Origin of the sequence: uncultured Clostridium sp. (assembly GCF_900547735.1) — a bacterium.
GTDB lineage: Bacteria > Bacillota > Clostridia > Lachnospirales > Lachnospiraceae > Otoolea.
The window spans coordinates 1-46,394 of record NZ_URHZ01000042.1; the positions used below are offsets into that span (position 1 = coordinate 1).

43 protein-coding genes and 3 pseudogenes are annotated in these 46,394 nt (G+C 50.4%); 32 read left to right on the plus strand and 14 right to left on the minus strand.

The annotated features are described in order from the left end of the window. Window positions 1–153 precede the first annotated feature (153 nt). Genes QZT18_RS13880 through QZT18_RS13890 form a run of 3 tightly spaced genes read left to right on the plus strand, consistent with a single transcriptional unit; the run spans window position 154 to window position 3,383 of the window. Window positions 154–966 (plus strand): MoxR family ATPase, encoded by an 813-nt coding sequence (locus tag QZT18_RS13880; protein ID WP_294148592.1) that lies wholly within the window; start codon window positions 154–156, stop codon window positions 964–966. Further along, window positions 956–2,155, plus strand: a complete 1,200-nt coding sequence (locus tag QZT18_RS13885) for a VWA domain-containing protein (RefSeq protein ID WP_294148593.1) — start codon at window positions 956–958, stop codon at window positions 2,153–2,155. Before QZT18_RS13880 ends, QZT18_RS13885 begins: the two co-directional genes overlap by 11 nt. Before the next feature lie 31 nt (window positions 2,156–2,186). Further along, complete coding sequence (locus QZT18_RS13890; RefSeq protein ID WP_294148594.1) at window positions 2,187–3,383, plus strand: M20 family metallopeptidase; 1,197 nt, start codon at window positions 2,187–2,189, stop codon at window positions 3,381–3,383. A gap of 338 nt (window positions 3,384–3,721) precedes the next feature. Here the strand turns inward: QZT18_RS13890 and QZT18_RS13895 are convergent, their stop codons facing one another. Then, the gene (locus QZT18_RS13895) at window positions 3,722–4,390 is read right to left on the minus strand and encodes a GntR family transcriptional regulator (protein ID WP_294148595.1); all 669 of its coding nucleotides are present in this window, start codon (window positions 4,388–4,390) and stop codon (window positions 3,722–3,724) included. A gap of 270 nt (window positions 4,391–4,660) precedes the next feature. On the opposite strand from QZT18_RS13895, the gene QZT18_RS13900 reads away from it, so the two are divergent. The 8 genes from QZT18_RS13900 (at window position 4,661) to QZT18_RS13935 (ending at window position 12,193) form a co-directional block, all read left to right on the plus strand. Next, the gene (locus QZT18_RS13900) at window positions 4,661–5,512 is read left to right on the plus strand and encodes a transketolase (RefSeq protein ID WP_366925886.1); all 852 of its coding nucleotides are present in this window, start codon (window positions 4,661–4,663) and stop codon (window positions 5,510–5,512) included. Further along, a complete protein-coding gene (locus QZT18_RS13905) occupies window positions 5,509–6,474 on the plus strand; it encodes a transketolase family protein (RefSeq protein ID WP_294148596.1) in 966 nt (321 codons plus the stop codon). Before QZT18_RS13900 ends, QZT18_RS13905 begins: the two co-directional genes overlap by 4 nt. Window positions 6,475–6,571: 97 nt before the next feature. Next, a complete protein-coding gene (locus QZT18_RS13910; protein ID WP_294148597.1) occupies window positions 6,572–7,630 on the plus strand; it encodes a zinc-binding dehydrogenase in 1,059 nt (352 codons plus the stop codon). Between the two features lie 4 nt (window positions 7,631–7,634). Beyond that, on the plus strand, window positions 7,635–7,862 hold the full coding sequence (locus tag QZT18_RS13915) for a hypothetical protein (RefSeq protein WP_294148598.1): 228 nt from the start codon (window positions 7,635–7,637) through the stop codon (window positions 7,860–7,862). Between the two features lie 23 nt (window positions 7,863–7,885). Further along, on the plus strand, window positions 7,886–9,478 hold the full coding sequence (locus QZT18_RS13920; protein ID WP_294148599.1) for a sodium:solute symporter family protein: 1,593 nt from the start codon (window positions 7,886–7,888) through the stop codon (window positions 9,476–9,478). A 5-nt stretch (window positions 9,479–9,483) separates the two neighbouring features. Then, window positions 9,484–10,059, plus strand: coding sequence for a hypothetical protein (locus QZT18_RS13925; RefSeq protein ID WP_294148600.1), 576 nt, complete (start codon window positions 9,484–9,486; stop codon window positions 10,057–10,059). Continuing rightward, the gene (locus QZT18_RS13930; RefSeq protein ID WP_294148602.1) at window positions 10,022–11,032 is read left to right on the plus strand and encodes an alcohol dehydrogenase catalytic domain-containing protein; all 1,011 of its coding nucleotides are present in this window, start codon (window positions 10,022–10,024) and stop codon (window positions 11,030–11,032) included. Before QZT18_RS13925 ends, QZT18_RS13930 begins: the two co-directional genes overlap by 38 nt. A 48-nt stretch (window positions 11,033–11,080) precedes the next feature. Further along, complete coding sequence (locus QZT18_RS13935; protein WP_294148603.1) at window positions 11,081–12,193, plus strand: 4-hydroxybutyrate dehydrogenase; 1,113 nt, start codon at window positions 11,081–11,083, stop codon at window positions 12,191–12,193. Between the two features lie 352 nt (window positions 12,194–12,545). Here QZT18_RS13935 and QZT18_RS23560 read toward each other — a convergent pair. Then, window positions 12,546–12,875 (minus strand): annotated as a pseudogene (locus QZT18_RS23560) (DUF6783 domain-containing protein). Here QZT18_RS23560 and QZT18_RS23565 point away from each other — a divergent pair. From QZT18_RS23565 to QZT18_RS13965, 7 genes and pseudogenes are all read left to right on the plus strand, one after another. Then, window positions 12,762–13,025: pseudogene (locus QZT18_RS23565) on the plus strand (DUF6783 domain-containing protein); the annotation flags it as partial. The pseudogenes QZT18_RS23560 and QZT18_RS23565 overlap by 114 nt on opposite strands. A gap of 132 nt (window positions 13,026–13,157) precedes the next feature. Beyond that, window positions 13,158–14,582, plus strand: a complete 1,425-nt coding sequence (locus QZT18_RS13940) for a sigma-54-dependent Fis family transcriptional regulator (RefSeq protein ID WP_294148604.1) — start codon at window positions 13,158–13,160, stop codon at window positions 14,580–14,582. A 3-nt stretch (window positions 14,583–14,585) separates the two neighbouring features. Beyond that, window positions 14,586–15,707: an aldo/keto reductase gene (locus QZT18_RS13945; RefSeq protein ID WP_294148605.1), complete on the plus strand. Its 1,122-nt coding sequence runs from the start codon at window positions 14,586–14,588 to the stop codon at window positions 15,705–15,707. 43 nt (window positions 15,708–15,750) lie between these two features. Further along, a complete protein-coding gene (locus tag QZT18_RS13950; RefSeq protein WP_294148606.1) occupies window positions 15,751–16,887 on the plus strand; it encodes a lipopolysaccharide assembly protein LapB in 1,137 nt (378 codons plus the stop codon). Continuing rightward, a complete protein-coding gene (locus QZT18_RS13955; RefSeq protein WP_294148607.1) occupies window positions 16,884–17,414 on the plus strand; it encodes a metalloprotease family protein in 531 nt (176 codons plus the stop codon). Before QZT18_RS13950 ends, QZT18_RS13955 begins: the two co-directional genes overlap by 4 nt. Window positions 17,415–17,497: 83 nt before the next feature. Continuing rightward, complete coding sequence (locus QZT18_RS13960; protein WP_294148608.1) at window positions 17,498–18,637, plus strand: aldo/keto reductase; 1,140 nt, start codon at window positions 17,498–17,500, stop codon at window positions 18,635–18,637. Between the two features lie 101 nt (window positions 18,638–18,738). Beyond that, window positions 18,739–18,984 carry a hypothetical protein gene (locus tag QZT18_RS13965; RefSeq protein ID WP_294148609.1) on the plus strand — a complete coding sequence of 82 codons (246 nt, stop codon included), beginning with the start codon at window positions 18,739–18,741 and terminating at the stop codon, window positions 18,982–18,984. Window positions 18,985–19,248: 264 nt separating this feature from the next. Here QZT18_RS13965 and QZT18_RS13970 read toward each other — a convergent pair whose 3' ends face one another. Then, a complete protein-coding gene (locus tag QZT18_RS13970; RefSeq protein ID WP_294148610.1) occupies window positions 19,249–20,544 on the minus strand; it encodes an acetyl-CoA hydrolase/transferase family protein in 1,296 nt (431 codons plus the stop codon). 48 nt (window positions 20,545–20,592) lie between these two features. Then, window positions 20,593–22,047 carry a 4-hydroxyphenylacetate 3-hydroxylase family protein gene (locus QZT18_RS13975; RefSeq protein WP_294148611.1) on the minus strand — a complete coding sequence of 485 codons (1,455 nt, stop codon included), beginning with the start codon at window positions 22,045–22,047 and terminating at the stop codon, window positions 20,593–20,595. Between the two features lie 487 nt (window positions 22,048–22,534). Between QZT18_RS13975 and QZT18_RS13980 the strand changes: the two genes are divergently transcribed. The 8 genes from QZT18_RS13980 to QZT18_RS14015 all read left to right on the plus strand — a co-directional run bounded on the left by QZT18_RS13980 (window position 22,535) and on the right by QZT18_RS14015 (window position 28,684). Continuing rightward, entirely contained in the window at window positions 22,535–22,864 is a 330-nt protein-coding gene (locus QZT18_RS13980) for a NifU family protein (RefSeq protein WP_294148612.1), read from the plus strand. A 10-nt stretch (window positions 22,865–22,874) separates the two neighbouring features. Beyond that, complete coding sequence (locus QZT18_RS13985; RefSeq protein WP_294148613.1) at window positions 22,875–23,747, plus strand: MaoC family dehydratase; 873 nt, start codon at window positions 22,875–22,877, stop codon at window positions 23,745–23,747. A gap of 134 nt (window positions 23,748–23,881) precedes the next feature. After that, the gene (locus tag QZT18_RS13990) at window positions 23,882–24,136 is read left to right on the plus strand and encodes an acyl carrier protein (protein ID WP_294148614.1); all 255 of its coding nucleotides are present in this window, start codon (window positions 23,882–23,884) and stop codon (window positions 24,134–24,136) included. Next, window positions 24,133–25,215: an acyl-protein synthetase gene (locus QZT18_RS13995; protein ID WP_294148615.1), complete on the plus strand. Its 1,083-nt coding sequence runs from the start codon at window positions 24,133–24,135 to the stop codon at window positions 25,213–25,215. Before QZT18_RS13990 ends, QZT18_RS13995 begins: the two co-directional genes overlap by 4 nt. Beyond that, window positions 25,205–26,431: an acyl-CoA reductase gene (locus tag QZT18_RS14000; protein WP_294148616.1), complete on the plus strand. Its 1,227-nt coding sequence runs from the start codon at window positions 25,205–25,207 to the stop codon at window positions 26,429–26,431. Before QZT18_RS13995 ends, QZT18_RS14000 begins: the two co-directional genes overlap by 11 nt. 24 nt (window positions 26,432–26,455) lie before the next feature. Continuing rightward, complete coding sequence (locus QZT18_RS14005) at window positions 26,456–27,928, plus strand: AMP-binding protein (protein ID WP_294148617.1); 1,473 nt, start codon at window positions 26,456–26,458, stop codon at window positions 27,926–27,928. 110 nt (window positions 27,929–28,038) lie between these two features. After that, on the plus strand, window positions 28,039–28,443 hold the full coding sequence (locus QZT18_RS14010) for a PaaI family thioesterase (RefSeq protein WP_294148618.1): 405 nt from the start codon (window positions 28,039–28,041) through the stop codon (window positions 28,441–28,443). 52 nt (window positions 28,444–28,495) lie between these two features. Next, complete coding sequence (locus tag QZT18_RS14015; RefSeq protein ID WP_294148635.1) at window positions 28,496–28,684, plus strand: DUF1266 domain-containing protein; 189 nt, start codon at window positions 28,496–28,498, stop codon at window positions 28,682–28,684. 191 nt (window positions 28,685–28,875) lie between these two features. Here QZT18_RS14015 and QZT18_RS14020 read toward each other — a convergent pair whose 3' ends face one another. Continuing rightward, complete coding sequence (locus tag QZT18_RS14020; protein WP_294148619.1) at window positions 28,876–30,072, minus strand: pyridoxal phosphate-dependent aminotransferase; 1,197 nt, start codon at window positions 30,070–30,072, stop codon at window positions 28,876–28,878. A gap of 412 nt (window positions 30,073–30,484) precedes the next feature. Here QZT18_RS14020 and QZT18_RS14025 point away from each other — a divergent pair, with 412 nt between their 5' ends. Next, window positions 30,485–31,390: a fumarylacetoacetate hydrolase family protein gene (locus QZT18_RS14025; RefSeq protein ID WP_294148620.1), complete on the plus strand. Its 906-nt coding sequence runs from the start codon at window positions 30,485–30,487 to the stop codon at window positions 31,388–31,390. 33 nt (window positions 31,391–31,423) lie between these two features. Continuing rightward, window positions 31,424–32,212: an SDR family oxidoreductase gene (locus QZT18_RS14030; RefSeq protein ID WP_294148621.1), complete on the plus strand. Its 789-nt coding sequence runs from the start codon at window positions 31,424–31,426 to the stop codon at window positions 32,210–32,212. Between the two features lie 264 nt (window positions 32,213–32,476). On the opposite strand, the gene QZT18_RS14035 is transcribed toward QZT18_RS14030, so the two are convergent. The 6 genes from QZT18_RS14035 to QZT18_RS14060 form a co-directional block, all read right to left on the minus strand. Beyond that, window positions 32,477–33,433, minus strand: a complete 957-nt coding sequence (locus QZT18_RS14035; protein WP_294148622.1) for a LysR family transcriptional regulator — start codon at window positions 33,431–33,433, stop codon at window positions 32,477–32,479. Between the two features lie 182 nt (window positions 33,434–33,615). Further along, on the minus strand, window positions 33,616–34,278 hold the full coding sequence (locus QZT18_RS14040; RefSeq protein WP_294148623.1) for an RraA family protein: 663 nt from the start codon (window positions 34,276–34,278) through the stop codon (window positions 33,616–33,618). Between the two features lie 15 nt (window positions 34,279–34,293). Then, window positions 34,294–35,646: an MmgE/PrpD family protein gene (locus tag QZT18_RS14045; RefSeq protein WP_294148624.1), complete on the minus strand. Its 1,353-nt coding sequence runs from the start codon at window positions 35,644–35,646 to the stop codon at window positions 34,294–34,296. A 71-nt stretch (window positions 35,647–35,717) separates the two neighbouring features. After that, window positions 35,718–36,839: a 4-hydroxybutyrate dehydrogenase gene (locus QZT18_RS14050; protein ID WP_294148625.1), complete on the minus strand. Its 1,122-nt coding sequence runs from the start codon at window positions 36,837–36,839 to the stop codon at window positions 35,718–35,720. Between the two features lie 57 nt (window positions 36,840–36,896). Next, window positions 36,897–37,220 (minus strand): carboxymuconolactone decarboxylase family protein, encoded by a 324-nt coding sequence (locus tag QZT18_RS14055; RefSeq protein WP_294148626.1) that lies wholly within the window; start codon window positions 37,218–37,220, stop codon window positions 36,897–36,899. A gap of 260 nt (window positions 37,221–37,480) precedes the next feature. Further along, window positions 37,481–38,383 (minus strand): LysR family transcriptional regulator, encoded by a 903-nt coding sequence (locus tag QZT18_RS14060; protein WP_294148627.1) that lies wholly within the window; start codon window positions 38,381–38,383, stop codon window positions 37,481–37,483. Window positions 38,384–38,910: 527 nt separating this feature from the next. On the opposite strand from QZT18_RS14060, the pseudogene QZT18_RS14065 reads away from it, so the two are divergent. Then, window positions 38,911–40,026: pseudogene (locus tag QZT18_RS14065) on the plus strand (hypothetical protein); the annotation flags it as partial. 158 nt (window positions 40,027–40,184) lie between these two features. Here QZT18_RS14065 and QZT18_RS14070 read toward each other — a convergent pair. Continuing rightward, on the minus strand, window positions 40,185–41,516 hold the full coding sequence (locus QZT18_RS14070) for an MATE family efflux transporter (RefSeq protein ID WP_294148628.1): 1,332 nt from the start codon (window positions 41,514–41,516) through the stop codon (window positions 40,185–40,187). 93 nt (window positions 41,517–41,609) lie between these two features. Further along, the gene (locus QZT18_RS14075; protein WP_294148629.1) at window positions 41,610–42,188 is read right to left on the minus strand and encodes a TetR/AcrR family transcriptional regulator; all 579 of its coding nucleotides are present in this window, start codon (window positions 42,186–42,188) and stop codon (window positions 41,610–41,612) included. 226 nt (window positions 42,189–42,414) lie between these two features. On the opposite strand from QZT18_RS14075, the gene QZT18_RS14080 reads away from it, so the two are divergent. Further along, entirely contained in the window at window positions 42,415–42,945 is a 531-nt protein-coding gene (locus tag QZT18_RS14080) for a GNAT family N-acetyltransferase (protein WP_294148630.1), read from the plus strand. 23 nt (window positions 42,946–42,968) lie between these two features. Further along, window positions 42,969–43,490: a GNAT family N-acetyltransferase gene (locus QZT18_RS14085; RefSeq protein WP_294148631.1), complete on the plus strand. Its 522-nt coding sequence runs from the start codon at window positions 42,969–42,971 to the stop codon at window positions 43,488–43,490. Window positions 43,491–43,516: 26 nt separating this feature from the next. Here QZT18_RS14085 and QZT18_RS14090 read toward each other — a convergent pair whose 3' ends face one another. Continuing rightward, window positions 43,517–43,900, minus strand: a complete 384-nt coding sequence (locus QZT18_RS14090; RefSeq protein WP_294148632.1) for a DUF2809 domain-containing protein — start codon at window positions 43,898–43,900, stop codon at window positions 43,517–43,519. 491 nt (window positions 43,901–44,391) lie between these two features. Between QZT18_RS14090 and QZT18_RS14095 the strand changes: the two genes are divergently transcribed. Then, window positions 44,392–46,308 carry a DNA mismatch repair protein MutS gene (locus QZT18_RS14095; protein WP_294148633.1) on the plus strand — a complete coding sequence of 639 codons (1,917 nt, stop codon included), beginning with the start codon at window positions 44,392–44,394 and terminating at the stop codon, window positions 46,306–46,308. Window positions 46,309–46,394: the final 86 nt, after the last annotated feature.

Genomic DNA, 46,394 nt, shown 5'->3' on the forward strand with positions numbered 1-46,394 from the left:
ATGCAGATTTCTGCGCCTGCCGCAGAAAGTCTGGCGCTGAATTCCGTCGGAGACTCATATTCACCTCGTGAATATGATATACTATGAGCACTAAATCCGGGTTCCTAAAGTATTGGGATCCAACGAAATAATATTATTAAAAAGGAGAAAATCATGTTGCAATTTCATGGAAGTGAAGAATATATCGCATCAGACGAGCTGATCCGCAGTGTCAATATCGCTGCCGCATTAAAGAAGCCCCTGCTTCTGAAGGGGGAGCCGGGAACCGGGAAGACAATGCTGGCCGAGGCAATCGCCAATTCTCTGGGGATGGAGCTTCTGATCTGGAATATTAAATCCACGACCAGGGCACAGGACGGCCTCTATGTTTATGATACGGTCCAGAGGCTGTATGACAGCCAGTTTGGGACGGAGGGTGTAAATGATATCGGTAAATACATCCGCCTGGGCAAACTTGGGGAGGCTTTTAAACGGGATAAACAGGTGGTTCTGCTGATCGATGAGATTGACAAGGCAGATCTGGAGTTCCCGAATGACCTTCTCTGGGAACTGGACAAGATGGAATTCTACATTCCCGAGACCGGGGAGACGGTGAAGGCGTCGGTGCGCCCGATTGTCATCATCACCTCGAATGCGGAGAAGGAGCTGCCGGACGCATTCCTGAGGCGCTGTATTTTCCACTATATTGCATTCCCGGATGCGCCGATGATGGAGCGGATTATAAAAGCCCATTATCCTGATCTGGAGCAGAAACTGATTGACGGAGTGCTGGATGCATTTTACAGGGTCAGGGATATCAGGGGACTTCAGAAGAAACCGAGCACGTCCGAGGTGCTCGACTGGATACAGGCGCTGTCCATCGGCGGCATTCCCGTAAAGAAACTGGAACGGGAGATACCTTTTGCCGGAGTGCTGTTAAAAAAGACAGAGGATTTAAAACAGGTGGAGAACAAGCATGTTTACTGATTTTCTTTATCTTTTGCGCCGTCAGGGAATGAAGACGGGGCTGAATGAGTGGAACAGCCTGATGGATGCTTTGTCCATGAATCTGAACGAGGCCAGCCTGACGGAGTTTTATTATATGGCCAGGGCGGTTCTCGTAAAGAAAGAATCGGATTACGACAAATTCGACCAGGCCTTCCTGGAATATTTTAAAAACGTCACTACGTACGAAAGCCTGCCCCAGGAGGTCCTCGACTGGCTCTCCAAAGCCAGGGAACAGACGCCTTATGATAAGGATGAGGTGGATGCCCGCTTTGACGGGCTTGGCCTGGACGAAATCCGAAAAATGATGGAGGAGCGCCTGAAGGAACAGCACGAACAGCACCACGGCGGCAATAAATGGATCGGGACGGGCGGAACGAGTGCATTCGGCCATTCCGGCTACAGTCCCAAGGGGATACGGGTAGGCGGCCCGGGGAAGAACAGAAGCGCCCTCCAGGTGGCGGAGGAGCGCAGTTACAGAGATTTCAGGGACGATTCCGTCCTTCAGGTACGGCAGTTCCAGATTGCCCTTAGAAAGCTGCGCCTTCTTTCCTGCCGTGAGGACGGTCCGAAGACGGAACTCAACGTGGAGAAGACGATAGAAAGAACGTGTGATCAGGGCGGAAGACTGGAGCTTGTCATGGAACGGCCGAGAAAAAACCAGACGAAACTGCTCCTTCTCATGGACAGCGGCGGCTCCATGTGGAGTTATGCAGAGCTCTGCAACAGGCTGTTTCAGGCGGTGGACCGGTCCGCTCATTTTAAAGATTTGAAGGTATACTATTTTCATAATTGTTTTTATGACTATTTGTTTACCACGCCGTCCTGCAACTGGAGAGAAAAAGTGCAGACGGAGTGGGTGATGAACAACCTGAAATCGGAATATAAGGTGATTCTGGTGGGGGACGGAGCAATGGCTCCGTCGGAACTGCTTTACCGGGGCGGGAGCCTCGATTATTTTCACCGCAACGACAAGACGGGGCTTTACTGGCTGGAGACATTAAAACGGAGATTTCCATCGTCTATCTGGCTGAACCCAATCAATGAAAAGGTTTGGGATTACACATACGGCTATCAGACCATCGGCCTGATACGGGAGCGGATAGCCATGTTTCCCCTGACGGTAAGCGGACTGGAGAATGGTATCAGGGCGCTTAAAAGGGGTGAATAAAATGCAGCAGGAGTCGGGAGGAGTAAAGGAAATGGAACCAATGGAGATACTGGCGGAGATATCGGATGAGCTGGAACAGCATACGATCGCCGTCAGAAGACAGATTCATCAGAACCCGGAACTGTCGTTCCAGGAATTTGAGACGGCGGAACTGGTCCGGAAGGAACTGGAACGGATCGGGATTCCCTATACTAACAGTCCTGTGAAACCGGGAATTGTGGCGGAGATTGACAGCGGCAGGCCTGGGCGCCTTTTAATGCTGCGCGCAGATATGGATGCGCTTCCCATTGAGGAAACGGCGGATGTGCCGTTCCGTTCCCGGAATAAGGGCGTCATGCATGCCTGCGGCCACGATGTCCATACGTCTAATCTGCTGGCGGTCGGGGAAATTTTAAACAGGATGAAAGAGTATTGGAACGGCCGGGTGAAGCTGGTGTTCCAGCCGGCGGAGGAGCATGGAGGCGGCGGAAGGCGGATGATAGAGGAAGGTCTTCTGGATGAACTGCCGGATGCCTGCATGGCTCTTCATGTAACAACGGATCAGCGCGGACAGTTTTATGTGGGAGTCGGTCCGTTGACCGCCTTTTCCGACCGCTGTGAGATTGTGGTGCATGGAAAGGCCGCTCACTCATCGGAACCCCAGGACGGCGTAGATGCCGTTTACATAGCGGCGTCCATTATTGTCGCGCTCAACACGCTGGTGCCGAAAAACTTAAGTCCCATGGAGCATTCCACCCTGAATATGGGAATGATTTCAGGCGGAACCGCTCTCAATGTGATCACGGATCGGGTGGAATTGCATGGAATGATGCGCAATGCCGAATCACATACACGGGGAATTATGATGGAAAAGATACGTTCCCTGTCCGAGGGGATTGCCCTCGCGATGGGAGGCAGTTGCGACGTGAGGTTTGATGAGGGTTCCGCCTCCGTAATCAATGATAAAGCATTGGCCGGTCAGGTGATTTCCATCATGGAAAAAAATGCGGATACTCTTTATAAAGGCTATCCAATCAGCGCCCCGTATCCGGAAATTGTAACGGGGGATCTTTTAAGGCTGGCATCGGAGGATTTTGGGTTTTATTCGCAGAAGGCCAAAACATGCTATATCATGATGGGAACAGGGGAAGGGGCCCCGGTCCACAATCCCGGATTTAAGGTGGATGAGGCATATATTAAGGTGGCAACGAGGACAATGGCGGCGGTTGCACTTGATTACCTGAAATAATCAGCCGGAGTATGGAACGGTACCTTCTTAATTATTACAGCACCTGCTTAATTATACTACTTTCATTGCAGCGCTCACAGCTTTGTAATTACCAAAACATGACGCTTTGTAATTACCAAAATATAATAAAATGCCGTTCTGTAAAACGATTATTGTTAATTGCTCAGGAAAACGCCTGCATTCTGAAACCTTCCGGTTTAACAGAATGCAGGCGTTTATGGATCGGCCCCATATTACAATTCAACAGTGTCCGGTCCGTACAATCCGGTCCGAATAATCCCGCTTCAGCAAGGCCGGTTTAACTGGATTCTTCCGGCTTTTTCCAGTCGGTATACACATTAAAGAAGATGTGTGTTTTTCAACAGAAACGGAAAATTATCCTTTAAATGATAGAACTCCGCCAGATGAGCCGCCGTCAGCCTGACGGCCAGTTCCTCGTCCCTGGCTTCGATGGCGTCGGCGATCATGCGGTGTGTAATCTTATTGGCAATCACGTCGGCGTAACGGTGGGACAGCATCACTTCCATCTGTCTCAGAAACTGTAACTGGTATTTTTCCAGGACAGGATTTTTGGCAATGATGCTGAGCTTTAGGTGGAACAAGTAGTCATTCTTGATATGTTCCATGCGATCTTCCCTGTCGGAGATGCCGTTCTCCCTGCATTTATCGGCCAGGAGGCTGAGCTGGCGGAAGTCTTCGTTGCTTCCGCGGAAAATAGCGAGACGGACGGCCATGCAGTCCACGGCGATTCTCATAATGCCGAGGTTTTGAATCATTTCATCATCAAAGGTCGCCACTTTTACAAAGCGGTTTGGATAAATGGTGACAAGACCTTCGCTCTCGAGCTGTTTTAAGGCGCTTCTGACAGGAGTCCGGCTGACGCCGAGGTCTTTTGCAATTTCTACTTCGGGAATCCGGTCTCCCGGCTTTAATTCCATATTTAATATCATATTCAGTATATGTTCATATACGGGCTCTGCCAGGCTGGCAGATGATTGTGTTTTCACAGAAAAATCCCCCTTTTAACATTAGTCGCAGCGCTTTCTCGGATGGCTGACTCTATTATATAGTAATTTTTCAATGATTTCAATAATAAAACTAAGATTTTATAAAGTTATATTTTTATAATAAAATATATGAAAACTTTATTACTGAAAACGAAGGTTATAATTTGTGTAAAACGCCAATTGAAAATTATTAAACTTTATAATATTATATTATACATAAACAAACTTTATAAAGTTATCAAGATATAATAAAATATAGGAGGAGACAAGTTGGAAAAGATTGACAAGAAAGAGCTGCGGCTCTTTTCCAAAAGAATTCAGATGTATACTATGAGAACAATCGGTTCACTTGGGGTAGGACATGTTGGAGGTTCTTTGTCGGTTGCGGATTTGCTGGCGGTGCTCTATGGAAAGGCAATGAAATATGACAGCGGCAGGCCGGACTGGGAGGGAAGGGACTGGCTGGTATGTTCAAAGGGCCATGCCGGACCGGCAGTTTATTCGGCTCTGGCTCTGAAAGGATTTTTTCCCGAGAGTGAGCTTCAGACACTGAACCGGCCGGGGACACGTCTTCCCAGCCACTGTGACAGGAACCTGACGACGGGAATCGATATGACAACGGGTTCCCTGGGGCAGGGAGCGTCCACGGCAGCAGGCGTCGCCTTTGGAATAAAGCTGGACGGAAAGAATAATTTTGTTTACCTGATCCTGGGAGACGGCGAGATTCAGGAGGGGCAGGTATGGGAGATGGCATTGTTTGCCTCCCAGAGAAAGCTTTCCAATCTGATCGCATTTGTAGATTATAATCGTATCCAGTTAGATGGATATACGGATGATATCTGTTCCCTGGGGGATGTGAGAGCCAAATTTGAAGCATTCGGCTGGTATGCCCAGGATGTGGACGGTCATGACGTGGAAGCAATCGATCGGGCGATCCGTAATGCGAAGGCCCAGAATGAAAAACCGTCCATGATAGTGCTGGAGACGGAAAAGGGCCACGGATGGAGCGAGATTGCCGGAAAGCTGAACGGACATTGCCCGACGGTATCGGAGGAACAGTTGAAGGCGGCTCTTGAAGAAATGCGGGAGGCGTACGGAAAAATCGAGGAGGAGACATTATGATCAGGCTGGCAGGCGGAATTCGTCCGGAAGAGACGGAGATGAGAAAGGCTTTTTGCGATACGCTGATGGAACTGGCGGAGGAAGACGGTAATGTGCTTCTGATGGATGGGGATCTGATGGGGGCAATGGGTACGAAGCCATTTGCCCGGAAATTCCCGTCTCAGACAATTGACTGCGGAATACAGGAAGCAAATGCGGTTGGGGTGGCGGCAGGCCTGTCGGCGGTTGGGAAAATCCCTTTTGTCCACTCTTTTGGCCCCTTCATCACAAGAAGGGCCTGCGATCAGGTCTTTATGTCGGGAGCCTATGCAAAGCTGAATGTGAAGCTGGTTGGTTCCGATCCTGGAATCACGGCGCAGATTAACGGCGGCACCCATATGCCGTTTGAGGACATGGGAATTATGCGGGGAATTCCGGAGATGACGATTTTGGAACCGACCGATATTACGATGCTTAAATCGGTTCTGCGGCAGATGAAGGAAAATTATGGGATGTATTACATGAGACTGGTTCGAAAATCCTGTATGAAAATTTATGAGGAGGGTTCCGAGTTCAAAATAGGAAAAGCCGTAGCACTGCGGGAGGGGAAGGACGCGGCGGTGATCGCCAGCGGCTACTGCACTGCCGAGGCACTTAAGGCAGCGCAGGTACTTTCGGAGGAAGGAATTGAGATACGGGTAATTGACATGTTCACCTGGAAACCGGTTGACGAGGAGGCGGTAATACGGGCCGCGAAGGACACGGGGGCGGTAGTGACGGCAGAGAACCACAATGTGATTAACGGGCTGGGGTCGGCCGTATCGGAAGTTCTCGTTAAAAAGTTCCCTGTGCCCGTGGAGATGATTGGCATACAGGATCAGTTCGGAGAAGTGGGAAACCTGGATTATCTGGCGGAGCGTTTTGAGTTGAAAGCGGATTCTATTGCAGCGGCGGTGAAAAGAGCAATCATGCGAAAAAAGTAACAACGAAAAGCATGCTTCGCGAACTTTTCATTGCCACTCAATAAAACCGGCCGCAGGAAAAGGCGGCGGATTAGAAAGGCAGCAAAGGAGGAGAAGAATGAAAGCGCTTATAAAGTATCAGCCGGGGGCGGGTAATGTGAGAGTCGGAGAGGTGGAAAAAACGGTTATCGGGCCGGAAGAAGTGCTTCTTAAGGTGATGGGAGCCGGAATATGCGGAACGGATCTGCATATTCTGAGAGACGACAGTTATCCCGTCAGGCCGCCGGTGACGCTGGGGCATGAGGTGTCGGGAACGATCGAGGAGATAGGGGAGAACGTCCGCGGCTGGAAACTAGGGGAGCGGGTGGTCAGTGAGACATATTACCACACCTGCGGCAAATGTTTTTTCTGCAAGACGGGAAATATCAACCTGTGTGAAGAGAAACTGTCAATCGGCAGCGGAGTGGATGGGGCCATGGCGGAATACGTAAAGGTGCCTTCTAAAAACCTGCACCGATTTCCGGAATCCCTCAGTTTTGAGGAGGCCTGTATGACGGAGCCGCTCGTCTGCTGCGTGCAGGCGGTATTCCAGCATTCCAGACTCTCACCGGAGGACTGTGTGGTGGTGACCGGTCCGGGAACCATCGGACTTTTGACACTTCAGGTGATAAAACTGTTCGGATGCCGAACCATTGTGCTGGGAACGAAAAAAGACGAAAAACGCCTGAGTATGGCCCTGGAACTGGGAGCCGATGAGATTATGTTTGTTGAGGAAGAGAATATCGCCGACAGAGTGAGAAAAAGCTGCAGGGGACTCGGGGCGGACGCCGTGTTTGAATGCTCCGGTTCCGTGGCGGCAATCCGGTTGTCTATGGATCTGATGCGAAAAGGAGCATGTTACACGCAGGTCGGAATACCGGGCCGCGAGGCCGCAATCGATATGGGAAAAGTCGTGCTCAGGGAGTACACAATCAGAGGCACCTATGCAACCAGGCCGGTCTGGTGGGATAAAACACTGGAACTTTTAAGGGACGGAAAGATCAGGCTGAAACCGCTTCTGAGTTCCGCCTGCTCCCTGGAAGAGTGGGAAAAGGGATTTAACAGCGCTGTTGAAGGAGAAGGATTTAAACACATTATCGTACCTGTCCGCGGGGAAGGTATCACAGAGGGAGAGTGAACAGATGAGTAAAATGTCAAAGATCATATTTGCAGTTTTTAATATCGTACTGCTGTCATCAAATTATATTTTTGTAGCATGGTTTCCGACCGGGCTGCTGTTTGGATGGATTCCGTTTCAGCTATTCTTTTTCTACGCCTCCATCGTAGTGGCGGCAGTGGTATGGGGCCTGTACTATAATTGCTTTTTTAACAGCCAGAAACACGTTGATGAGAAATACGGGGAGCAGTAAAGAATCTTTACAGGAGGGGTTAAATGCGTACAGAGGTTTGGATTATTATTGGAATTATTGCATATGCACTTTTTATGGTGAGCCACGGCTTTATGAATTTCCGGGCGACCTCAAAATCATCGGAGAGTTTTTTCAATGCGGACAGGGGAGTCAACTCTTTTGTTCTTGTATGTACCACGGCAATTTCCGTATACAGCGGGCTGTCCTACTACGGTTATCCGGCATCGACTTATGCAAACGGCATCGGGTATGTCACGGCGGCAGGCTGCGCGGTCAGCGGACTCCTGTTCTGCCTGATTGGATACCGCATCTGGATTTTGGGGCGCGAGTACGGTTTTCAGACGCCCTCCGACTATCTGCGTTCCCGTTATTATTCGGAAGGTTTCGGGCTGTTTGTATCGGTGCTTCTGGTGATCTTTATCGTTCCCTACGTGGCCGTTCAGCTCATGACAATCGGAAGCGGAATCGAAGTGACGACAAAGGGAATGTTCCCGTACCTGCCGGCGGTGCTTCTCGGAACCGTCTGCGTGTCCCTGCATGTAATCGGAGGCGGCATGAAGTCGGTTGCCTGGCTGGATACATTCCATGCGATTTTAGGCGTATGCGCCGTTTACATTGTGGTATTTTACCTTGTAAAACATTTCTTTCCGGTGGGAGGTCTTGAAGAGGCAGCCGCCATTGTGAAGAATAATCCGGAGACAGCGCCTATTCTCAGCACACCGGGGCCGAACGGCATATACACCTGGAAGGGGCTTTTAAACCAGGCCCTGACGGCGGCGGTAGCGACGATTGTCTGGCCGCATATCTTTATGAGATGCTATATTGCAAAAGGAACCAGGAATTTTAAGGTTATGTCCTGGGCTCTGCCGATTGCCTATGTGATTCCCGTTTTTGGCCTTGTAATTGTAGGTTCCCTGATCGGACCGGCCGTTCTCGGCGCAGGATTTAAGGACGTGGACAATCTTTTGCCGACACTGGTGACACAGTACTGCCCGCCGCTCATTTCCTTTATTTCGATCCTCTGCCTGTTCGCTTTTGCGGTGTCTACAGCCGATTCGCTGCTTCTTTCCGCGAGCGCGCTGGCATCCAGAGACATTTATGTGCGCCATTTTTATGAATTAAGAGGAAAACAGGCCGATTCCAGGCAGGTTGTATATTTCGGAAGAGTTATCCTGGTCGTGCTGATGATAGCGTGCATCATTGTAACGGCAACCAAATCCACATACATAACGGAGTATGCATATAAATTATCCTCCCCATTCTTTGCCATGATTCTCCCCTGCACCATCGGAGGGCTGTTCTGGAAAAAGGGGACAAAAGAGGGAGCCGTGGCGGGAACAGTCGCCGGAGTTGTCGTGACCTTCCTTATGACATTCGTGATTGCTCCGCCCCTCGGCTTTTCCGCCCTGCTCTGGGGACTTGCCGTAAATATTTTACTGTATGTCGGCGTGAGCATGGTGACGGTAGTGCCTGAGGAGATAGTTGAAAAATACATTGTCAGAGTCGATAAGATTATCAGCGGCAGCCCGGAAATATTTGAAGTGACGAACGCAGCCGTAAATGAAGCAAAACAAATGTGTGCCGCCGAAGGACTAAAGACGGCTGGGGAAGGATGATGGAAATGAAATGTTTATTTCAGGCATATGGCATCTCGGTAAGCTATCCTTCCGAATGGAGAATCTACATCCCCCAGAATCAGAGTTTCAGCCTGGACGACGGAATACTTAAGTTTGACGATATAGCCGGGGCGGACAGCAGGGCGTCGTTTACCCTCTCGTGGGAAAAATCGGCGCCGGTCACGGGATTTGCGGACGGTTATCTGATAAGCGCTGAAAAAAACTATGCGAAAAAAGTCAAGGGCCGCTGCCGGATCATGGAAAAAGAACGGACGGAGCTCAATGGACACGAGGCCGGTTTCATGAGAGCGCAGCTTTCATCCAGTACTCATGTTTTTAAGGCCATAGGAAAATCACTGGAACTTGAAGTGATGCAGGCGGCTTTTTACTGCCCCGACAGCGGCCGGATTGTGATGGGGACCATGATTGCAAAACAGGATTATTTTGAAAAAAACAGAGAGTGGTTAAGGGAAATGGTGATGGGAATTCAATGCCATTCCTCGGAAGAAATTGCAGTGAAATGTGGCGGAAGGAGTGAAGAACATGCGTACAGCGAAGTTGGTTGCGCCATACAGGATTGAGATAGAGGAGGTCCCGGAACCGCAGATAACCGGGCCGGATCAGGCGCTCGTCCAGGTCAGGGCGGTAGGAATATGCGGGACGGATCTTCACACATTCAAGGGGGAACGGACCGATGTGGATTTTCCGAGGGTGATGGGCCATGAGCTTTCGGGAGTCGTAGTGGATACGGGGGAGGCGGTTGTCCGGGTGAAAAAAGGAGATCATGTCGTCTTCGACCCGGTACACGCCTGCGGCGGCTGCCGGACATGCGCCGGTGGCCACGGGAATGTATGCCGTGACGTGAGATGTTTCGGTGTCCAGATGGACGGAGGTTTCCAGGATTATATCGTGGTTTCGGAAGATAAACTCTATGCCGTGCCGCACCAGATATCATTTGAATGCGGTGCCCTGGCGGAACCGTTCTCCATTGCCGCCAATATCATTGCGAGGGCAGATATCGGGGAGCATGACCGCGTTGTCATATTCGGAGCCGGAACAATCGGAATCGCCGTTTTGCAGGCGGTAAAGAAAATGGGGAATATGGTTCTGGTTTCAGACATAGCCGATGCCAAATTGGCGATGGCGGAGGAATTTGGGGCCGATTTGGCCGTAAACAGCAAAAAAGAGAAACTGGAAGATGCTGTTGAAGCGTTCAGCCCGGGAGGTGCGGACATCCTGATCGATGCGGTAGGAACGGCCTCTATCCTTGCGGAGTGTATTGCGCTGGCGGCCCCGTGTGCGAGGATTGTGGAGATTGGTTTTGACGAAACAGAGGCGTCTGTCCGGCCGATAGACATTACAAAAAAAGAATTGACCATCTCCGGTTCCAGAATGAACTGCCGCCGTTTCGAAACTGTGACGCAGTGGCTTAAGGAAGGAATCATCACCGATAAAATGATCTCCAGGGTTTATCCTCTGGAGGAAATAGAGCAGGCATTTAAGGACACCCTGGCTCAGGGAGGAAACTGGCTGAAAACCATGATCCGGCTTTGACGCTGCATTGCGGCCGGTGGGAACCGCCGGAGGAAAGAGAGGAAATGTATGAAACAGTTAATGATAAAACCGGTGATCTGGAAATATGAAAAAGCCGCGGAATTTGCCGTGGAGTTTGCTCTGGGGAAGGGCGATCTGGTCATCACGAACCAGTATATCTACGAACCGTATTTTGGAGGCCTGGATCTCGGCTGCGACGTCCTTTTCCAGGAAAAATACGGGGTGGGGGAACCGTCGGATGATATGGCGGACGCGATGTTCCGCGATATAAAAGGAAATTACAGGAGAATTATTGCCATCGGCGGAGGCACCGTAATCGATATCTCCAAACTGTTTGCCCTGAAAAATGTGTCCCCGGTCGAAGATTTATATGATGGAAAACTTGACATTGTAAAAGACAAAGAGTTAATCCTGGTACCGACAACCTGCGGGACCGGCAGCGAGGTGACGAACATTGCAATCCTGGCTCTGAATAAAAAGGGCACGAAAAAGGGTCTGGCCCTGGATGAAATGTACGCGGACAGCGCGGTGCTGATTCCGGAGCTTTTAGGCGGACTTCCCTTCCGGTTCTTTGCCACCAGCTCCATTGACGCGCTGATCCATGCCGTCGAGTCCAGCCTGTCTCCGAAAGGCAATGAGATGACTCGCCTGTTCGGTTACCGGGCCATTGAAATGATTCTGGAAGGATACAAAAAAATTGCCGGGGATGGAGAGGAGGCCAGAATCCCCCTGCTGGGAGACTTCCTCACCGCCAGTACTTTTGCCGGGATTGCATTCGGAAATGCGGGATGCGCCGCCGTACACGCCCTCAGTTACCCGCTTGGGGCAAAATATCATGTGGCGCATGGGGAATCCAACTATGCCATGTTTACCGGTGTTATGAAGAACTACATGGAAATCCGGTGCGACGGGGAGATAGACCGGTTAAACCGTTATATGGCCGGGATCCTGGGGTGCAAAACGGCCGAGGTGTACGGTAAACTGGAGGAACTCCTGAACCATATGATTGAGAAGAAAGCGCTTCATGAGTATGGAGTGACGGAACGCGATCTGGAAGAATTTACGGACTCCGTCCTGGAAAATCAGGGGCGTCTCCTGGCAAATAATTTTGTCCCGCTAGATAAGAAACGCATTTATAAAATATACAAAGAACTCTATTAGAAGATTATAAAAACGGAAAGCATGCCCTGTAAACGTCCGGCTGCCTCATTGCAGCGAGCGTGAGAAATCCGCTCCACGTGACGGACTGTGCCCTCGCGGGAGCGGGGGTGGGCGGTACTTGCAGTTTCCCGGCCGGAAAATCCCAAATGCATCCTCCCCGCTCTCAGGCTGTTTGTCCAGATTTTCCAGCGTTCACCACTAAAATTCAAACTGTGCCTTATCTAATGTGACAAGGTGCAGTTCATTTATTTATGGTCATAATTTGTCATCTGTTCTGCCCTAAATTATCAAGGCACAGGTAGTGGCGGCGACAGGAGGGGCCTTTGGGGCGGCCCCCTGAGAAAAAGGGCAATCAAGCGGCGGCAGGCGGGATGGATGGCCGACACATAGCGCGTCTTTGGAGCCGGTCATAGTCTGACCGGTGGGGGAGGAGGAAGAAAAACTTACCGGAGGGAGTGTTGAAGTCCATCAGCACTTGGACGGCGTACTGTGGCGTCCTAGAGCGTGTTTGAAAATTCATTCCCGCCATCTGCACGCCCCACTTCGCGGCATATTTGGGCCCAATTCAGTCAGCGTAGCCCACTACGCCTTCTTCATTGGACCCAAATCTCCCACAAAGTGTGACGCACAGCTGACGGAAAGCAATTTCCAAACACGCTCTAGTGTCTGCTATGCACTTCATCAAGCGCAAGCGGCTCCCGCAGGAAAGTTCTTTCTTCCGGATTCCCCACCCCGCCGATACCCTCCGCCCGGCCCCGAAGACTCACCACCCTCCTTTTCCATCCATCCCCATCCCATTAGCGCCCTCTTTCTCCCCAACTATTTTGATTGAGAATCCCCCCGTCTTCCTGTATAATAAAAGTAAATACCGCAATGAAAAAATGTGCGCAGGCCGTTTCCTTAAAGCATATATTATGGGGGAATTTGACCTGCCGAATCCTCAGAGCAGAGAAGAGGTGACCCTTTGAAGAACAAAAAAACGTCGGAAATGTTCTCAAACCTCCAGGAGGCCAATGAATGGCTGGATGCCATTATTGAACATTCTTTTGACGGAATATACATAACGGACGGCAATGCCAATACCATCAAGGCCAACAGAGCCTATGAGACGATTACGGGCCTTAAGAAATCCGAGGTGATCGGCTGCAACATGGAGGAGCTGGTGCAGAAAGGAATTGTATCGGCCAGCGGCTCCCTGATCGCGATCAGGGAAAAGCGTCCCGTCACAATACGCCAGGAATTTAAAACGGGCAAAAAGGCGCTGATTACAAGTTCTCCGATTTACAATGAAAAAGATGAAATTGTCATGGTAGTCACCAATGTCCGGGATCTGACCGAGCTGTACAGTCTGCGGGAAGAGGTGGAGAAGACAAAGCAGGAAGGACTGCGCCTGAAAAGGGAGCTGAGCCACGTCTATGAGCGGTTCAGCGTGGGCGATCAGATTGTTGCGGTGGACCGGAATTCTCTTCAGGCTTTTGTCCTGGCCGACAAGGTGGCCCCCTTAGACACGACGGTGATGCTTCTTGGGGAAACGGGAGTCGGGAAGGAAGTATTTGCAAAATATATCTATTCTGGCAGCGGGAGGAAGGAACAGAGCTTTATCAAGGTCAACTGCGGGGCAATCCCGGAAAATCTGATTGAGAGCGAACTGTTCGGATATGAAAAAGGCGCTTTTACCGGGGCGGAGCGGAATGGAAAGATAGGCCTTTTTGAGGCAGCCAATCATGGAACCATTTTCCTTGACGAGATAGGGGAGCTTCCGATGAAGATGCAGGTAAAACTGCTGCGTGTCCTGCAGGAGAAGGAGACAACCCGGATTGGAAGTTCGAAGCCGGTGAAGGTAAATGTCCGGGTGATTGCGGCGACGAACCGGAACCTGGAGGAGATGGTGGAAAAAAAGATGTTCCGGGAGGATCTTTATTACCGGCTGATGGTCTTTCCGATTACGATACCTCCGCTGCGTGAGCGCCGCGAGGATATTGACCCCTTATCCACCCGCTTTCTGGAGGAGCTGAACGGAAAATATGGATTTCACAGGAGATTCACCCGGGAGGCCTGCCGGCTCATGATCGACTATCACTGGCCCGGCAATATCAGGGAGCTCAGGAATATTGTTGAGCGGGCGGTAATTATAAGCGCCGGGGATGAGATTACACCGGAGTGCCTGCCTATTTTCCCTCATGGGCATCCGGTGCGGGAGGATGCAAGACAGAAGCCGGTTATGATTGGGCCGGTGGAAGATCTGAAAACGGCGATGGAAGAGCTGGAGCTTGAATACATAAGTCGTGCATATGAGAAATACGGCAATGTCAGGGACGCCGCCCGAAGTCTGGGAATGACGGCCTCTACGTTTGTCCGAAAAAGAAAGAGATATATGACAGGAGGATGAGAAATGGAACAATATCTGGGAAAAGAGATTCCAAAACTGGGGTTTGGCCTTATGAGGCTCCCGAAAAATGGTGAAGCAATTGACGTGGAACAGACGAAAGAGATGGTCGATCTGTTTTTGGAGGCCGGATTTAATTATTTTGATACGTCCTGGGGCTATATCGGCTCCGAGGATGCGGCCAGAGAGGCTCTGGTCAAACGCCATCCGCGCGACAGCTATCTGCTGGCGACGAAATGTCCCGCATGGGCTGCAAAATCAGAGGAGAAGGCAAAAAAGATGTTTTCCATGTCGCTTGAACGGACCGGAGCCGGATATTTTGATTTTTATCTGCTCCATAATCTGGGAGAGAGCCGGAGTCATTTTTTTGATGACTATGGAATCTGGGATTTCCTGGCGGAAAAGAAGGCGGAGGGCCTGATCCGGCATCTCGGTTTTTCGTTCCACGACAAGGCGGAGGAACTGGATAAGATTCTGACTGCGCATCCCGAGATGGAATTTGTGCAGCTTCAGATTAATTATGCGGATTGGGAAGATCCGTATGTGGAGTCTGGTAAATGCTATGAGGTAGCCAGAAAGCACGGAAAACCCGTTATTATCATGGAACCGGTAAAAGGCGGAACGCTGGCAGCCCTCCCGGAGGAGGCCGAGGCCATTTTAAAGGAGGCGGATCCCGAGGCGTCACCTTCCTCCTGGGCCATCCGCTATGCCGCCTCTCTTGACGGCGTGATTACCGTCCTCTCAGGAATGTCGGACACGGCGCAGATGAAGGACAATATTTCATTTATGAAAGATTTCAAACCGCTTACGGATAAAGACTATGAAACCATCGCCAGGGTGAAAAAAGTTCTCGATTCCTGTCATACGGTTCCCTGTACGGCCTGCGGTTACTGTATGGAGGGATGTCCGAAATCCATAGCCATCTACGGCACATTCCAGGCGGTAAATATTTATAACAGGTATCAGGATTTGAATGGAGCCAGGGGCAAATATAACTGGAACACCAATGGCCACGGATGGGCAAAGGCGTCCGAATGTATCGGCTGCGGAGCCTGCGAGGAAGTATGTCCTCAGCATATTTCCATCCGGGATGAACTGTCAAAAGCGGCTGAGATCCTGGAGGAGTAGGGAATCAGGAATACGAAAGAACAGATTACGGGGAGATAAGAGTATGGAAGAGACTGAAAACAGAGAAATCGATACGGGTCCGGTGACGGAGGAGGACCTTTACACGGTGAGGCCGGAATTTGTCATTCCGAAGGAGGAACTCTGCCGCAAGTGCGGACAGCGGAGAATTGACAGGAGTAAAAGCCGTAACTCAATCCTCTGCCGTCAGTGCAGGGAAGAACAGATCCGGTATCCGTTTCCAAAGCTGATGATACCGATCGTGCTTGTGGCTCTTGCCGTGATTGCACTGGCTATGGCCCGGACGCCCAAAGTTATAAAATACTACAAGATTTACAGCCAGGCGGAACGCCAGGCCTCGGAGGGGGAAATTTATCCGGTTCTTCAGAATCTTATGGAGGTGATGGAGGCCTACCCAGGTTCGGTTCCGGTTGCCGAAGAGATGATTAATCTGGCTATGGAGTACGGCTACTACGATGCGGCGGCCTATTTTCTTAATGAATATCTGGTGGGGAAAGAGGTCAGCGACAATACGTATTCGAAAATCATGGGATATACGTACAAGCTGGAGCGTTTTTATAATACTTCGGATCAAATGGAGGTAATCGCAGCGGAAGTTCTCTCTGAAAATCCGGACGCCCCTCCTTATGACATGCTTAAGGAACGTTTAGTTGAACTTTTAGAGGACGACAGCTATGATAAGATGCTGCTCTATTACTATCTGGCCAGTTTCACGGAGGATCAGAAGGAGGCCAGGAGCTACCTGGAAGAGAGTGTCAAGGCAGACGGCCGTTTTAATGAGCCTCTCGTCCTCCTGGGAACCAATATGAGAAGGAGCGGTGATTTCGACGGAGCAAAGGAATGCTATGAGAAAGTGTATTCCAGGGATCACCACGATGCCGGTGCACTTCGTGCCCTGGGTATTCTCTGCCTGCTGGAGGGAGAGAAGGAGAGAGGGCTTGAACTGGTGAATCAGGCCTATGTGGAGAATCCGGAACTGGCGTATGTGAAAGAAACACTGATCATCGCCTGCCTGGAAAATGGAGATAATTCCAAAGCGGAAGAGTATCAAGCGCAATTTGAGAATGAGGGGACGGAGTTTGATGAGGAATTCGGCGGCTATCTGAGCGGCAGAGTCAGTCTCCATGATTACTATGTGGACGCAGGGGAGGGAGAGCTATGATCATTATTCCAGGATTTTTGATTTCAATGCTGACATTTCCGGGCGTGATGGTCCATGAATTTGCGCATCAGCTATTTTGCCGCCTGTTCGGAGTACCCGTCTATGATGTCGTCTATTTCCAGATGAAAAACCCGAGCGGCTATGTGGCCCACGAACCCGCGGAGAATCCGCTGGCATCGTTTATGATTTCAGTGGGACCGTTCATCGTCAATACGATTGTGGGAATGCTGGTAGTCTTTCCGGCGGCGATTGAACTGTTCCAGTTTAAGGTATATCATAATCCGCTGGCGCTGTTTCTCGGCTGGCTGGGAATTTCCATTCTGATGCACTCCTTCCCAAGCACGGGAGATGCCAAGGTGATGGTGCAGAACATTTTGAAGAATCCGGATGTAAATCCGGCGGTCAAAATCATAACTGCGCCCGCGATTGGTCTGATTTATCTGGGCGCGATAGGCTCCATGATGTGGCTGGATTTGATTTATGCTGTTTTTATGGCCATGGTCTTACCGAATCTGATAGTCTGGTAAATGAAAAAAAGCTTGACTTTGAGTTAACTCCAAGGTGTATGCTTTTAAAGACAAAGGAAACGGACGACCAAAGGAGGTTTAAGATGGTATATAAAGAATTTCAGGGTTTGAAATTATCGGCTCTTGGATTTGGGGCGATGCGTCTGCCTGTGGCCGGGGATATGCCGGATTCACCGATTGATGAAGTGCGGACGGCGGAGATGGTGGACTATGCTATCCGGCATGGCGTGAATTATTTTGATACCGCGTATGGCTACCATGACGGAAAGTCTGAGATTGTCATGGGAAAGGTGCTGAGCGCATATCCCAGGGATAGTTTCTATCTGGCCACAAAATTTCCCGGATATGATTTATCGAATATGGGAAAAGTTGAGGAGATATTTGAGGAGCAGCTTAAAAAATGCGGTGTGGATTATTTTGATTTTTATCTGTTCCACAATGTGTATGAGAAAAATATCGACCCGTACCTGGATCCCCAATACGGCATTATGGATTATCTGATGAAACAGAAGGAAAACGGACGTATCCGGCATCTTGGTTTTTCCGCGCATGGCCGTTATGATACAATGAAACGTTTTCTGGACGCCTATGGGGACAGGATGGAGTTCTGTCAGATCCAGCTTAATTATCTGGACTGGAAACTGCAGGATGCCGGGGCCAAGGCAGAGCTTCTGAATCAACATAATATTCCCATCTGGGTGATGGAACCTCTGCGCGGCGGAAAACTGGCAGAGCTTTCTGAGGAGAATGAGGCAAAGCTGAAGGCTCTCCGGCCCGAAGAAGAGATACCTGCCTGGGCATTCCGGTTCCTTCAGACGGTATCGGGAGTAACGGTGACGCTTTCCGGTATGTCTACGATGGAGCAGCTTGAAAAAAATATTGAGACATATATCCAGGATAAACCGCTGAGCGAAGGGGAGATGGAGGCACTCCTTGAAATTGCCGGCAGTATGCTGGATATTCTTCCGTGTACCGCCTGCCGCTACTGTGTAACACACTGCCCGAAGGGTCTGGATATTCCGGTACTGTTATCCCTGTATAACGAAGCACGCTATGTAAACGGGCTGATCACCCACATGGCCGTGGATGCCCTGCAGGAAGACAAACGGCCCGATGCATGTATCGGCTGCCGGAGCTGTGAGGCCGTCTGTCCGCAGCAGCTTCAAATAGCAGGAGCAATGAAAGATTTTGTAGTGAAATTAAACCAGCCTGCCGGATTGTAACTGTCAGGCGCGCGAGTCCGGTGATGAAAAGAAATTGCAGGCAGAACAGCTTTTACAGCGGCTCACAGAAATGAGCGGACGGCAGATGGAGGAGACGGCAGATGATAGAAAAGTTTAAGAAAATGTTATTTTCAGAGAATGGAATGAGAATTGTAAACGTGCTGTTTTTCCTGTCACTGTGCTTAAGAAGCAGGATTGTTGTCATATGCACGTTCAGCATCTGGACGGCCTTTTTGCTGTATTCGAGAAAGAGGACGGAGTCGGGAATGATGAAGATATTTTATTTATTATTAATCATCCTGGCACTTGTCGTTGTAGCGGCAAATCTTTATTCTTTCATTCATTGAGTCCCTGAGCCGGTATATAATATCGGGAAGAGCGGGATGGAAAATTCAACAAAAAAGCAGGGGATGTGAGAACCCTGCTTTTTTTGTATCATAGGAAATTGCGTCCCATGATACAAAAACGCTCCGCGAGGATCGCACTGCGGCGGAGGGGAATTATGTCGCCAGAGCGACCCGCCGCAGGCGAGAGTTCCGCAAGCGGAACTCTTTGTCTTTGAGTGGCAATGAAAAATTCGCGAATGTAGAGTACCAGTTGAAACGCAATTGCTAATCACAGTGAAAACGTTCTTCATACACCTTTCTTAAACCCTCCCTGAAATCAGGGTGAGCCACGTCAATCAGGGCTAAAGCCCTCTGCCTCAGGGTTTTTCCCTTCAGCTTTGCAACCCCGTATTCCGTCACTACATAGTCGATATCATTTCTGGAAGTAGTGACGGCGGCGCCTTCATCGAGCAGGGGAACAATCTTGGAGATTTTTCCTTTTGCCGCGGTGGAGGGGAAGGCAAGGATAGAACGGCCGTTTGCCGCCATGGCCGCGCCGCGAACAAAGTCGACCTGTCCGCCGACACCGCTGATCTGGGTGAGTCCAACGGACTCGGATGCGGCCTGGCCCATGAGATCAACCTGGACGCAGGAGTTGATGGAAACGATATTATCTTCCTTCATGACTTCTACCGGATTATTGACGTAGTCGACCGGCAGCATGATGACATCGGGATTTTTGTCTACAAAGTCGTAGAGTTTTTTGGTACCCATCAGGAAGCTGGCCACATATTTGCCGGGATTCGTCTTTTTCAGGCGGTTTGTGATGACTCCCGCTTCGGCCAGTTCCACAACCCCGTCTGAAAACATTTCCGAGTGGATGCCCAAATCTTTTTTATCCCCCAGAAAACGGAGTACGGCGTCGGGAATGGCTCCGATTCCAAGCTGCAAGGTGTCTCCATCCTGGATAAGACCTGCACAGTTGGCGCCAATGGCAAGTTCCACATCTCCGATGACAGGGGGAGCCAGTGTGAGGAGAGGAGCGTCATGCTCGACAATGGCGGTAACTTCCGACAGATTGATTGTTCCGCCAAAGGTTGCAGGCATCTGTGGGTTTACCTGGACAATCAGGGTTTTTGCCGATTTTGCGGCCTGAAGCGTGTAATCTACGGAGACTCCCAGGCTCAAATTGCCGTTCTCATCGGGAGGAGCGGCCTGAATCAGGGCGGCATCCACCGGGAGGCTGCCGTTTCTGAACAGACGCGGTATTTCAGAGAAAAAACAGGGAGTGAAATCGCCCCGTCCTTCCGCCACTGCTTTTCTTGTGGAACCTCCGACAAACAGGGAATTGTGACGGAAATGTTTTTCCATCCCCGGCGCGCAGTATCCGGCTCTGCCCATGGCTACCATGTGGACAATCTCCACATTTTCATACTGCCCGGCTTTTTTTACTAAAACATCTAAAAGATAGGACGGTTCTCCGCAGGCGTGTCCGACTACGACGCGATCTCCGGAGCAAATCAGGTTAAGCGCCTGATCCGCGTCCATTTTTTTACTCTGGTAAAGCTCTTCAAAAGACATAATCGGTAGTTCCTCCTGTCTGATATTGTGCCGGACATTGGCTCAGAATCAATCCTGGCTGATTCCGGCGATCTCCTTAGCCAGCTTTTTCTTCATTCCGATATTGCCCTGGCGGGCAATCATGATTCTCTGGGCCTGAGGGGAACCGGCTCCGTGCATGGATTCGGTGCGGTAGCCGACCGCAGCCGAGCCGAGTGTCAGGTTTTCGATCAGGCGCATCATCCGCATTCTGTCTTCCGTCGGCACGTCGTTCACTCCGCGGAAATATTTGTCTATGTATTTTCCAAGTTTCGGATCTCTTAAATCCTTCTCGGACGGGGCCGTAACCATCAGGCCGCCGGCAATATCCTCGGCCAGTCTTGCAATCTCATACGGAAATCTCGTAACGTTCTGTTTGCACACGTTGGCAAGGAGGAGATCGATGAGATAGTTGCCCGATTTTGTCGGGGTTCCCTCGGCCGAACATGCGATGCCGCAGCAGTAGAGCGTTTCGTTTAAGTGCGTCATCTCGATCAGTTTATCTTTTACATGGGATGCCCTGGCTGCGCCGTTGTAATCGGCTGCGGTTGCGGCGGCCCCAATCAGGACGTCGCCGACGCCTACCTTACAGCCGCCGTAGGACTGCCTGTGATAACCGGCAAAACGCTCCACTAATACGCCGGCAAACTCGGCTTCCCCATTGAGGAAAATGCGGTCATTGGGAATAAATACGTCGTCGAAAATGACTAGCGCTTCCATTCCGCCGAACCGGCTGTTGCCGACATCGATATCGGAGTCCTCCAGCTTTCTTGTATCGCAGGACTGACGGCCGACAATCATGAAAATGCCTTCCGCATCCGTAGGACATGCGAAGGATACGGCATAATCCCTGTCATCCGGTCCCATGGACTGTGTGGGCATAACAATCACTTCGTGGGAGTTTACAAAGCCGGTCTGATGAGCCTTGGCGCCCCGCACAACGATGCCGTCCGGCCGTCTTTCCACAACGCGGAGAAAAAGGTCGGGATCCTTCTGGGCGTGCGGAGCCAGGGAGCGGTCACCCTTTGGATCCGTCATGGCTCCGTCCACGGTGAGATCATTCTCCTGTGTATAAAGAAGGAATTTCTTGAAGTTCTCAAAATAATCCGTGCCATACTTTTCATCGATTTCATAGGTGGTGCTGTAGACTGCGTTGAAGGCATCCATTCCGACACAGCGCTGGAAACAGGCCGCTGTTTTCTGTCCGCAGAGGCGCTGCATTTTAACTTTTTTAATGAGATCCTGCGCACTCAGATGAATATTTGTAAAACGGTTAATCTTTTCCCCCGTCAGATTGGAGGCGGCTGTCATTAAATCTTCATATTCCGGCATCTGAGCCAAATCATATGTCATTTTTACCGAGTTAAGAGACGGACGCAGAATCGGATCGTCAACCGGATTCTCAATTTTCTCCCCAAACATGTAAACCTGAAGGTTTAATTTCCTCATACTTTCAACGTACTGTTCCCCTGTCATTAAAGCCATAATGATTCATCCTTTCCTGAATAAAAGTTAATAGTGTTTTATCTGACCAGATTAAAAGCAATTACCATGCCAAAAAATAAGCAGCCACTCGTAAAATTGGAAAAAGCAGCAAAATTCGGTTACTGCTTACAGCTAATGTCCCGCGAGGCGTTTTCGCGCGCATTTTGCGTGAAAATCCCGGGTTGCACGGCGCGACGCAACGAAAAGTACGCTATGCGGACTTTTCATTACAATCAACGGTGTTTTTTGGAGAAAAAAAGATTCTTTTTAAAGCGGTTGAAAAAGATTTGAAAACGGTAAGGGATTGTTGCAGAAATGCAACGATTGGATGGATGTTGCATTTCTGCAACACCAAATCTGCAACAAAGAGAGAGCATAAAACATTCATAGAGGAAAAGAGAGGCGAAATGGTGCGAAATATAACTGGCATGGAAATTGCTTATTATAGAGTCAGAATAAGTGAAGATAAAGACAGGAGGCAGCAGATATGGCTGAGAAGATGATGGAACAAATAGAAAAAGTGCTGGAACAGGATGTAAGACCCACCCTGCTTGCGCATGAAGGAAATGTGCAGATTGTAACTTTCGATGAGGAAACCAGGACACTCCGTGTCCGTCTGACAGGGCAGTGCTCGGGATGTCCATCGGCGCAGCTTACGACAGAGGAAGTAATTGAGAAAAAGATAAAAGAAAAACTTCCCATGGTGAAGCATGTTTTGCTGGTACACGAGGTAAGCGGCGAACTGCTGAATTTGGCCCGTAAAATACTGAACCATGAGTTAGGAGAGGGCAGGGGTAAATCCGGCTTGAACCGGTAGGGAGGCATTTATGGTAATCGGAATCAAGTACTGCGGCGGCTGTAATCCGCGGTATCAGAGGGAGGCGCTTGTAAAAAAGCTCAAAGCCCGTTTCCCATCCCATACATATGTGACATTAAGGGAGCAAAAGAAATGCGATATCTGGCTTCTCGTCTGCGGCTGTCCGGCCGCCTGTGTTTCCGAAGAGGGGCTGATTGCGGTAAAACAGCGCTTCCTGTTGACAAGCATGAAGGAATTTGTGGGTGTAGAAGATTATCTGGAAAAAGAGGAACAGAAAGAGAAGGAACGGGAAGAGAAGGAACAGAAAGAGAAGGAACAGAAAGAGAAGGAACGGGAAGAAAAGGAACGAAAAAAGGAAAAGGGTGAGAAGGAAGGACTGAGGGCAGAACTCCGGCAGGAAGATAAACAATATGCGGCAAGCGGTATCCGGTACCTTCATTTAGGCGAAAGCGCATCCTTTACAAAGACCTTTTATAAAGAAGACGCAGATAAATTTGCCCTCCTGACCGGGGACAGAAACCGCCTCCACACGGACAGGGAATTTGCTGAGAAACAGTGGTTTGCCCGCCCTGTGGTCCATGGTGTCCTGACGGCCAGCCTGATTTCCACGGTGATGGGTATGGTACTTCCGGGGCATGGCACGATTCTGATGAGCGAGAATCTGGAATTTATAAATCCCGTCTATTTTGGAGATACCGTCGAGGCCACGGTAACTTTCACTTCCTTCCGGGAAACGAAAAAGTTTTACGTTGGTGAATTTAACGGCGAATGTAAAAACCAGAGGGGGGAGACGGTGGTCACCGGAACGGCAAGACAGATGATGATGAAAACATTATTCTGCGTGGAAGGTGAAGAGAAGGAAAAAACGGAAGGCGGCATTTGAGGAGATGATGAATCTTTCCGGCATAAACAGCGGTCCCGGCTGTTTTATGCATGATAGAGCAGAAAATGGAGCTGAAAATATAAAAGTACGAAACTGTTGCCAACTAAAAGTACGAAATGGAAAAGGAGATCGCAATGAACAATCTTGAGAGATACAACAAAATTTTTATGGATGTTTTCAGGAAAAAGGAGGAGGAATTAAAGGGTCTTAAATACGGAGGCTTTGATCTCTGGGATTCCATCGGCCATATGGATCTTGTGGCCGAGCTGGAAGAGGCGTTTGAAATCAGACTGGAAACGTCGGATATGCTGGATTTGACATCTTATGAAAAAGGCATGGAGGTACTGGCAGAATATGGCGTTGTTATTGAGGAGGCCGAAAAAGCATGAATTATCAGGCAGTGCTCGATATGCCGCCGTTTGGGATGGCACAGGCCGAAAAGGAGCGGAGGCTTCTGCCCTATTTGAGCCTTCTGACGGAGCGGCACAGGGAAAAGTGCCGGGAGTATGCTGGGATTCTGAACGTACTGGGATACGGCAGGGAGAACGCCGGAGAACTTGAAAAACTGGAAGATCTTCCAATGATACCTGTCTCTGTTTTCAAGGAAAGCGGGCTCAGAAGCATCCCCGACGGCGAGGTTTTCAGTACGGTCAGGTCCTCCGGTACCACAGGACAGCGGCCTTCCGTGATTTCACTGGATCGCATGACAGCGGCGGATCAGCAGAGAACTCTTTCGGCTGTTGTGGGAGATTTTGTGGGTAACAGGCGGATGCCGATGCTTATCATTGATTCACCCGACGTACTGAAGGACAGGAAGCTGTACTCGGCCAGAGGCGCCGGAATTGTGGGATTTTCCGTTTTCGGAACCGGGAGAAAGTATGCCCTGAACCGTGACATGAGCCTGAATCTGGAGGCAATTGAAGCGTTTTTAGAGCAGAACAAGGGCGAAAGAATTCTTCTCTTCGGGTTTACCTACCTTGTATGGAACTATTTCTGCCTGGCTCTGAGGGAAAAGGGGATCCGCCTCGACTTTAATAACGGCTGCCTGATTCATGGAGGAGGCTGGAAGAAGATGAAGAACGAAGCGGTGACGGAGCAGGAATTCCGGGAAACGCTGAGACGGCAGACGGGAATCCGGCAGGTGCACGATTACTATGGAATGGCGGAACAGACGGGGAGCATTTATATGGAGTGCCGGTGCGGCCATCTTCATGCCAGCAGTTACTCGGAGGTTATTACCCGCAGAAGTTACGATTTCTCACCCTGTGAGATTGGGGAGAAGGGAATTCTTCAGGTAATTTCCGCGGCAGCCCAGTCGTATCCGGGCCATTCTCTTCTGACGGAGGATGAGGGAATGATCCTGGGGATTGACGATTGTCCCTGCGGCAGGAAAGGAAAATATTTTAAGGTGACCGGCCGGATAGCCGAGTCGGAAATCAGGGGGTGCAGCGATACATATGAAGGATGAGAGGAAGGAAGGGATCATCAGTGGGAAAGCCGGAGAACAGGTGGAAATTCCATTTTCCAATCAGGTCCTGGATTTCCTGGCCGGGCTGTCACGCCGTATCCGGAACGACCGGGAACTGGGAAGGGATGAGGAAATCCGTGCCTTTGGCTTCTGGTGCCGCAGAACCAATCTGGAACGCTTAAAGGAAACGTATTCAGGAAATGGAGTCCGGCTGGGCAGAGGCCTGATCTTTCATATCACACCGTCCAACATTCAGACGATGTTTGCCTGGTCCATGGCAATCGGGCTGCTGGCCGGCAATTCCAATATAATCCGCATATCTTCAAGGATCTCCGGAAACGGGCTGAAGCTGAAGGCGTTAATAGAGGATACGTTTGCATCGTCCGGGGAGAGGGAAACGGTCGGAAATATGGTCCGCTTTGTATCTTACGACAGCCGGGACAGGGAGCGGACGTCATATTTTTCTTCCCGGTGTGATATGAGAATCATCTGGGGCGGGGACAGAACCGTGGAAGAGATACGGAAGTTTCCTTTGAAGGCCGGAGCCGGTGAGATTTCGTTTCCCGACCGTACCTCTATTCTGCTTCTGAATACCGGGGAGATTTCGAAACTGGGAGAGGAGGAACTTGAAAACCTGGCCCACAGATTCTGTATGGACACCTACAGCATGGATCAGAATGCCTGTTCCAGCCCATCCCTGGTCTTCTGGGAAGACGGGACACAGGAAAACGTGCCATACCATGCCGGAACGCAGATAAACGGCAGGGCGGATCGGGTGAGGAAACGCTGGTGGGCGGCGGTGGAAAAGGCGGCGGCAGATTATAAGCTCACGGCGCATAAAGCGGCCGGGAAGTTTGGCGCCTTATGCACGGCGGCCATGGCATACAACAGTCTGGGGAAGATGTCCCGGTATGGAAATCTCATCTGGGTGGTGCCGGTGGAAAGCATCACGGAAGAAGCATCAGGGTTAAAGGGACAATTTGGCCTCTTCTATGAATGCAGGATTGAAACGCTGGAAGAACTGGTTCCTGCAATGACGGAAAAAATCCAGACCATGACTTTTTACGGATATCAGAAGGAGAGACTGCAAAGTTTTATCCGGGATAGGCGGCTTCGGGGAATCGACCGTGTGGTTCCGGCAGGACAGGCGCTGGCCATGGATTTGACCTGGGACGGAATGAATCTGATAGAGAGGCTGTCCAGGGAAATCACATAGCCGGGCAGGGGAGGACAGGATAGTATGTTAGGCACATTTTACGAAGAAAGACAGGAATTAAAAGACAGGCCAATGCTGACGGACGATGAGGGAGGCCGGGCATCGTACGGCGATTTAGATGATTTTTGCCGCAGGACGGCAGGCAGGATGAAAAGCAGGAGCCTGCTCTTTATCTTATGCGGAAACAGCATCGGTTCCGTATTTTCTTATTTTGCCGCTCTGAGAAACCGTATTGTCCCTCTGCTTTTAAACGGCCGTATCATGGATGACGAATCCCAGAGGGAAATGCTTGAAGGGCTGCTTAAAGACTACAGGCCGGAGTATTTTGCGCTCCCCGAAAAAGTCCTGGAAAAAAATAAGGATTTTTTTAAAGAGGCGCAGCCGGTGTGGAGGGAGAGAGGGTATGTCTGCCTGAGTCTGCCGGTAAACGGGGAACGGCAGTCCGGGGAGCCTCTGCATGAGGAACTGGCCCTTCTTCTGACCACGTCGGGCAGCACGGGCAGTCCGAAACTTGTCAGGCTGAGCTATAAGAATCTGAGCTCCAATGCGGCGTCCATCGCCAGTTATCTGGAACTGAGCCGGTCGGAGCGCCCCATTACCACACTCCCGATGAATTACACCTATGGGCTGTCCGTAATAAACAGCCATGCATTGGCGGGCGCGACGGTGCTTTTGACGGATAAAACGCTGTTTGACAGGGGATTCTGGGAGTTTGCCGACCGGGAAAAGGCCACCTCATTTGCCGGGGTTCCTTATACGTATGAGATACTGAAAAAACTCCATTTCACGGACAGTCCCCATCCCTATCTGAAGACAATGACGCAGGCGGGAGGGAAACTGCCGTATGAACTCCACCGCGAATTTGCAGAGTATGCGGCGGAAAACGGAAAAAAATTTATCGTTATGTACGGCCAGACGGAGGCCACGGCAAGAATGGGATACCTTCCCCGGCAGGATGCGCTTAGCCGCTGCGGCAGTATGGGAATCGCCATTCCGGGCGGTAAGTTCAGGCTGCTCGGGGATGACGGAAGGGAGATAGAAGAGGCCGGAGTGACGGGAGAGCTGGTTTACGAGGGGAAAAATGTGATGATGGGATATGCAAAGGACAGAAAAGACCTTTCGGAAGGCGATGACTGCGGCGGAATTCTATTTACCGGCGATATGGCGAAGCGCGATGAAGAGGGCTTTTACTATATTGAGGGAAGAAAGAAGCGGTTTTTAAAACTGTACGGCAACCGGATCAGCCTGGACGGCACGGAACGTCTTTTAAAGCAGAACTTCGGAGACTGCGGATTTGCCTGTACCGGGAATGATGAGGGCATGAACATTTTTATGGCTCCGGCCGGAGCGGAAGAACCGGGAAAAGAAGAAATTGTTCTTTTTCTGGAGGGGAAAACAAAGCTGCCCGGCAGATTATTCCGCGTGGTTATGGTGGAGGAAATACCCAAGAACGAGGTGGGAAAGGTGCAGTATAAAAAGCTGGAAGAACTCCTTTAAATCAGGTATGATAGACAGTATAAACATAACAGTACGGGACCCGGCCTCCGCAATCGCTTTTCTGAGGGGGCTGAGTCCTGAAACGATGTACCGGAAAAGGAGTGGCAAGAATGGATTACGCAGAACAGTTAAGAAAGACAAACGAAACCAATCATTTTATGATTCACAACAATATCACCGCCACCATGCTGACCGGGCAGGAGGCCCAGGTCACTGCGGCAATTACGCCGGTTTCCCTGAATGCGATGGAGAGCGTCCACGGCGGACTCATGTTTATCATGGCCGAGACAGCCGCCGGTCTGCTGACGAGAAACGACGGCCGCCGCCATGTCACGGTGAACAGCTCGTTCCAGTTCCTTAAGGGAACAAACCAGGCGGAGAAACTGATTGCAAAAGCAGTTGTAATGAACCGGGGGAGGAAGATCTGCGTCTGCCGTTCCAGCGTCATGGAACCTGGGCGCGATATGGTTCTGGCAGAAGGGGAGTTTACGTTTTACTGCCTGGATAACAATTAGTCCGCTTTCGGCGAAAGATACAAACCGTTGTTGACAAATTACTGACAAGTCTCTGGAGCTTGCAAAGGTGATCCAGTCAAGATTTTCCTCCTGGGATCAGTTTGTCAACAGTTATCTGGAAGGATACGCGGCCTGGGCCGGGGCGAAGGAAGACAGACGCGCCATTTACGAAGGACTGAAGACAAGCGCATTTAACCCGTTTGCAATCGACTGGAACCTGAAACTGGAGAAATCCTGGTAAGAAAAGTCCTGGCAAGAAAAACCGGTAAGAGGTAAGAGTGAGCAAAACGGGGACAATCAGGGGACTGGCCGTCCGGTTTGCCGGGAGCGATAAGAAAATAGGCAGATAGAAAAAAAGGGTGTAAAGTCGGGAATGACAATACACCCTTTTTGTGGGGGCAAAAATATAGCAGACGGCCGGGAACGGTGTAATTACATCATTTCCCCCGCGGTAAGCTTTTGTATGGCTTTTTCAAGCCGCTCACAGCCCTTCACGATATTTTCATAGCTGTTTGCAAAAGACATACGGAGGTATCCTTCCCCTTCCGGTCCGAAGACATCTCCGGGGACAAACGCCAGTTTGGCCTCATTTAACAGATATTCTGCAATTTCGGCGGAGGATTTTCCAAGTTTCTTTATGTTAATAAAGATATAGAAAGCGCCCTTCGGGCGGCGGCAGCTGATCCCCTCGATTTTATTAATGGCATCCACGGCGTAGTCGCGGCGTCTCTGATATTCGCGGACCATCTCGTTTACCTCATCCTTCTCATCGCGGAGCGCGGCGACGGCCGCCTTTTGTACAAAGGAAGTGGCGCAGGTGGTGTTGTGCTGGTGAATCTTATTGAGGACGGCGATCAGGCTTTCCGGGGCGGCGGCATAACCCAGCCTCCATCCTGTCATGGAATATGCCTTTGAAAAGCCGTTGAGGGTGATAGTGCGCTCCTTCATACCGGGCAGGGACGCGATGCTTATATGTTTTTCGTCATCAAAGATCAGGCGTTCGTAAACTTCATCGGCCAGAACGAGAAGATTGTGGTAGGACGCAATTTCGGCCAGCTCCTTTAACACCTTTTCGGAGAGGACACCGCCGGTGGGATTGTTGGGGCTGATGATGACCAGGGCCTTTGTTTTGGGCGTGATTGCGCCCCGGATTTCGTCCAGATCGATCTGATAGTCATTTTCTTCCCGAAGGTGATAGGAAACGGGGACGGCGCCCAGAAGCTTTGGTACATTCATATAGTTGATCCAGACGGGATCCGGGATAAGAATTTCATCCCCCTCATTCAAAATGCTGCAGAGCACGTCATAGACGGCCTCGGTCAGTCCGACGCTCACAAGGATTTCCGATGCGCTGCAGTCAATCCCGTTTTGGGTGCGGAGCTTTTCCGCGATGGCCTCCCTCAGTTCCGCGATGCCGAAGTTGGAGGTATAGAATACGTCACCTGCATTGATGCTGTCGATACAGGCCTTTTTAATATACTCCGGTGTGTCGAAGTCGGGCCTTCCAATCTCAAAATGGATTACCGGTTCGCCGGCCCGCTCCATGGCGAGCGCCTTTTCATTCATTTTACGGATGCCCGAGGGAGCCAGCCGGTTCATTCGTTCTGCAATCATTTCATTCATATCCATAATCAAATACCCCTTTCCTTTATAAGCGATTTCTGCAATACCCGCCATACGGCAGGCCGTCTGTTCTGCCTTTATTATACCGGCAGTAACGTGGATAAATCCAATACAAAAATTTATATGGGTGCATAAGTAAACGGGTATAAAAACGTTTCAAAAAAGACTATGGACAGAAAAGACTATAAGAACAGCAATAGAAGAACAGCAATAGAAGAACAGCAATAGAAGAACAGCAATAAAAGAACAGCAATAAAAGAACGGCAATCAAAGTGCGGCTATAAGAGAATGCTTATACATTTATACAAATTCAAGTCTTAGACAGGGATGCACTCCCGGTGTTATGGTTAAAACAGAGAACGGAAAGAGAGAAAATTCCGTATCATTAGGAAATCAATTCATATCAGGAGGTAATGTTATGAGGCTTGTAACGATTAAAAAAGACGGCGCGCAAATGGCCGGGATTGTCACGGAACAGGGCGTATATCCAATCAGGGAGCTCAATGCCAATCAGGGGACCGCGTGGGAATGCAAAATGTTCGATCTGATTCGGGAGCAGCAGATCCCTATCCTGACCGCCTGGTACAACCAGGGAGGAAAAGAGAAACTTGAGAGCATGCCGGGCCTGGTTCCGTCCAAAGAGGTTGAATATGGCCCTCTGTACCGCAATCCCCAGCGCATATTCGGAATCGGGTTAAACTATGCGGAGCATGCCGGAGATTTGGGGGAGAATGCGCCGAAGGGGTTCCCGGGCAGCTTCTACAAACCGGCCTCCACAATCATCGGGCCGTACGACAATATCGAGATTCCGGCGCTCCCGGAAGCGGAGAAGACAACGGCGGAAGCCGAGCTGGGCATTATTCTTGGAAAAGACTGCAAATTTATCGAGGAGAGCGACTGGGAAAATTATATTGCCGGTTATACAACGGTTCTCGATATGACGGAGGAGTCCATCATCCGCCAGAATCCCCGGTTTCTCACGATATCCAAAGGATTTGACACCTTTTTCAGCTTTGGTCCCCAGCTCGTGACGCCCGACGAGGTGCCGGACGTGCTGAAACTGAGGGTGCAGACCGTACATAACGGCAGAGTCCACGCTGAAAATGTGGTAAACAACATGACTCACAAACCGTCCCGCCTCGTCTCACTGGTTTCCCATCTTCAGGGATGGAAGGCGGGAGACGTCCTTTCCACGGGAACTCCGAGGGCGGTCCAGATAGAAGACGGAGATGTGGCGGAATGCCGTATTGACGGTCCGGACGGCTTTGCCATGGAGCCGCTTAAAAATCCCGTAGTGGATTTAAAGAAAAAAACAGGAAGATAAACAAAGCAGGAAAAATGGAAAGGAGATAATATTATGGACCTGGGATTAAAAGATAAGGTAGCCATTGTCTGCGCATCCAGTTCGGGGCTGGGCAAGGCGATCGCCACGGAACTTTGCCGTGAGGGAGCCAGAGTTATGCTGTTTTCCCCATTCGAGGAGCAGCTTAAAGAAGCTCAGGCGGAGATAGAAGAGAAGACCGGCAACAGGCCGGAGTATTTTACCGGAGATATTACAAAGGCGGAGGATATTAGGAAACTGGTGGTAACCACAACCGAAAAACTCGGCCCGGTTTACGCCCTGATGAACAACACCGGAGGCCCGGCCCCGGGGCCGTTTGACAAGTTTGGCGACGAAGACTGGCAGTATGCATTTGAGCTGTGCCTTCTTTCCTATGTCCGTCTTGTGCGGGAGTGCCTGCCGATTATGAGGGCCAACGGCGGAGGGAGAATATTAAATTCCACTTCATCCTCAGTAAAAGCTGTGCTCGACAATCTGATTCTCTCCAACACCTTCCGGATGGGGGTAGTGGGGCTTGCAAAGACCCTGTCCCAGGAACTGGGAGGTGACGGCATCCTGGTCAATGTGATTGGGCCGGGAAGAATCGGTACGGCAAGGATTGATCAACTGGATCGGGTCCGGGCCGAAAAAGCCGGAAAGACCGTGGAAGAGATACAGGAGTCCGCATTTGCCAATATCCCCCTGGGCCGCTATGGGAAGCCGGAGGAATACGGCAAGCTGGCCGCTTTCCTTCTGGCGCCCTCCAATACTTACATTACAGGCCAGACCGTGCTTGTAGACGGCGGTCTTGTCAAGGCGATCTAAAATAAGAAACATGAAGCGCGTTACCATTCACAGTCCTGCTGAAAAAGCAGTTCTATGAACAGTAACACGCTGCGCGATGCACAGAAACGGCAAAAAACACCTCGCGGGATATCGGCTGTAAATAGTAACTGAAGCGCTTCTAATACTGGGCCGCCCGTCTCCGGGACAGCGCCGTTCTTGTTCACGGTAACCTGTCGCGGGGACGGGCGGCTCAGCCAATTATAATTATTCCGTATCCTGCCTGCCGGTCTTACAGCGGCATTCTCACGGATTTACCCCTTCCAGCATCACGAATTTCATAAAATCTTCCGTCAGCACGGACGGAGCGGGCAGTTTCTTAAACGACAGCCAGATTTCACGTTCCGCCATCTCGTCACCCAGCTTATAATAGTTCAGTTTTCCACTCTCCTCCGTATAATCGAGAAGCGTATTCCGGAAAAATGTAATCCCCTGTCCGTTTTTTGCAATATTGTAGGCCGTCAGCATCTGGTCGAGGAAGAGGCTGGCCTTTGGCTCAAAACCGGCATGGCGGCACAGTTCCATGGCTCTCCTGTACATATCGTGCTGCTTTTTCAGAAGGAGGAACGGTTCGTCCTTCAGCAGAGACAGGTCGGCGGCAGGAATGCTTTTATCGAGAAAACTCAGATCCCGTATCTGGGAACTGGTGATCCGGTATGGTTCCAGCTTTTTATTTACCTCAAAGAGGGCGGGTACGGCGAGAAGAATATATTCTTTGCCGAGGGAGACGGACTCAAAGGTCTGCTGATCCAGGGACTCCACATCCACAATCAGATCCAGTTCCCCCGATTTCAGCCTTTCCTCCATCTCCGTGATGCCTGTTTCAATCAGATTGATGGTACAGTCGGAATTGTGCCGCTGATAGCGTTTGATCATGCCGGGGAGGACATAGGTGCAGAAGTAGGCGGAGCTTCCGAGATTCAGCGTGCCGCTCCTGATTCCCGCCTCTGAGGCGAAATACAGTTCAATCCGTTCTTCAATAGCGGCGATTTCCCCGGCGGCCGCGATATAAAATTCCCCGGCCGGAGTGAGGGTGACGGGAGTGACGCTTCGGTTAAACAGGGGAACGCCGTAAAGCTCGGACTCCAGCTTTTTTATCGAGGCGCTCAGGGCAGGCTGGGAAATAAAGAGCTTCTGGGCGGCCTTTGAAAAGCTGCCTTCCTGCCAGACCGTATAGACATATTCGTAGTTGCGGTTTTTCATGGGGATACCTCCTGCCAGCTCGATTACAAATCTGAGTTTTATTATAAAGTGAAACCGGCAAAAATGCAATCGGACAGAGGCAAAGGGAGGCCGGGACACGGTGTTTTTGTTACGGTCACAGGCAGAGAGACAGGCAAAACGGAAGTGTCCGCCATCGAGGGAAATTACAGTAAACAATACCTTTATGCCATGATTTGTCTGGCTTCGGCCAGAGATTTCCCAAGGCGTATCATCTCCGTCATTTTCGCTTCCTTTGCAGCGATTTTCCCGGCGGCCTCAAGAACGGGCTTTAAATGTTCCGCCGGAACCGCAACGGCGCCGGTCCGGTCGATCAGGATCAGGTCGCCCGGCATGATCTGCACATTCCGGATGGAGACAGGGACATTGACGCCCTCTGTCTCGATATCGTAAGCGCTTTTGACGGGAGAGGTTCCGCCGCAGAGAACGGGGAAGTTCAGTCCGGCGATCTCCTCGGCATCTCTCAGACAGCCGTTTGTAATCTCGCCGGTCACTCCGCGCATCTGTGCCCGCAGAGCCAGAATAGCCCCTCCGGTGCAGACGTCCGTGATATCTCCCATATCGATGACAAGCAGATCGCCCGCCTGTGTCTGCCCGTCAATGACCGCTCCCTGGCGGGCCAGATTATTACCGTCCCAGGGAGTGCGCCTGCGTATCTGCCGGATGGTAAAGGCAAAACCCGCCGCCGGGGGCTGATCTGCATTCAAAGGGGCGAGTCCCAGAATGGCGCCTCTGGCAAGTCCGAGGCTGTCCATTGCATCGGAAATATTACCGGTGGGAAATTGAATATAAGAGCCAATCCAGTATTTTTTTTCTTCTAATGTCATATAAAAGGTTCCTCCTTAAAGCAGGCTGCAAAGCACGTTAAGCCGGTCTGCCTTGTCAAGGTTCATGATTTCGCGGTAAATGGCCTCTGTCCTTTCGGTACCAAGTCTCGGATTCAGGATTTCTCCGTATTTTTCAAAGACCTCTTTTTCGGATTCGTCCAGATTCAGCTCATGGCCCAGCAGATAAGTGGAGTTCGAGAATTTCCGCCCGTCCTTTAAAAGGATCGTAGCCCTGCCTCCCCGTGACGGTGTGAATTCATCATTGGGGATCATCTCCATCCGATCGAGCAGATGTAAAACATCGGGATTTTGGACCGCCTCGTCGGTGAAGGTCTCCATGGTCACCCGGCCGAATACAATCTGGGCGGCTGCCGTGAACGGAATACTGAACTTGCCCTCCAAACCCGTTTTCGGATGGGTGATACCCACCAGGCGGATGGCGCGGGGATACGGTTCGAAGACTATTTTTTCGATTTCTTCCGGTTTGATCTGATGTTCCGCGATCATTTTTTTACAGTTGATGATGCCGCTGTGGGTTGGGGCTCCGCAGGGATACCGTTTAAAGCGCAGCTCATGGATTCCAAAAGGCCCGGACAGCCGTTCCATCATTTTTTCCGCGGATGCATTGGCAGACAGACCGCTTAAAAAATCGGTGTCGAAAAGGTCGGCCCTGCCGGTAAATCCCTTCTTTGCAAGAAGCGCCGCCATAAGGCCGTTCTTAGCCGCCATTCCGGCCGCCATCGGCTTTGCCATGGTGCCGAAGTTAAGCTGGATGCCGCTCATGAGGCCTGCCGAGATTCCGAAGGCATTGCACATCTGTTCCGGCGTCAGTTTAAGGATTGCACCCGCGGCAGCGGCAGCGCCGAAGATTCCGATCGTGCCCGTGGCATGAAAGCGTCCGATATTATAATGCTCCGGCATGACGGCGGCGGAGACGGCCACCATGATCTGCATCCCGTTAATGGAACCGTTTATCAGTTCCATCCCGGAGGCTCCGGTTATCTGTGCGGCCGCCAGAGCCGCGGGAAATACGGGGGACGACAGGTGGAGGGAAAGGAAATCATGGATATCGTCAAAGTCGATGGCATGGGACAGGGTTCCGTTGATCAGGGCGGCGTAAAGCGGGGAAGTGCGTTTATTCTGTCCAATCAGGACACAGTCTCCCGAGGCATGTTCCTCGCCGGCCATATCCATCAGAAGGCCGGCGGATTTTTCTTTGCAGCCGGAGACGGCGGCGGCCAGCCAGTCTAAGAAGGAGAGCTTTGTCATGCGCAAGTCCTTTTCAGTCAGCTGCTCGGTGTGATCGCAGACGGCATATTCGGCCATCCGCAGAGTATAGAACTTGTCTTTTCCTATTTTTTCTTCCATTAAAAGACTCCTTTTACGGTAATGATGACGGTACTCCATGCAAAGGAAGGCACCGAATCGTTCAGTTACGTTTATAAATACAGTCCCCGGTATATTTGAAGGACATGTCCATAATCAAGCGGTACAAAATTATTGTTCATCAGCCTTGTCTGTCCGGTGACGACCTCATCCGCCCAGCGCGCAAGCATATCGTGATCCGCTCCGTATTCTTTCAGTGTTTTACAGCTTAAGATTCTGGAAAGCAGTTCGAACATTCTGTCAAATGCCTCCGGAGCCGGACAATGAAGAATACGGCCGATTTCCTCCTCGAGAAGGCGGATGGCCCCGTCGCGGCGGATGCTTAAGTATTCGCGGATAACCCCGGCAAAGACCGCATAATTGGCCTCGCCGTGGGGGACGTGGAAGGTGCCGCTTAACGGATAGCTCATCGAATGCACGGCGCCGCATCCTGCGGTTCCAAAGGCCAGCCCGGCAAAGCCCGAGGCGGTGAGGAAATCACCCAGCAGCGGAAGTCTTGCATCGGGACCTTCCTCTGCGATTTTCAGATATCCGTTCAGAATCATTTGAACCGCCCGGTATCCGAACAGTCTGGTGTAGTCCGTAGCCTTCGGTGACAGGCTGGATTCCACCGCATGGATCAGCGCGTCGACGGAGCTGGTGGCAAAGACCTGATAGGGCAGTTTTTCAAGCAGTTCCGGAACCATCACAGCCTTGTCTGCATACAGCGCGTCGCCTGCAAGTCCGATTTTCGTATTTTTTCCCGGAAAGGCGAGAATGGAAATATTCGTCATTTCGGATCCGGTTCCACAGGTGGTGGGAACGAGGATCAGTTCCTTATCCCTGACGACGGGCAGCTCCCCGGCGTAGAGTTTTTCGATGGGAGAGGTATGTTTGAGGGCCAGTATTTTGGAGATGTCGAGGACGGTGCCTCCGCCGATTCCGATAATCCGGCGTGGAGGCGTCATTTTCCGAATATCGGAGATCATGGCCTCCACCATCCCGTCGCTCGGCTCGCCGAGACCGTATTTTTCCTGATAGATGACGTTACAGGGGAGAGCCAGCGATCCAAAAAAGGGCTGGTAGATAAATTCGTTGGTGATAACCAGATCTCCCTCGCCAAGGGAAAATGTCTCCGCAAATGAACGGACATTTTCAAAACGGTGAAGCTCCGGCTTAAAAATGATCTGCAGCATTGGTAAAGCTCCTTTCGTTAAATGATGTATCGCTGCCGTTTCCACTGTGTGCAGCAATTATTCCGCGTCTTCTTCCTGGAAAAATTCATCCAGCGTCAGCATGGCCATACGGAATGACGGAAATCCGCCCATTGTGAGGACCTGCTCCACCGTAGCCAGGATTTCGCGTTTTGTCGCGCCGAACTGATGGGCCAGTCTGGCGTGGGCCAGAATGACCGGTTCCTGTTTCAGGATGCATGCCATAGCCACGTTGATAAGTTCACGGTATTTGCGTTCCAGGGAATCGTTGTCGTTCACGAGATAGGTGCGCCACTCCGTAATGCGGTTGTTGAGCTCAGGGTCCAGTTCCCCGAGGATAGTCCAGTGATTGCGGTTTGCCATGATAAAAACCTCCTTTAAATTCAGTATTTGTATTTTCTGATTGATGGTTCACCCGGGAAACCGGCGTTGTGACTGTCTGACGGTGAAACAGGCTCTCCGGAAAAAATCCAGGGAGCCTGTTTCACCGTGATTGTCCGCCCGTCTCTCCGTTTAAGGTCATTTTAAAGGAGAATACAGCGGTTGTAAAATATGGAATAGTGATAAAACCATAGGAGATGCCTATACTAAATCAAATTGCCGCGTGTCGTACATGGAAACTGTCATCTTGCGGACTGGGCCAGAATTTCCTTAATCAGGGCATCCACGGCAATCTCCGGCTTTCTCTTTCTGTTTGTCAGGACGCCGAAGTGGATTTCCGATGCATCCGTTATTTCCAGAGGGAAAATGGCTCCCGTTTTGACATAGATATCGCCCAGCAGCGAGATGTCGGGACCGAATCCCACCGCTTCCGTCTGCATGACAAAATGTTTGATGGATTCCGGATTGTGGGTGGTTGAAAGGATATTGGGGGTACCGTACTGGCTGATTTGTTCCAGACAGTAGCGGTGCAGGGCAAAATCATTCCCATACAGGAACAACTGGAACGGCAGCAGCTCCTTGAAGGTGATTTTCTTACGGCCGGCCAGCATGGACTGGGCGCCGACGTAGGCCATCAGCTTTCCGTCGAACAGGGACTGGAAAAGCAGCTGGTTCTCCCTGTCGAGGTGCTTCTTTCCGTGGAGGGCAATCAGGCCCAGGTTTACCTCGCCTTTGAGACAATCCTTCACCGTCTTTTCCGTGCCCTGCTCGCAGATGCGGATGGAGACATTGGGGAAAATGCGGCGGTAGTCTGAAATGACCCGGGGCAGCAGCACCGAGCTTAAGCTGGGAATCACTCCGATGGTGACCGTGGTGGTGAGCTGGCTGTAATCGCTGGCCGAAAGTTTTTCTATCTCACCGACTTCTTTTAGAACCTCCCTGGCATGGGCAATGACCTGAAGGCCGATCTGAGTCGGCACCGCTCCTGTCCTGTAACGGTTGAAAAGGGTGAGATTCAGCTCCTTTTCCAGGGCGGTGACCGCCTGGCTGATGCTGGGCTGGGCGATAAAAAGACGCTCGCTGGCCAGCGTAAACGAGCCCGTGTCCGCAATCTCTATAATGTACCGTAACTGTTCCAAACGCATTGTTGTTTCCTCCTGCAGCCGGCAAGAAATGGAAGATTTATCCGCCTTGCCCGTCCTGAACCTGATCTATAATGTATCTGTAACGTAATAATCTAACTATAACGTATTGTGAAAGGGAAATGCAAGGAAAATTTCTCTTTAAGATAGGCATTGCCTATATCTGTATATAAATTAGATATTTTACACGATTAGGGTTAAGGGATATACTATAGTCAGTCAATGAGACGGTATTACCGAGTATCCGGAGATTCGCATACCGCATTGGTAGGTATAAACTGAAAACGAGAGAAAGAGAAAAGACTAACATCACGAAGGAGAAAACACTATGACTTCCCTTATCACAGCACCATCGCTATGGGCACTTGTGCCCATGATACTTTTCCTGGTTCTGACACTGCGGGGCAAAAACTATACGCTCAGTGTCGGAATTGCAGCCATACTCGGCTGTATCCTGATGGGACAGGGGCCTGCGGAATTTGCGGGCATTCTGGTAGACAACCTGGGGGGGAACCCTTGGCCAGGTCGGCCTCATTATTATGTTCGGCAGCGGTCTCGGCCTTGTCATGGACGCCGCCGGAATCAACGAGGTAATTGTAAACTTTGTAGTAAAGAAAATCGGTGTCAACAGCGAGCGAAAAGGAATGTTCGCCTGCTACCTGGTTTCTCTTATTATGGTGGTCCTGATTGGAACGCTGAACGGCGGAAATGCCGTGGTGGCGCCAATCATTCTTCCCATCGTGGCAGCAGCGGGGCTGACGCCGACAACCGTCTGCTTCCTGATGTTTAACGCCGGCCTCGTGGGCGTTACAATCGGACCGTTCTGTTCCGCAGTGGCGGCGGCGCTGGGCGTCAGCGGCCTGAGCTACCAGGACTACATGCTTTACTCGGCAATTCCCTATTCACTCGTATGGACTATCGTCAGCTTTATGATTGCCATCAGGATCCAGAAGAAGACAAAGACGCAGGGAGAGAAATATGAGGCGGTGGAGATTCCGACGGAATTTCACGCAACCGTCCGCCAGCGCAATGCCTGTATCGGTTTCCTCACCGCTTTCGTTGTCTGCCTTATCTACGGATTGATTGCCGGCAGCACAATGAAATACGTAATGTTTGTCATCCTGTTCCTCAGCGCCGTTGTGGGCTGCTTTATAAAACAGCCGTATGATAAGACGATCGCCCTGTTCGGCCGGGGCATGGGAAAGATGGGCGGCATGTTCCTTTCCTTCCTTCTGACCGGCGTTATGATTGATACAATCAGCCTGGGAGGAGGCTGGGAGGCGCTGTCCGACCTGATTCTCCACATCATAGGCTCCAACGGCAAATACCTGCTGATGGTGATTGCATCCTTTGTAGGAGGATTCGGCGTGGAGGGCGCAGTGGTGACACAGATGCAGATTATCCAGAGTGCGTTCTGGGATATCGCTTCCAATATGGGTATTCCGATGACGGCATGGTCCATCGTACTGATTGCAGCTGTGCGCATTACCTCCATTGTTTATCCGTCGGCCAACTATGCGGCACATCTCGGCTTTGCCAGAAGTGAGAACATGAAAACCCTGCTGGTGGCGGGATGGATTACGGCCGCCATCATGATGGCATTCGTGCCTGTCTGGGGATTTGTAGTGATTAATTTCCTTTCATAACAGATATTACATAAGTCCCCTATTATTTTCTTGAAACAACGAAAAGCACGCTTCGCGAACTTTTCATTGCCGCTCAATTAAAGAAGAGGCGGTGCATCTTTCCGGTGCACGGCCTCTTCTGGTATGTATGGAAGTGGAAAGAGGCGGCCGGTATCGGGTTATCGGCCCGAAGCTGCGGCACTCGAAGCCAACTGGGATTTAAAAACGAGTCCGGCGATGACGGCGGCGAGGATATGGCTGATTAAAACTGCGGTCCATATTCCGGGAAGCCCGAACCCCGCATAGGAGAAAAACCATGACAGCGGCATACGGACAACAATGTAATATAAGACCATGCATACCATGCTTTTTAAGGGTTTTCCCATTCCGTTGACGGCGCCTAAAAAGCAGTTTGTAATGGTATTTAAAACATAGCCAATCCCGACAATCATAAAATAGCCTCCGACGATCTCCGAAACGGCGGGGCTGTTAACAAACAGGGCCGACAGACTGCGCGAGAAACAGACAATAATCAGGGAAAGAACAACCAACAACCCGCCGCCGAAGAAAAGTGCGGTTTTCAGATAATCCTTTGCGCGGTCGATGCGCCTGCCGCCGGTACATTGGCCGACAATTGTTGTTAAAACCATGTTGAGCGCCATAGCGGGATAGAAGAGAATCGTCTCCAGTTTGCCGGTAATACCGTAAGCCGCCAGCGCGGTGATGCCGTATCCGCTGACAAGCGCGGTTAAAAAGCCGGTGCTGAAGGCCGGAATACTCTGTTGAAAAGCAGCCGGAATCCCTTTTGAAAAGTAGGGGGCAATATACTCTCTCCGAAACGCGGACAGGCGGAAGGCAAACAGCTTTTTGCGGAACAGGTAAACGAGCATTGCCAGCAGGCAGACGCTCTGCGACAGTATCGTCGCAATAGCCGCGCCGGAAAATCCCAGAAAATGGATGAAGATCGGATCGAGTATGGCATTCAGCACGGTGCAGAGCAGCATGGCCGCTGCCTGAAAAACCGAATTGCCGAAGCTCCTGAGTACGGCGGTGAAATAGCAGTACAGATAAACCGCCAGATAGCCCAGGAGATAGACTGCCAGATAATCATAGGCCATCTGAAACGTTTCCGCCGGAGTTTTTAAGAAGAGTAAGAGCGGTTTCAGGGACAGTTCGAGTCCGGCTGTGATAAACAGTGCAAGAAACACGGAGATAATGAGCGATGTGGCAATCATATTTTCCGTCTGTTCCTGTTCTTTGGCGCCGATTGCATGGGAGAGCAGAATCGCGGTTCCGTTTGTAATGCCCATTGCAAATGAATTTAAAATCAGGATAATGGGAGTTGAGTTGGTCAGCGCCGCATATGCCGTTTCTCCGAGAAGGTTTCCAATCCACAGACTGTCGACCAGATTGTACGTCATGTTCAGAAACATTGCAGCCATCATGGGAAGAGCCATAGCCAGTAAGCAGCGCCGTGTGCTGCCGTTAATAAAATCGATTTGTGTCTTCATAGAGTGACTCCTTTCTTAAACATGAATGAATATCATTCACTTAAACTGCTTTTTATATCCCCGCCATGATGCGGGGATGCTGCCGGATAATAATTAGTCTTTGGATGCAAATAAAATGTCATTAAAAAATTTTTTGATACGTTTGACGCGTTCTTCTCCCGGAATCTCCGTCTGCATCAGCATGCCGAGCTGGCCATATACGAAGAAAGAAGCGGCAGTCAGAGTATCTTCAAGATGCACCTCACCGCACTCATTCGCCAGGTCAAACTGAGCCTGGACAATGGGAAGCATTTTGGCACAGACGGCCATGGAAAGCTGGTTGTGTATCTTTTTTCCCTCCGGTCCGTGACAGAGTTTATAAGTATAATTGTCATTTTTCTCCGTATCCAGGAAGGTCGGCATCCGGGTAATCAAATCCTTAAGTGTTATTTCACCGTGGTTTAAAATGGAGGCCATCCGGTCTGCCAGCGTCTGTGCATACTGGTCGATTGCCGTGTCAAACAATGCTTCCTTAGAGGGAAAGTAGCGGTAGCAAAGTCCCTGCGCCACATTCATCTCTTTTGCGATATCGGAAATTGAAGTTTTTTCATATCCTTTTTCGTAGAATAACCGGGTTGCGGTTTCTAATATTTCCTGCCTTCGTTCCTCTGGTTCCTTTGTGATACGAGGCATATATCCACCTCCTTTGAGCTCAGGTTAAGAATAACACAAATTACCCTGCATGTCAATGAATCATATTCATTCGAAATTTCTTAAACAGGGAGGGGGAGACGGCGGCCCGTCGGAACCACAGTGGACGGGGAGGAAAATATGTGCTAGAATTCGCTTAAGGATAATGGGAAAAACATTTACAGCGGCGGGGCAATGCCCTGGCCGGAGGTTATGACGGGAGGTTTCTATGGATATTCAATTAAGAAAATGGCGGCAGGCAGATAAAGAACGGCTGGTGAAAATTTGCAATGGGACGGACCGGAGCTACCTGGCGGACAGACTGCCCTTCCCGTACACGGAGAAAGACGCCGACTGGTGGATTGGAATGGTCGGGGAGCAGGACGGCAGGACCGGAATATTCCGCGCCATTGTTGCGGATGGCGAGTACGTTGGAAATATAAGCATAGAGCAGAAGAGCGATGTCTACCGCCGCGACGGAGAGATAGGATATCTGCTTTTAAGTGACTGCTGGTCCAGGGGAATTGCTACGGAAGCGGTCCGGCTGATTTGCCCGATTGCCTTTAAAGAACTGGATATAATCAGAATAACGGGACAGGTATACGAACCGAATGAGGCGTCCAAAATGGTTCTTAAAAAGAATGGGTTTATTCATGAGGGAACGCTTAAAAACGCGGTGACGAAAGACGGTCGGATTTATAACCTGTGTATATTTGGAAAATGCATTCAGGAGCAGGAGGAAAACGCGGTAAAACTGTAAGAGAAGGGGAGAGGGGAATCGGTATGCTGATACGAACTGCGAAAAAGGAAGAACTGGAAAAGGTTGTTTTGCTTTATAATTCCATGATTGACGGAATGCAGAACGAAAAGTATAAACCCGGATGGAAGAAGGGTATCTATCCGGACGAAAAATTTGTTCAAGAAGCGATTGAAAAGCAGGAACTGTATGTCGGTATTTCAGATGGTGAGTTTGTCGGAGCCATGGTGGTGAATCATGAGGCTGCCGGGGCCTATGAAACCGTTGAGTGGAAAGCCGCCGCAAAGCCCGGGGAAGTGACGGTCATACATGCCCTGGGAATATCACCCCGGCATCAGAGACAGGGACTGGCAGGGGAAATGGTAAGGGATGCCATTGACCGCGCTCCCGAAAACGGACAGAAAGCAGTCCGTCTCGATGTGCTGGCAGGCAATGTTCCGGCACAGAAATTTTATCTGTCATTAGGATTTGAATACCGCGGTACGGCGCGGCTGTATTACGAGGATACGGGACTGACGGAGTTCCTGCTGTACGAATATGTAGTTTAGATAATGACGGCTCCCGGGCGGATCATTCACGGCCCTTTTCTCCTTTCCAGCAGCCAGACAAGGAGGCAGCCGGTGAAATAGCAGAGAATATCCCCGACATCGAAGGTGGAACCCAGAACAATCATGGCTAACCGGTAATGTTCAAGCCCCAGCAGTCTGCCCAGGTGGAAATACTGGAGAATTTCAACGGCCACTGCGAAGAAAAATACATACCAGATCATATTTTTCTTTCCATAGGGGTGCACAACCCTCAAAAAGGTGTAGATTAATATTGAAACCAGTATATCTCCGACATAGGGGCGGATAAAGCGGTCATGGACGTAGATGCCGATAAACAGTTCGATGCATAAAAGGACGAGAAAGGCGCCCAGGTAGCGCAGACGGATGATGGTCGTGTTTTTTAAATTCATAAGTTACCTCCCTAAGTGCTCATAGTATATCACGAAATTTGTTGGATTTATAGTTTTAGGATTATTTTCCATTTGACAGAAGCAGTTTAGTATGATATATTACGATAAAATAAATTATGATCGTGAGGTGTGTGTTTGTTAAGTGTGTTAATTGCAGGAAAAGCAGCAAAATAGTTGCATAAAGAGCGGCAGTTTCTGGCGTCTTACGCTGGAAGTCTACCCTTTTATCGGCATGTCTGTGGCCGATGAAATCTGCATTTACCACCACTTCATACACAAACCTGAGGTTGAATTGAAGGGAGCGGTAGCTCCTTTTTTCATTGTTCAAATAATGAAATACTCCGGTCAAGCCGGCGGAAGTATTCAGCCTCAATATCTTTATGGGTATAAGTCTGTGAACGTGGGTAAACGCGGCCATAGGCTTATTTTATTGGTGGCAATGAAAAGTTCGCGAAGCGTGCTTTTCGTTGTTGATTACAGGAGGAAATACTTTGAACAGAGAATTTGAAATATTAGAATTTAATCATATATTAGAGCAATTAGAAGAACTTGCATACACGGAAAAAAGCAAGGAAAAGATCAGGGAATTGAAACCATATCTGCGGGAGACCGATGTGAAAGTGGCTCTGCGGGAGACGACGGAAGCCAGGAAGATGCTGGATGCTCTGGGGAATCCGCCTCTGGTGTCACTGGATCAGGTGGAATCGCTTTTAAGTACAGCGGAAAAGGAAGGATGCCTGACGGCGGAACAGCTTGAATATATAGCGATCACACTGACCGCGGTGGAGAGGCTGAAAGATTTCCTGTGCCGGGGAAAATATCTGGAACTGGGCCTGGCGTATTACGAGACGGATCTTGATCCGATGACGGATATCAAAGAAGAGCTGACGGCGGCCGTCCGGAATAACCAGGTTCAGGACTATGCCAGCAAATTCCTGAAGGACACGAGAGAGCTGATTGCAAGAACGGAAGAAAAGATGCGCACAAAGGCGGAATCCGTTCTGAAAGCCAATAAAGATGCCGTGTCGGAGCAGTTTATAACATCGCGGAACGGACGCATCTGCATCCCGGTCAAGAAGGACTGTAAATTCCGTATTCCGGGAATTGTAATCGATAAATCATCCACCGGCTCCACGCTGTTTGTCGAACCGGTTTCCGTGGCAAAGTACGGAGAGGAGCTGCAGCTTTTAAAACTGGATGAGGAGAACGAGGTCAGAAGGATTCTCTATACCCTGACCGCGATGGTAGCGGACCAGAAAGAAATGTTTTACCAGAATATCAGAATCATAGAAAAACTGGACTATATTTTTGCCAAGGGAAAACTGAGCGCCCTTCAGGACGGAAGTGTTCCTGCCATAAATCTGGAGCGGAGAATTCGAATCAGAAAAGGACGCCACCCGCTTCTCGACAGAGAGGTCTGCGTGCCTCTGGATTTTGAGATAGGGGGAAAGACAAGGGGCGTCATCATCACGGGACCGAACACCGGCGGAAAGACGGTTGCCATCAAAACGGTGGGGCTTTACTGCCTGATGGCCCAGTGCGGCCTGCACCTTCCATGTGAGGAGGCGGATATCTGCATGAACAGCCAGGTGCTCTGTGATATCGGAGACGGACAGAACATGACGGAAAACTTGTCCACGTTCTCGGCCCATATTACAAATGCACTCGATATTTTGAGGAAGGTAAACAGAGACAGCCTGGTGGTAATGGATGAGCTGGGCTCGGGAACCGATCCGGCCGAAGGAATGGGAATTGCGATCGCCATTCTGGAAGAACTCAGGAAAAGCGGCTGCCTGTACCTTGTTACAACCCATTACCCGGAGGTAAAACAGTACGGTGAGACTGCGGAGGGCGTTTTAAATGCAAGGATGGCCTTTGACAGGGAAACCCTGAAACCCAAATACCGCCTGGAAATAGGCCGGGCCGGGGAAAGCTGCGCTTTCTATATCGCAAAGAGCCTCGGCATGCCGGACGACATGCTGCAGAGGGCAAGCCGGGCGGCTTATGGAAAAGAGCTTCAGATGGAAAACCGGGATCCGGGCCCGGGACACTTGACGCGCCAGTCCGCCCCTGTGCTCCAGAAAGAGAAACTCATCAGGAAAAACCAGGCGGATGCGGACGCCTTCAGGCTGGGTGACTGTGTCATGGTGTATCCGGACAAAAAAACAGGAATTGTGTGCTGCGCCGCCAATGAAAAAGGCGTGCTCCAGGTCCAGATGAAAGATAAAAAAATTTGGATCAACCATAAGCGCATCAAGCTTCACGTGGCGGCCGCAGAGCTTTACCCGCCGGATTACGATTTTTCAATTATTTTCGATTCCGTGGAGGAGCGCAAGGCCAGACATCAGATGGAGCGGAAATACTGTGGGGACATGACGATTGAAAAAGAGGATCGACAGGGAGTGTAAAAGTATCATATCATGAAAAAATAGGGATTTTATTGAGGAATGAGAACGCCGCCGGGACGGTCGGGGTTCGGGATGGTGAGAGGGAG

Excerpts from the sequence above, each read along its gene's own strand:
- QZT18_RS13880 (WP_294148592.1), top strand. The coding sequence starts at position 154 with ATGTTGCAATTTCATGGAAGTGAAGAATATATCGCATCAGACGAGCTG.
- QZT18_RS13885 (WP_294148593.1), top strand. The coding sequence starts at position 956 with ATGTTTACTGATTTTCTTTATCTTTTGCGCCGTCAGGGAATGAAGACG.
- QZT18_RS13890 (WP_294148594.1), top strand. The coding sequence starts at position 2,187 with ATGGAACCAATGGAGATACTGGCGGAGATATCGGATGAGCTGGAACAG.
- QZT18_RS13905 (WP_294148596.1), top strand. The coding sequence starts at position 5,509 with ATGATCAGGCTGGCAGGCGGAATTCGTCCGGAAGAGACGGAGATGAGA.
- QZT18_RS13910 (WP_294148597.1), top strand. The coding sequence starts at position 6,572 with ATGAAAGCGCTTATAAAGTATCAGCCGGGGGCGGGTAATGTGAGAGTC.
- QZT18_RS13915 (WP_294148598.1), top strand. The coding sequence starts at position 7,635 with ATGAGTAAAATGTCAAAGATCATATTTGCAGTTTTTAATATCGTACTG.
- QZT18_RS13920 (WP_294148599.1), top strand. The coding sequence starts at position 7,886 with ATGCGTACAGAGGTTTGGATTATTATTGGAATTATTGCATATGCACTT.
- QZT18_RS13925 (WP_294148600.1), top strand. The coding sequence starts at position 9,484 with ATGAAATGTTTATTTCAGGCATATGGCATCTCGGTAAGCTATCCTTCC.
- QZT18_RS13930 (WP_294148602.1), top strand. The coding sequence starts at position 10,022 with ATGCGTACAGCGAAGTTGGTTGCGCCATACAGGATTGAGATAGAGGAG.
- QZT18_RS13935 (WP_294148603.1), top strand. The coding sequence starts at position 11,081 with ATGAAACAGTTAATGATAAAACCGGTGATCTGGAAATATGAAAAAGCC.
- QZT18_RS13945 (WP_294148605.1), top strand. The coding sequence starts at position 14,586 with ATGGAACAATATCTGGGAAAAGAGATTCCAAAACTGGGGTTTGGCCTT.
- QZT18_RS13950 (WP_294148606.1), top strand. The coding sequence starts at position 15,751 with ATGGAAGAGACTGAAAACAGAGAAATCGATACGGGTCCGGTGACGGAG.
- QZT18_RS13955 (WP_294148607.1), top strand. The coding sequence starts at position 16,884 with ATGATCATTATTCCAGGATTTTTGATTTCAATGCTGACATTTCCGGGC.
- QZT18_RS13960 (WP_294148608.1), top strand. The coding sequence starts at position 17,498 with ATGGTATATAAAGAATTTCAGGGTTTGAAATTATCGGCTCTTGGATTT.
- QZT18_RS13965 (WP_294148609.1), top strand. The coding sequence starts at position 18,739 with ATGATAGAAAAGTTTAAGAAAATGTTATTTTCAGAGAATGGAATGAGA.
- QZT18_RS13970 (WP_294148610.1), bottom strand. The coding sequence starts at position 20,544 with ATGTCTTTTGAAGAGCTTTACCAGAGTAAAAAAATGGACGCGGATCAG.
- QZT18_RS13975 (WP_294148611.1), bottom strand. The coding sequence starts at position 22,047 with ATGGCTTTAATGACAGGGGAACAGTACGTTGAAAGTATGAGGAAATTA.
- QZT18_RS13980 (WP_294148612.1), top strand. The coding sequence starts at position 22,535 with ATGGCTGAGAAGATGATGGAACAAATAGAAAAAGTGCTGGAACAGGAT.
- QZT18_RS13985 (WP_294148613.1), top strand. The coding sequence starts at position 22,875 with ATGGTAATCGGAATCAAGTACTGCGGCGGCTGTAATCCGCGGTATCAG.
- QZT18_RS13990 (WP_294148614.1), top strand. The coding sequence starts at position 23,882 with ATGAACAATCTTGAGAGATACAACAAAATTTTTATGGATGTTTTCAGG.
- QZT18_RS13995 (WP_294148615.1), top strand. The coding sequence starts at position 24,133 with ATGAATTATCAGGCAGTGCTCGATATGCCGCCGTTTGGGATGGCACAG.
- QZT18_RS14000 (WP_294148616.1), top strand. The coding sequence starts at position 25,205 with ATGAAGGATGAGAGGAAGGAAGGGATCATCAGTGGGAAAGCCGGAGAA.
- QZT18_RS14005 (WP_294148617.1), top strand. The coding sequence starts at position 26,456 with ATGTTAGGCACATTTTACGAAGAAAGACAGGAATTAAAAGACAGGCCA.
- QZT18_RS14010 (WP_294148618.1), top strand. The coding sequence starts at position 28,039 with ATGGATTACGCAGAACAGTTAAGAAAGACAAACGAAACCAATCATTTT.
- QZT18_RS14020 (WP_294148619.1), bottom strand. The coding sequence starts at position 30,072 with ATGGATATGAATGAAATGATTGCAGAACGAATGAACCGGCTGGCTCCC.
- QZT18_RS14025 (WP_294148620.1), top strand. The coding sequence starts at position 30,485 with ATGAGGCTTGTAACGATTAAAAAAGACGGCGCGCAAATGGCCGGGATT.
- QZT18_RS14030 (WP_294148621.1), top strand. The coding sequence starts at position 31,424 with ATGGACCTGGGATTAAAAGATAAGGTAGCCATTGTCTGCGCATCCAGT.
- QZT18_RS14035 (WP_294148622.1), bottom strand. The coding sequence starts at position 33,433 with ATGAAAAACCGCAACTACGAATATGTCTATACGGTCTGGCAGGAAGGC.
- QZT18_RS14040 (WP_294148623.1), bottom strand. The coding sequence starts at position 34,278 with ATGACATTAGAAGAAAAAAAATACTGGATTGGCTCTTATATTCAATTT.
- QZT18_RS14045 (WP_294148624.1), bottom strand. The coding sequence starts at position 35,646 with ATGGAAGAAAAAATAGGAAAAGACAAGTTCTATACTCTGCGGATGGCC.
- QZT18_RS14050 (WP_294148625.1), bottom strand. The coding sequence starts at position 36,839 with ATGCTGCAGATCATTTTTAAGCCGGAGCTTCACCGTTTTGAAAATGTC.
- QZT18_RS14055 (WP_294148626.1), bottom strand. The coding sequence starts at position 37,220 with ATGGCAAACCGCAATCACTGGACTATCCTCGGGGAACTGGACCCTGAG.
- QZT18_RS14060 (WP_294148627.1), bottom strand. The coding sequence starts at position 38,383 with ATGCGTTTGGAACAGTTACGGTACATTATAGAGATTGCGGACACGGGC.
- QZT18_RS14070 (WP_294148628.1), bottom strand. The coding sequence starts at position 41,516 with ATGAAGACACAAATCGATTTTATTAACGGCAGCACACGGCGCTGCTTA.
- QZT18_RS14075 (WP_294148629.1), bottom strand. The coding sequence starts at position 42,188 with ATGCCTCGTATCACAAAGGAACCAGAGGAACGAAGGCAGGAAATATTA.
- QZT18_RS14080 (WP_294148630.1), top strand. The coding sequence starts at position 42,415 with ATGGATATTCAATTAAGAAAATGGCGGCAGGCAGATAAAGAACGGCTG.
- QZT18_RS14085 (WP_294148631.1), top strand. The coding sequence starts at position 42,969 with ATGCTGATACGAACTGCGAAAAAGGAAGAACTGGAAAAGGTTGTTTTG.
- QZT18_RS14090 (WP_294148632.1), bottom strand. The coding sequence starts at position 43,900 with ATGAATTTAAAAAACACGACCATCATCCGTCTGCGCTACCTGGGCGCC.